Genomic DNA, 43,836 nt, shown 5'->3' with positions numbered 1-43,836 from the left:
TGATCATCGTCTGCCATCACAAGGTGTCCACCTATTTTGGTGGACACCTCATGCATCAGAGCACTCAAAAGCAAAAGGTGCAGGGAAATTCGCGCTTACCCTACACCGACTGCGTCGCCAAGAAAGACGCGGCCTGTGTCGCTGCGCTCTATACAAAGGACGGGGTCCAGATCAACCCGGGCGGTGTGTTTTCCGATCTCAAGACCGTATACGAAAACAACTTCAAGAACGGCACCGATCATATAGAGATCAGAGTCGGCAACATGTCGGTCATCAACAACGATCTGGTCGTTGCCAACGGCGAGACCGACATCTTCGGTAAGGACCCTAAGAGCGGCGACGCCACCAAGGTTACAGTGTTCTGGGGCGCCATCGACATACGTGAAGGCGGCGCTTTAAAAATCCGCCAGTTGACCGTCGGCATGAAGCCGCCTCCAGCTAAGGAAGCCAGCGCCGAGAAGAAGTAGGACGTCATCATGTCGTAAGTCACCACGCGCCCATCCTCTTTGAGGGTGGGCGTTTGATCTTGCTGCACGCGTCCGAAAGCGAAATACGGTTGCCTCGAAATGCACACCGCTCGCGCGATGTCTGCAAGTGGCCCATCCACGTCTCATTGAGGTCCGTTCCATGGGGCTTAGCGGACTGAATATGCTCGCGTTGAGGTTTTCGCTTTTGAACCCGCACCGCACATCGCGCGGCTGGCAGGCGTACTCGAGATTCTGTGGCAGAAGTCATGGCCGGCCAGTCCCAATGTGTTAGTTTGGGGCGAGTGATAGGTTGTCTCTACCTTTGCCGAGGCATCAGACATGAAGCGGCGCGAGTTCATAACGGCACTCGGCGGCGCTGCGGTGTGGCCGCTGGCGGCTCAAGCGCGCAATCTAAAAAGATTTACCGCATTGGATATCTGACGGCTAATTTGAGCAGCTATCCTTGGGTAAACGGCTTCGTTCGCGAATTAAGTGATCGCGGCTATTCGGAGGGCAACAATCTCACCATCGAATGGCGGGAGGCAAAAGGACATTCGGAACTTCTGCCTGGGATGGCTGCCGATCTGGTCCGGCAGAATGTCGACGTGATCGTGGAACGTTTGAAGTTCGTTCACCGCCGGAATTTGAGGTCGCGTTTGCTTCAATCCTGCGCAAAAGGCAGGATCCGATGATTGATGCGATGACTACCGTCACCGATCCGATGTTCGTCTTTGATCGGAAGAGGATTGTCGACTTCGGAATAGAAAACAAAATTCCGAACGCCCATGAATATCGAGAATGGGTGCAGAGCGGCGGACTGCTTGCCTTTGGTCCTACAATTGATGGAATATGGCGTCGGGGCGCATATTTCGTCGAGAAGATCCTCAACGGGGCAAAGCCAAGTGATTTGCCCGTCGAAGGGCCGAGCGAATTCCATCTTGCGATCAACCTCAAAGCTGCCAAAGATATGGGCCTATCTGTTCCTCAGCATTTGGTCGCGAGGGCTGACGAGTTGATTGTCCGCTAATGACCACCGATTGCAGACCTCCGGGTTGAGGACCGGGAGCATTCCGATGTTCTCGAAGGTCAAGGCGCTCGGCATCGATCTCCCTGCGACGCTGCTCGGCCGAGGTGATTGAATAACGATCTTCTGCGCTGCACGAGTCTGCTGTTGGGCCCATCTCGGACATTCTGACCGGCGCTGATGATGGTCCCCGGAGCTCAAGCGGAAGTAAGCAGCCTGGGACACCAAAGGCCGCTCGTGACCCACTCTAGACGTCATATGCTTCAGGACCGCCTTGCCGTTGAGAGCGTAGCAGCGTCGCGGCGCATAGCGGGGCAGGTGGTCGCCTGCGCTCAGCAGCCCGCGAGATCAAAATGCGAGGGGTACGCGGATATGTCAGTTGGCCGAGGTTTGCATCCAGCCTAGGCCAATGCTACGGGTTTACCAGCGTCCCCTCGTCGGAAACGCGCCACGCTGCCAAGCCGAAACATAGCGTTAGCATCAAGTTGGCCAGCAAGAGCAGGACCGAGGCAAAGTGGCTCACACGCGCCTCGGGAACAGAACGTCCCTCCAGTCCGGAGACAGGTGGATGATTCGAAAAATGCAGCTGTGCTGACCTGGTTGTAGTTTGTAAAAATGCTGGATCAACAGCTTCGAACGGGGAGCGCATCCATCGAGCGGTTCGTGGGGAGCCGGGGACTTCGCGCCGCGCTGATCGTAGCTAAGAGGCACGGCAGGAGTTATGATCTGTTCCTTCTCGCTCGGGTCATTCGCTTCGAAGGAGTCTGGCGTGATAAAAATCTTACAAGGAATGCTCCTCGCGACCACGGTTCTGGCTGCTGCTAGTGGGGCGCACGCAGCGGGTGGCTGTGGCGAGGGCTGTCATAGGACAACCGGTGGCGCATGTGTCGTCGACGGCTGGGGCACGGGAGCCAAGGTTCGGAACGAATGCCCGGCGACCGCTCGCCCCCGTCCACCCTGCGGCGGCGGGGATTTCATCTGGGACCGCACCAAACAGGCATGCTTCCAAAATAACCGCACCTGGTTCTGATCTCGCGCCCCATTCAGGCGGGCTCTACACAGCGCAATCTGATCTCAGTGCGATGGCCTCAGAGCGGGTGACAACGAGTTCAGACGGGAACAGCTTGGCCCTTATCTCGGCCAGTGCGTTGCTTCATGGCCCGCTGTCGGCGCCGGCGCTGACGGGCTCGGTTCACGTGCTTCGGATCAGGTGCGGACCTCCAGGCACGGGAGCCGGATAGGGCTGGACTGCTATGATGGTTGTGCGGCCCTGCCGCTGGCTTACAGCTCAACTGCGGACTAGCCGTCTTGGCAGGGAATACCGAAGTTGTCACAAGCGAGAGCGAATGACTCTTTTGCTTTTGTATCCTCGAAGCAAAAGCGAGTGCCGACCTCTGCCTGATCGATCCACCAATCGACGTTACTGCCTTTTGCGATGCGGGAGGCTTCGTCGCGTAACAGGTCCAGTTGTCTTCCCGCAGCACGAACAATCAGGCAATTTTTCTCTTTGGGCATAATACCTTCTCCAATGGCACAGGACGCGAAGTCATTGGTACTAAGAGCCGTGATCACGAAGGCCGCAGCAGGGGGACTGCTGCTGCGGCCCGCGCGGTCAAAAATTCCGGGTCAAAAACGACTAGGTGAAATATGCAGCCAGCCCCGGTGCGATGATCGTACCGCAGCATCTCTGGCTCGCAATATGATCAGTTTCACAATCGGCAGAAGGCTTAACGTGCATCAGTGCCCCGGCTCTCAGGTCCATGGGGATCGGGAACATTCGGCAATCTGGGTGCGTTCGCCTCCAGCTCCGGGCGATGTCTCGGAGCGGACGCGTAGAACTTCCGGCCTCAGGAATCATCTGCCTGGGGCCGCTTTTTCCAGGACCGTCTTGGCGCCCAGTTTGATTTAGCGGTCGCCTATGTCAATTTGGCAGATGAAAGGGTGGCGGTCGGAAGCTATCCGGGATATGTTGGCAGCGGAAGCTGGCGCACTGAGAGACGACCCCGGCTTGGGGGCTTGAGGGTTGATGCCGGGGCCGCTCCGCCAGCTCGAAGAAGAGAGCTAACAAAACCTGCAATTTTTCCTCTGCGCGTTCGTTCCTCCAACGAGCGCTCGATCTCGCAAACTGCGGCGGCTTGCCGGTGCTAAAATCCGGTCTGACCTGAGCCCCTCGGTTGCCGCATCCGGCGCATACACAACGCGCCTCGATATCAGACAGGCAACATCGTCCGACCAGCGAGCGGCGCTGAGTGCAACGTTGTGGCCGGAGTGGCAGCAGACCAGGACACCGCGTAGGCCCATCTCGCGCATCTCGCCGAAGGTGATCTTGAGCGCTCGGCCGTTGGCGTGTGGCGTCTAGCAGGAGGGGACATGCCACCATCAAAGCGGAAGTACCTCGCAACCTATTGAATGCTCCGACGTAGCCGCCCTAACCGGGCCGCTTTTTCGTTGTGTCGGCTCGGTTTGACCCGACGGGGGGCACTTCCCCATCTAGCCATTCCTGCTCCTCGGCTAAAGCTCGCCACGCCTCTTCCATGCGCCGGTACCGCTTGTAAGCCGGACTATTCTTAGATGGTTCCCCTTCAGCGAGCGTTGCGCAGTTGTCTGCGTTCTCTTTGTAAATCTCTGATGGCTTCATCATCGGCCTCCTGCGTAATGCTTAGGAGAGGAGTCTGAAAGAAATGTGGTTTCGCCCGTCCCAGTTCGAGACGTGAAAGTAACCGGCTAGAAAGCTTCAGCCGTTGTAAAGGCATCGCATTGGGGGATCACAAGGTTCTACCCCGACTGTCAGGACGGCCGGGCTGTGAAGGACGAACACGGGGAGGAAGACCCGAGCGCCGCAGAAGTAAAGCATGAGTCGTTTCTGGTGGTCGCAACGAACTGCTCCGCGAAGGAGCGCTAGCGCTTCGATTTACTCTTGCTCTTCTTCGCGGTCTTCTTAGACGCAGAATTCTTGGTCGCCTTCTGTGGTGCGGCTTTCTTTGCAGCCTCCTTGGGTGGCGTTTTAGCCGGCTTCTTGGCAGACTTCTTCGCCGCGGATACGGTCTTCTTTGTACGAGCAGCTGCGACCCGTCTGTTAGCTCTCATAGGGGCAGGAACGCGCTTCTTCTTCCGAGTGATGATCGGCGGCGGAACAGCGGCAGCATCGGTCGCTTCAGGAATGTAGACTTGCTCGTTGGTCACTCCGGCAACCGCTTCTGGATCGGGCTTCATAGCATCCGCGGCTGCAGTCGAGGCGGTGTCCACGATCTCTTTTACAGTGTCTGAAATTCGTTCGACTATTGATTTTTTAGCCATGGGAGGCTCCCTGAGTCGGGGCAGGATATCTCATTTTTGCGTCGGGAGGGATTGGTGCCGTTCTGGCATCTCCGAGGATTCATTCGAAAGAGGGAAGCGGGATTTAGCGCCCGTTCTATCAAATGATACACCAGCTAGTTATTGCCGGAAGCAAGATGGCAACGGCGCGCTGCTTCGGTGGCACGTCGGGCGGCCCCGGCGCGTCCGGCGCCAGCCCCGGGACGACCGGGGTCGTTCCCCGTGCGCAGCGCGGACCAAAAATTGTGGCTGGTCGACGATCGAATGCCGGATGCGCGGCAAATTCGTACGGCCATCACCTCAGCGGCATCTCCGCTTCGCACGGCCGAAACTAGGCTCAAGGCCGCAACGAAGACGGACCCGGCATAGATAAAGAGGCAGATCAAGAACGCCGCCACAATGCTCACGAGCCATCTTATGGACCGGCAAATCAGGGTGGAAAGGGCATTATTCCAAGATGCGATCGGCAAGGACCTTTGACGCCTCTTGCGCGGCTGTCACCATGGATCGATCTGTTCGTCAAGGTCGCGCTTGGAGCGGCTCAGGGGGAAGCCCATCATCCATCGGGGAATGGCTCAAGCAAGGTCCGATCGATTTGGTTGTGTTGTCAGGGCTGAGAGCTCCTGCGTTCCAGCTTGGTGGCGTGAGGCGGCGGAATGGGACAGAGAGGGCGCTCGGTTTGCGACTTCGAAGGCGGCGCGAAGTAGGGCGTGTGAAGCGAAATGGGGGCACACCGCGGGCGTGACGCTCTGCTTCGTCGACCAGACCTCGAAGATCTTCCAATTCTGAGAGCTGAGAAGTGAGTTCGCTAAGTTGTTCGACGTAAAGGATTGCGCGAGAGCCTCGCATAAATGTCCTCCCCAGCACAAAAAAGGCACTATCAGGACGGCGTCAGAGCAAAAGATCGCGAGTAGTAAAAGTAAAAGACTACCACAGGTAAAATAGCTGACTGATTCGTCAGGCTCACTGCGTCAGGGTGTCGCGCTTGAGCCGCGGTCCGGTCGTTGGGCCGTCCGCCGGCCGGCACGAGCTGCTCGGTCCGAACGACCGGGATTTCGTTGCCCGTCGTCGTACTGATCGCTTGCGATCTGCTCGATGGTCTACCGATGCCTTTTGACCGTGCCGGCAATATCATTCGGATCGGCGCGGTCGGCGGCGGCACGTTCGCGCAAGGCTGTCCATTCGACCCTGCAACCAATACGGTCCTCGGCGCCGAACATCGTGAATAGAGCTTCAGGCGCCCCTCAGCGAAATCGCCGGATGGGTCAGGGGTAGGGGTATTTCGAACTCCGGACTCGGGGCCGCGAGATGCCAAGTATCGACTCCGCCCGTCGATCCTATTTTGCTCTTTCAGGGGATAGCCGGCCAAGGTTGTGGCGCCATCTCTCAGGAGAATGCGATACAATCGAAGCGGGAATCAGCTCAACCAGGTCCGACGGAATATTGCGATGACCAGAACTTTTCCTGCCGTCGGCCTATTTGCCGGACCGACGTTGGCGCAAGAAGGGCGACTGCCTTTCTGTGCCGAGCAACAGTCGTAGAAGCTCCTGCAGCTCCACTGATTGCTGCACGAGGCATCGGTGAGCGGCGAAGATCCGCTCACCGTGCTTCCGGGGTGCTTCCGGCGCGAATTTTGCGGAGAGCACGATGGAGGTAAGTGTTTGAATTAGCTGGTGCTGCCAGACAGGATTGAACTATGATCACAATCCTGCTTTTCATTGATTTTATTGATGTTTTCGGTCCGGCGATCTGTTTTTGTGTGGCACTCTTGCGTGGCGCCGTAGCACTGAAATTAGCTTAGAGCAGCCGCGATTGCATCACCTTTATTCACGTCGAATGTGACATGAGCAGTCTCGGCGCGAAGGTCGATCTCAGGACACCTGATGGCCCTCCCGCTGCATCGAACCCGCGCGGCTGCCTAGGGAAGTTAGTGGCTTCCATCGACTATCAGATCGGCAGGCCAAACTGCGGCTCTGCCAAGCCCTCCCCTTGCAGCGAGGAGAGTGAGACGTCCAACAGCCGGACCAGCCTGGGAAGCGGCATCGCGTTTTGAAGCAGTGCGATGGACAGCGCTCGAGGTCGTCTCTGCTCGAGACCACCACGGAGACAGACCGCTGCGGGTGATGATCCCGAAGTCCTTGAACTTTATCTTCAGCGTGTCCGTCCGGCCCGGTGCGCCCTTGTCCTCGCAGTGGGGCTTAGACTGATCCCGGATACGCAATCAGCGGGCCCGTACTCGCCGAACAGGCCGAAAGGCTTGCCACGGAAGCCTCCGCAGGATCATATTCGAAGTTCTCCTGAGTTAGCCAGCGCGTCGAATCCCTTCAGCTAAATTCTCTGCACGGCTCCTGCGTCTCGAACCCGATGCCGCGCTCCATTCCCGCCTGTCCGGGTTGCAAGAAGCCGAAAGTTGCAATTGCAACGCGCCCTCGACGTGGCGCTGCTTCAAATGCGAATCCGCCGGCTGATTCCGCTCTGTGCCTCCGGCATCGCACCCTCTCCCCCGGCGTTCCTGGAGAGTGCTGCTTTCAGCATATTCTCAATTCTCATTTTCGATTTCTTCGAGGGGCACTGCTGGCACTCTTGATTCCCGGCCGAGTTCGTGGAGCGGGTGAGAGTGATCTCATCACAAACGGCCTTTGAGGTGGCTGCTGGCGCCGGTGCCTCAGGCCTCGCCCGGTCCGGAGAAGATCGATGGCGGTGGCGTTGTGCGCGGCCCCGGGAGCGGCCGCTCGCTTGCTCCGGACCGGGACGCCGGCTTGCCCTTCGCATCGTATCGCTTGGCGAGATCCAGCAACCGACGGCGGGTGAACGGATCGGCCTTCGGGGCGATGGCGCGGACCCGCTGCGCGAGACCCTGGTAGAATTCCTGCTCCATGACGCACCTCGCAACATCACTGCTCTCAGTTGAGTAGGCTACGGTTGCGAAGTCAAGAAGAGCCGACGCACCCGCGCAACTTTCTGCGACCGACTTGAGATCGCAGTGGCGAAGGACGTTGATGGGCAGCGCGGGGAATCAGATGGCAGTGTCCTATCCATTCCGGAAGGCTTGCCCGGCCGGCCGATAACGGCTGCTTCCGATGAAACCGTGAAGGGGAGGCTGCGGTTCAGCGGATTAGACTCGCACTGAAAATGCAAGCGCCATTTCAGAACTGGCCTGGCTTCAAACAGATACGTCTCGCGTAAGTCGTTGCGCATGCAACCCCGAAATTATTGGACGAATGATGGCGAATATTTATGTCTCGCGATTCCGCAGAGGATTTGAGCATTCCGGCATCTGGAAAACGATCAACTTCGGGAGGAGAAGGACGGCACCCATCCGAAGGCCGGCAAATGAATAGCCTCGATCCGATTTCAGTCATGTTTGTTCGTCAAGAATTCTTCGTACTTTCTCCGCCAGACCGCGAAAGGTAAATGGCTTGCTCAACAAGTTGACCCCCGCATCAAGTCGACCGTTGTGGACTATCGCATTCCGTGTGTAGCCCGTCGTGAACAGCACCTTGATCATTGGATGCAACCTTCTAGCCCGATCTGCGATGTTACGTCCGTGAAGGCCATCCGGGAGCACGACGTCGGTGAAGAGAAGATCGATGGTGCGAGATGATTCAAGGAAAGCAATCGCTGATGCCGCGTCGGCTGCTTCGAAAACTTGATATCCGAGATCGCGGAGCACACCGGATGAATACGCGCGCAAATCGTCATGATCTTCCACAACGAGGATGGCCTCATTCCCCCGTAACATTGTTGCTGTCGGAATACTGCGATCTTCCTGCTTGTCGGGTTCAGTCTTGGACCGAGGAAGATAGAGTTTGACCGTCGTGCCATGCCCCGGTTCGCTATAAATCCTAATGTGGCCACCCGTCTGTCGCACGAACCCGTAAACTTGACTTAGCCCCAGCCCAGTTCCTTTGCCGACCTCCTTAGTCGTGAAGAACGGCTCGAACACGCGATCCAGGGTTGCCTTATCCATTCCGGTTCCAGTGTCGGTGACAGCAACCAAAACGTATTGGCCGGGAGGCACGGGTTCTGGGAGCGCGGCAACATACTCATCATCCAGCCAGGTGTTGCCGGTCTCGATTGTAAGTCGTCCGCCGCCGGGCATTGCATCCCGCGCGTTAACCGCCAGATTGAGGATGCCATGTTCTAGTTCCGATGCGTCAGCAAAGGCGCTCCACAAACCGGCATTGCCAACTATCTCGATCCTGATTTGCTCTCCTAAAGTGCTCTTGAGCAGTTCGCTCATTCCCCCGAGCAAGCGATCTACATCAATGGACTTTGGATCCAGCGGTTGGCGACGTGAAAAAGCTAGCAAGCGGGCGGTGAGTGTGGCCGCGCGCTGGGATGCATGATGCGCCATCGCCTGCGCTCGCATGATGCGCCCAAACTGTGGCGCATCGGACATGCTTGCGATCTGCCGTCCGATCGTATCAAGACCACCCATGATCACCGTAAGCAGGTTGTTAAAGTCGTGTGCAACACCGCCGGTAAGCTGACCGATGGCCTCAAGCTTTTGAGCTTGGCGCAGCGCTGCTTCGGCCTCCGTTCGACGCGCGATTTCTTCCGCTACACGCTGTTCCAGCGTCGCATTGAGTTGCTGTAGCTTTAAGGACGTAGCGGACACATCTTTACGCGCACCATCGAGTGCTCTCGCAAGATGCGTTGCGTGAGTAGCCGCCTCCGTGGCAGAACTTGCGCGCGCTAGGGCCATATGAACCCGCGCTTCAGTCTTTAGTAGTTCAATTAAAAGCGGAAGGCTCGATTCGATATCATTCCAAGGGATAGACAAGTTCCTGCCGACAAATACCAGGATTGCCGCAGGGGTCGAACGAGCGACCGCGGGAACGAGCGTGTTAGCGTCGGGAAATGCTACCTCTCCGAAGAACTCACAGCAGCTTGATGCTTGCTTCAAAAACGCTCGCCAAGACGGGCCGCCAGGCAGGCGCTGGTCAAATCCCTGAGCTGGCGTAAAACTCCCCGTTTCTTCATCCTTCAAGAAAATGAGGAAAGCATCGCCTCCCATAAACTTGGCTAATCGCGCGGCAGCTTCTCGCCTCCCGTTGGCGTTGGCAAAACCACTTAAAAGATGAGCCCCGTCATCCTTCAAGTGACCTACTCGGGAAATACGCAAACGACTGCAGTGCAGTTGTGAAAGCCACTGAACTGCCCCTCCGCTCGGGCGATTTGACCGTGGGTGTTACACCCCGTCAACGGCACTTCCGAAAATCGTTCTTGCAGGCTTGAGAGTTCCAACCCGAACTCGTCTCCCATACGGAGGCGAGTAGCGACGCAATCAAAGAAAAGGGCCGCCGCTGGGGGGCCGCCTAATGCATCCAAAGCAGCATTTGCAGCCTGCTTCGCGGCAGAAACTGCGGATGCCGTGCTAGTCTTCATAATTCTTACAACTGAACCAACGGGGACCTCAGCGGCGCACACAACTGCGCCTTCCTCATCCACAGCCAGAGGAACACGCAAGCGATGTTCAGCTCCGCTATCAACCCCAATAATATTGTGCAGGAAGAATGGTAACGGTTCTTTCCGATCCAAGTTCTGATGAGTCTCTTCCGCGTGTTCTACGAATGCTTCGATCGCTGGAAACCCATCAAGGCTTATCACTTTCATGCCGTCGCTCGCCGTGACGCGATAGGCTCGGGACGCAGGTTTCCAGCCGTGACTAACACCCACGCCGATCGGCTTCGAGGAGAGAATCTCCAATGCCACCGCGGCGTCGGACAAAACTTCTTCTCCACAAAATACAGTGGTCTTTTGAAATTGAGCGTTGTCCCCCGCTCCTCCACCAAAAAACTGATACTGACCGGCTGTAGCTAACGTCAACTGATCTACTAAAATATCAGCATGCCCAGCTAGAGCATCAGCTAGAACGAGAGCAGCCCGAAACGGAAATCGTCCGGGCGGTGTTGGTGTAAACCTCGAAACTATCTCCTGGGCTGCCGCAGTGGCATCCATCGCGAGGTTACGTCCAACACTATGTGAGAAGACCACATCGTCGCCCACCAACCCCAGTGCACACGCCAAGCCTTGACCACTGCTCACATTCGTAAACTCGCCGGCAGATGAAGCTCCAACAACGATGGTATCGGGCAGCTCCTTTTTTATGGCAGAAAGTATCGCTCCGTGGTCATGCTGAGGAGCTGCAAATAACACCAAGGCAGCAGGCGGTGTGCTTAGGGATCTTCGTATTTCGGTGGCCAGAAATTCGCCTGCAGTCGAGCTATCGCTCGAATCCGTCGAGACTACCGACGCTTTCATTGTTTCCCCCACTTAGACAACAGCAGTAAACAACCTCCGAAAGGATAAGTTCCAAGTAGCTCGAAAATATCAAGGGGCCTCGAGGCGGCAAAGTGACGTAAACCTTTTGGGGCTTTTACTCTGCAATCTGCCAATTCTCACCGTCGGTAATCAAAGGTTTAAAGCGAAGTTGGTTCGGGGTGTCGTAACGCTTTAGTCGGGACGCTTTCCTTCTGGCGACCCAAAGCGGACAGCTATCCGCGATCGAGCCGTGGTCGGCTGGACCTTTTTTCGGAGCGGCGGCCTGATGCGAATGTCTGCTGTCGGGCCGACGAGAAGTGGTCAACCGAACGGCCGACCGACGCGATTGACCCGAAGCGGACATCGCGAATCCTGCAAGTGCTGCTCCTGTCGCCTTTCCGAGTATGATTTTGGAGGTTACAATGACTCATTATTATCGTGCCTCGGAGCGGAAATGAAGTAGCGCCCCTTCATGGCTCTTGATGGCCGTGCAGCTTCTTGATGGCCGTGCAGCTGATGGCGGTGCGGGTCCATGAATGTGATCGGCGCAGCCATGGGAGCGCCCCGGAAAACGCCAATCAGCCGGACGCGACGAAGGCGTCGGCGGCTCTCAGAGGATCAGATCGTGTTGGAAGGGTAGCTGTCCGCCCTTGCCAGCAGCCTCCCCGTCGAAACGCCAACCCTCCGGCGCCTCATCGGCCGGATGGGGCCATGCGGCCGCGGCGGAATCGTACTCCGGATTGAGCGCGGCGACGGGTACCGAGGAAGTGACCGCCGGGGGCGTCGAGCTGGCATGCTGCTGTTCCGCACCCGCCTCGAAATGGAACGCGGGCTCGGCCCGGTTGTCAAAGCCTTGGTCGTCGGCGCCCTGAATGACCACGGTCACGATCTGCGGCGTGCCGTCGATCGTGGTCACGGTGAAGGTGTCGGTCAGCGCGTCACAAGACCTCAAGGCCTGGACCGCGGGATTGTCGGGGTTGAGGACATATGTCCACGTGCCGCAGGTCGTCATCGTGAAACTGCCGTAGCCGTGGTCGCTCGCCTGCGGACATGTCGTGGCCGTGAAGGTGTCGTCGGGATTGTCGACGTCCCGCTCGGACAAGGTGCCGCTGGCGCTTGGCGGGGGTTCGCAGGAATTGCTTGGCTCGGTCACGCGTCCGCAAATATCGCCGCAGACGACCGCGGCGTCGTTGGCGCCCTCGATGGTGACCGTCACCGTCTGTGCCGTACCGTCCGCGGCCCTCACGGTGAAATCGTCAGTCAGCGATTGACCTGCGTTCAGCGCCTGCACCGCGCAGTTGCCGTTGTCGAGCGCGAAGGTCCAGTGCCCATCCGCGGTCATGGTGAAGCTGCCGTAACCGTGGTCGCTCGGCTCCGGACATTTGACGGGATCGAACGCGTTCGACGGGCCGTCGACGTCGGTGGCGGTCAAAAGGCCGCACGCGGTTGGGACGCCCTGCGCGGAATTGTCGGCTCCGCCTGCTTCGACCACGCGACCATGCGTGTCCCCGGAGATGACGGCCGGATCGTCGGCGCCTTGGATGGTCATCGTGACGACCTGCGGCGTGCCGCCGATGGTGGTCACGGTGAAGGTGTCTGTCAGGGTCTGGCCCGCCGTTAGCGCCAGCACCGCGGCGCTGGCGGAATCCAGCGCATAGGTCCAGTGCCCGTCGGACGTCATCGTAAAGCTGCCATAGCCTTTGTCGCTGGCATGCGGAGAACTCACCGCCGTAAACGTGTTGGCCGGATCGTCGACATCGGTGTCGGCGAGTTTGCCGGTCGCGGTTGGGACGTGGTGCGCCATGGCCGCCGCCGCGATTGCGGCGGCAGTCATGGCGATCGTGGCGACGGATCCGCCGGTCTCGCCGCTTATCGCTGCCGCGTCATCGGTGCCGGCGATGTCGATCGTGAAGGTTTGGCTTGCCGAGGCAAAGTCGTCGGACGCCGTGATCGTGAAGCTGTCGGCGTTCGGCGCCTTCAACGCGTTGATAGCGTCGTTGTTCGGTACGTAGGCGTAGGCGCCGGTCCCGCTGTTCAAGTACAGGATTCCGAAGGAGCCGGCCTTCTCGACGTCGTAGCTTGCGCCCGCGACGGTGAAAGCGCCGATCGCGCCGCCCGCGATGCCGAAGGTCGGGGTCGTGCCGGAGCCGAAGCTCGTGGCCGAGAAGCTGCCGCTGCTCGCCGAGAACTCATCGAACGCGACTGTGTCGATCTCGACGGGGCCCGACCCGAGCGTCAGTGTCGGTGGCGAATGGATCAACGGCCCATCCGGCACGAAGCTGGCCGGCACCACCAGCCCGGGAAGGGCATGTTGTGGATTGGGCCCGTCCGGCGCGTGGAAATCGATCGGCTGCAGCGTCTGATCGACCGCTTCGCCCGGAGGCGTGCCGGATCCGGACGGCCCATGGTCCTTCGAGTAGTTGTCGAGCACGTCCTGCTGCCGGCTCTGCAGGTCCTCCATCCGCGAAGCGTTGTTGGCGACCTGCGCGAAGCTGACGGACGATCCGGTCTTGCTGAGGATGACCGTCTGCCCGGGATCGTCCACGATGATGTGGCGCGGCACCGCCTCCTTCGTGATGAGTTCGAAGGTGCCATGCTCGAAGCCCTTGTAGGTGATGGAGGCATCGTCGAACAACGCGAGATCGGGATCGGCGGCCCACGCTTCTTTCAGCGCCGTCAGGATCAACGGGACGAAAGACAGCGCTCCGGCCCATCCGAGTCTCGCGACAACCGCCGACTCTACAGCGCGCCCGCCGCGGACGGACGACGGACTGCGTTGGTTCTGCGCCGGCCAAAGACCGGTGAAGACACGTGCGAGCGACATCTTGAACGCCTCGCATGCTGCCCGCTTCCGCCGAAGCGGCCGGACCCATGGATCGCGTGTGAGTCCACCCGCCGAGGTGTCCGGTTTTGCGCATCAGACTACGCTTTGTCATCCCGAGACCCCTTCACGAAATGTTGACTGAGTGCGCGCAAATGCGCTCTTTTGTTGGCGCTGAGCGGTCGGGACCATCGTCCGTTGCGACTAAAGAGTGGCGGTCGCAACATGCGGTATGGTGCGCCGGGCGCGCTCTGGCATCATTCCGCCGAAGCGGGCACTTCACGGACGGGAGCGACGCATGCACGGACTAAGGACGGTCGCAGGACTTCTCTGCCTTTTGCTCGTTGCAGTGGCGTATCCGCCTGCGCCGCTTCGGGCGCAGGACGTCAAGCCAATCGGCAAGGTCGTGACCGTCGCTGGCAAGGCAGTGATCGAGCATATCGATGCCGCGGTTGTGCAGGCGAGACTGTCCGAGAACGGGGCCAGCGCGAAGGTCGGCGATCCAGTCTATCGGGGCGACGTCGTCAGGACGGGCGCCGACGGGCGCCTCGGTATCAATTTCGCCGACGGCAGCTCCTTCAGCCTGTCGAGTAACGCCAGCATGGAAATGAGCGAGTTCGTCTACGATCCGGACGGCAAGGACAATTCAACCCTGATCAGCCTGACCAGAGGCACCTTCACCTTCGTCGCCGGCAGCGTCGCCAAGACCGGGAGCATGAAGGTGGACACGCCGGTGGCGACGTTGGGGATCCGGGGCACCACGCCCCACATCGAGATTTCGGACGACGGCACGGTCAAGTTCGCCACCCTGATCGAGGAGGGCAAGGATGCGGTCATGAAGCGGAAGGCCGGTCCGACCGTTGCGCCTCCCCGGCAGCGGAGGGCCGACCGCGCTCTCGGCATCTGCCGGGGATGCTGAAGGTCTTCGGGACGGCGCCAGTTATGATCCTGCTGCTGGCCGCCCCCGCGTCGGCGCAGAAGCCGGAAGGTCAATTCCGGAACGTCGAGCTCTGCAACGCCGCTTCGTCCCCCGACCGGAGGATCGAGGCCTGCTCTGCCTTCATCGCAGCCGGCCGTGGCGGGCCACAGGCCTTGGCCATCGCCCACAACAACCGCGGCATCGCCTACGCAGCGAAGGTCGACTACGACCGCGCTGTCGCCGACTTCGAGGCGGCCATAGGCATCGATCCGACCTTCGCCAAGCCCGTCAACAACCGCGGCGCGGCGAGACTGAGGACAGGCGACTACGACGCCGCGATGGAGGATTTCGACCGAGCCATCGCCCTCCAGCCGGCATACCCCGGCGCCTTCGTCAACCGCGCCCAGGCCTGGCTGAAGAAGGGCGATCTCGTACGCGCCGAAAGCGACTACACCGCCGCGACTCGTCTGAACGCCGACATGGAAGTGGCTTGGAGCGGCCTTTGCTGGATCCGGGCGAGCACGGGCGACCCGCAAGGCGCGGTGGAAGCCTGCGACAAGGCGATCGGGTCGGGCGCGCATACGGCTGCGACCTACGATTCCCGCGCGCTCGCCCACCTCAAGGCTGGACGGACCGATGCGGCCATCGCCGACTACGACGCCGCGCTACGCATCGACCCCACGCTCGCCGCCGCGCTGTACGGTCGCGGCCGGGCAAAGATCCGCCGCGGCGAGACGGCTTCGGGAGAAGCCGATGTCGCGGCCGCGAAAGCTGTCCGGGGCGACATCGCCGAGGAATTCGCGCGCTACGGCGTACCGTAGTCCGTCCTCAACGCGTGCCCGTCGGAGAATGCCATCTCTCCCCTACCGAGAGAACCTGAGCTGCAGCAGTCGAGCAGTTTTTTTATTGATTTTTCCCCCAGCGAGCGATACCCGAAAAATGCTAAACGGTTCTGCTTCCTACAAAACCGATAAGCAGACGTACGAAACAGAGCCAGATGGCGAACTCATCAGCTTTCGAGTCAAAACGGGGTCAGTTGATCGACTGATAAGCTTTCATACGAAGCGGAGTCAGCTGGCCAACTGATAAGGTAATACGCAAAACCTTATCAGTGCTCCGCTGGTCCGGAATGTGGACGAGTACGTATCCCGCCTACCCGAGGATCACCGCTCCTCCAAACGGGAATGACCAAGGCGTTGAGGATTCTAAAATTTTCGGTGGGGTGAGGCGCGGTTGACGTGACTAACTACGGTTACAAGCTACAGGATTTGCTCGCCGCTGCGAGACCACCGCGGCACGTCCGGCCGACGAGCGTGCAGGTCGGCGGAAGGCCGGGATGTGAATCGGCATCGAAGCATGCCCCCTCCAATGTGATGTGAATCAGAGACTTATCGTGCCGATCAGCCTCGGGCCACGCCGATTCACACCACGGCTCAAGGCTCAATTCGCGCTTCAATAGTCTTCGCGCGCGAATTCGGAGGTCCCGCGCCGAAGCTCGCCGGCGCAGAACATATCGGCCAGTGACACCGCTAGGGTAACGTAGCCGATCCGGCCACGCCGCGATATCCGCTCAGGCGAATTGAGAATATCGGGAAAGCTGAAAGAAGGACTCCGCTTCGTAGGACGGATCGGTGGCCAGTCGGGCAAGCCTTTGCCCGATGGCAGGCGCGAACTTCGCACCGTGGCCTGAACACGCGGAGCAGACGATTAGGCGGGAATCCGGCCAGCGATCGATGATGAATTCCTCGCCCGCATCGGGCAGGCGGTCGGCGGGCACGGTGTTGGTGTAGAGGCAGACGTCTCGATCGATGATTGGCCCGGCCGCGCCCGGGACAAGGGCCGCCAACGCATCGCCGACCGGGCGGAGTTCGGCCTCGGTGGCCTGCGGACCCCAGTCGTCGGGGCCGACCACGGGCCCGTGGTTGTGAGGCGCCGCTTTGACGCCGCGCTGTTCGAAGTCCGGAAAGCCGTAGACCACGTCGTTCGGACCTCGGTCCAGAATGAAGATCGGGAAACGACCGAGCGCCACAGTGTCAGGGCGGGTCGGCTTGAACCAGCCGACCGCCTGTCGGGTCACGTTGAGCAGCGCGCCCAGTGTCGGGAGTGCGCGACCGAGCCATGGACCCAGCGCCAGAATCGCGCGCTCGGCGAAGAACTCTTCGGTCACCGTGCGGATCGATACGCCGTCGTGGTGCGGCGTGAAGCTCGCGCGTTCCGGAATCACACGGTTGCCGGCGCGTGAGCGCATCAGTCTCATGACGACACCGGTCCGCAGTATCGCGCCACCGTCTTGTACTACGACGTCCCAGTCGTCGGGCAGGGCGAAAGCCGGAAATTCCTTGTTCGCTACGGTCGCGGTCAACATCGGATCAGGGCGCCCTTTCGCGATCGCGGCCGCGCGTGACGACGCCACCATCGCAGAGCCGGGGAGGCCTGCCTCCAAAACAGGGGTTTCCGTCAGAACCGTTTGACGGCTTTCGGCCTGCAGCCGGATCCAACCGGCATGAGCCTCGTCGCTCAGGCTGGTGTAGTTGGGGTTTTCGAAATTGAAGCGACGGAAAATTCGACATGAACCATGTGACGAGCCTCGATCCGAACCGGGTCCGACAGGGTCGAAGCCGAGCGCATCGACGCCGGCATCCAACAATGAGTTGAGCGCTGCTCCGCCCATGAGTCCTAGACCCAGCACGGCGACTTCGCATTTTCGCATGAAGGCCTCGCGAGCGATGCTACGACTCGCCGATCATCCTGATGATTTCGCGGGTTTACAAGGTCTACGGGAGGGCGATTACGTAGCGAAAGGGACCGCGGGGCGACAGCGGGCCAGATCCGAAAGTCTGAATAGGAGCCGCAGTCAACGGCGCCCGTCTCCATAGCTTTAGTTTCGGCCGCAGGAGCAGGTCGGTCGCGGCTTAGCGCGACCATGGCCACGATAACGACGGTTGCGGTTTTATAGCTTGCGGTCTGGCAATTGGCGCCGGCTTTGGCGCCTGGGCAACATTGGCCGACTGCCGTGGACGCGGCAATGGTACTTCCTGCATGACCTGTGGCTTTTCTGGGATTGCGTTCGTACCTTCAGGCATCATCTCCTTTGGTGCTGAGGCGTTCGCCGTGGCGCGGGCGAGTTGCTCCTGGTTTGCGTTGAGGCGATCGGTGAGCGTTTGACTTTCGCGGGCCATCTGGATCTGGATCCCTTTGACATCGTCGATGACACGGCTGTTACGTGCGAGTTCTTCCTGGCCTGTCTTGAGTTGGCGCGCCACATTTTCATTGTCGTGGACCAATTTCTCTTGCGTCACGTTAAGCTGTTCGACTGCTTGCCTCAAGGCAGCGAGATCGCGCGTCATCGACTGCAGCTGCTGCGTCAAGTCGGAAACCAGGGCGATTGCAGACGGCGCCGCGTCTTTCGGCGCCGCAGCATCTCGGGGGCCCCGCGTCAGGGGTGCAGGGTCCGAAGGGGCCCTCATCGCCGGTTGTGCGGAGGACGACCACCACCACCAAGCAGCAAAGGACACAGCCAACAGAGAGCAGACGAAGGCCACGTGGGGCTGTTTCGTCGGTTGATGGTTCGTTGCCGGTGCGCGAGACGTCTCCATGGTCGGCTGGACCGAGGCACCGTCTTCCGCCTTGCGCGTCAGGTGCGAAAGCTCCTCCGCGATCTGCCGTTCCGCGACGCTGTCGTCCCGCGTGGAAGCCATTTGGTGCTCCATGTGAACCCTTGACGATGGTGCTGACTTTCGTTGTTTAGCACAGTTTTAGCCTGTGCGCTCGGGCCCAGCGCTGCGCGCGAAGGCGCCGTCGGCAAATGAGTCCGATCGCCGAAAGTTCGAGGCTGATCGAGGCAGGAAAAAGCGCCTAAACTCCAGAGCGGCGTGTGCTTATGCCGATGTATGACGTCGAATGGCAGGCTCGCGTGTCTTGCAGCGGGCGCACTCAACCTCCAGCCAGGCGAGTCCGCCACTAAGCATTGATCGATCGTCGGGCAGGGCTGCGCAGGGCCCCCGTAGCATTCCATGCGGACGGACCAGGCTTCCGCCTCCGCCCGTCGGCTTCTCGAACGGCCTCCTGGGCGCGCTCGCGGGCTCCTTGCGCATCATCATCGCGCCCATAATCCGGCCGCTCCAGACTACCTCTCCACACTTTTCGCGGAGGATTCCGCAGGTGGCTTGTGAGGCTAACCGTCAGCCGGGAGCCCCACACCTCACTTCGGGTCAAGCGCGACTGAGCCTAGCGGCTCCCGCGATCTAATGTGTCAACGTGGCTCGAACCGTAGAAGTGACAAGCTCCGCGCGGAAAAAACGCAGAGCGCTTTCGCGGAAGGGGGCGAGCTACTGGTCCCTGGTTCTCGCCGCGCCGAGGATATCCACTCCTCCGAACTCTGGGCGCTAAGCTTTCGCGAAGACGTTCATTTTTCGCAAACCGTGGACGGCTCTAGAAATAAGCTACAGTAAGGAACTACGGTAACTCGGCTAAATGGCGATACGTGATGCCACTGTGGACATCCGCCTGCAAGGATTTGAACTTCTTTGTCCTGCTGGGCTCTTCCGACTTCGACGGGCATAGTGTCCTTTGGCACGCCTCGTGCCGCTCAACTGCGAATACTTTCTGCACACGCCGGTTTCGATTGTAGCTTCTAAAATCTTCCTTGCAGTCGCTCTTCGTCGCGTTCGTGCTCGGAAGGTCGATCCCCCGCGGATTTAAGAGAGCTGCCAGCCTGCACGCAGGATGCAAGTTAGATCAAGATTTCAGAGCTCGCTGGGCGTCACCGATCTCGCAATTTCGCCTACGTGAACGGGCGCGGGAGCAGTTGGATCATCGCGGCCAACCGGGCTCAGGCGATGGCATGTAAAGACGCAGCCCTGCCGGGAAAGGCATCGATGAGCTGCAGCCGCGCCCTCTCATGCTGTGAGATAACGGCCGGCACGATCCAGACCTACAAGGCCGGCACGTAGGGCAGGGGGCTCCGGCTAATCGTCGAAGCACGGTCCGCATTGCAAGTTAGACGGGCAGCCGAAGCCAAAGGTCGTTGCTGGACAGCGTACCGGCCGGCGTGGCTATCTCCATATCGACGACGCGAAATGAGCCGGGTTGATCATCATACAGGTAACGAAGATGCCAGACGGAGCCAAGTTCTGGTGTAATGGCGAAGTCATCTAAGGCACTCGCGACGTATCGAACGGCATCGCGATGTGCTATCGGCGCGGAGAACATCGTGTCCGTCAGCGTGGCGAGGCTCATACCCTCCAGGAGCATGGTTCGCGCGACTTCGTCTCCGTGGACGAGCCTGAGGACGGATACGAGGGCCGCGATAGCGTCAGGGTTCTTTAGAGACACGGCAGATTCGTTTCAGGCCAAAAGGCGGACTATTGACGTAAGGGCGCGTGGGCGGCGGTCGCGTGTTTTCGCAGGGCATGGTCGTCCGCTACAACACCTCAGCACGAACCTGAGCCACGCCACGATTCGTAATCCCCAAGCTGCGCGCAGCCGCCAGCGAGAGGTCGAGGACGCGGCCACGGACCCATGGTCCGCGGTCGGTGATACGAACCACCACCGACTTGTTCGTCTCAAGATCAATGACGCGGACTCTCGTGCCGAACGGCAGACGGCGATGCGCCGCGGTTAGTAGATTCCGATCAAACGATGAACCGCTCGCTGTCTTGCCTTTGGAATACGAATAGTAGGAGGCTTTTCCGGAAATAACTCGATTGAAAGATTGAGCGCCTGAACGATCTTTCAGGGGCTCTTGTCCGCTCGGGCGTTGCGCTTGCGGCTCCTCCTTCTTTGTCTTATCGAGTCCTTCAGGAGCGGGCTCGGCGTGAGCGTCTGGCACGATGGACCATCTATCATTGAATGTTTGCCCAACGGCTGGGGCGGCGTGAAGCCCCGTCCAGATTGAGACCGCTGCAATCACGATCATTCCAGAAAGCGGACGCATGATCGACCTCACTACAAATCACCAGACTGACAAACAATGCAAACTCGTAAGGCGCGTTCCGGCACATCGGGATTCATGTGTAGAGAGGTGATCTGATACCGATTTGAATGTGTTGCATGGCGAAGAGTGGAAGCAGTGCAACAAGCAGATGGTCCGCTGCAGCGCATTCACGAGAACCGGCGAGCCGTTCTAGAGCTCGACGCTTTGCGAAGCAGCGTCAACCTGGCCTGGCGTGCAGGCGGTTCAGTGGCGTGAATCTCTTCGCCTGATTATAGAGACGAGCAGGACATTGAACGGGCCACGGGCAGCTCGTGGGGCGAGATGCCGCGAGCCGCCTAAGAAGCTCCGCGCGTTATCCAGCCTCGCTCGCAGTGGATCGCAACCGTACACGGCTCTTCTGTGTTATTCCAATCGCCGGCAGTTTGCGTCTTTCGCGCTTCTTCAGCGAAACTGCCTCGGAGCAATTGCTATGAACATAAATCTCCGAAACGAACTCGCGAAGTTGTTGGATGACGTCCAAATAACGCCAGAAAATGTCGGACCTCAGCAGTTGGCTACCACTTCTCCCACAGGAATGCATGCGCGAAGGAGGCCGGTGACATAGGGACTGCTCTCAGCTGGCGCATGCGCTCTGGTTCCACTGGCGTTTAACGTGGCCGCTGTCCTCTCTCCTCACTAAAACGGTTGAGCAAAGAACCAAAGGCCGCCTCAGTTGGCGGCCTTTTTACAAGTAGGGTACGCCAGTTTACGTGAACGAAACCTCTGATCAGTAGCGCCGATAGTACCGATGGGCATAAGGCCGACGAACGACGACTACGCCGCGGCGATAGGCAGGACGATAGACCGGGCGGGTTCGGACGCATCCGTGCCGGCCGCAAACCAGAGCTACCGTCTCAACGTTCGCGATGTTTGATTGTCCCAACGGAGCAACGGGCATTGCCGATGCCGTTGCAATTGAGAATGCCGCCCCACCGAGAACGGTTATTGCGGCAAGTGTAAGTTTGTATTTCATCCATGCTACTCCGGCGGAGCCCATCCCCGCTGACCAACCTTAGACGTTCCTTCCTGAACCTCGGATGACCACGCCGCAGCTTTCGCGCGCGCCCTGGCTGGCTGTATGTTTCGGCACAATTGGGCCACGCGCGAGGGGTTGTTCTCTCGATCCTATCCGCCGGGCGGCCGCGCGGTGGCTCTGCGACATGGCTTGCCAATGAAGTTCACGCTGGCGCGCCGATCACCTCGTATTCGAAGCCGACGCCCTCCCGATCGTTCTCATCAATCCAAGCCTGCGCCACCTCCTCTGTAGCGAACCACTTTCGGCGGGGGCGAGGCGCGCCATTACAGATCCTCGCGCAAGGAGGATCTTGTGAATGCAGCGCGCGTCGCGCGGAACGGCCCCGACCCCTGCGCAAGCATGGCTCACCGGGGAAGGGGCGCCCCGGTCCCCATTGCGGAACGAACTCCAACCGAAACGGATATTCGGGTATTCGGGTCCGTAGGCGCCGGTTGGTTCCTAAGCCATAGGTCGATCTTGGGAGCCTCGTAAATTGTTCTAGAGTACTGCGATGGCTGGCAAGAGAACGTCCGAAAGAGAGTTCCTGCCCTCCTAAACCAAACAGGCGAGGTGGAGGCGCGGCAGGTTGTCCAAGAGCAAGTCTCGATCACCAGCCGGCGCTCGTCAAAGGTTCGAAAGTAAGATGAAACGAAGGCCGTCACAGTTGGCGGAGTCGTATTGTAGCTTCCGGCACTTGGGAACTGCCATGCGGTACGTTGCGTATGTGGTCGATTTATCCGGCGTTGCTCGGGCGGTTTATCAAGACAGTCTGACGGATGAAGGCGCCAGAACGCGAGCAGAGAAATTTCTCGATACGTACCCCGCCGTAGAGGTGTGGGATGGTCCTCGCAGAATTGCCCGGCTGGTGCGTGAGAGCTCGGGCTGACCGGTCGAGAAAAAGCGAGAGCTACGCCGGGTTGGTTCGGATCTGCTTACGATCATGAATTGACATTTCGCCGCGGCTCGTGGCTTCCAAAATCTTCATGGCGCGCAGGAACGAGCGGTTCGACTTTTAATTGTTGCCCAAGCAACCGTCCAGGTGCGGGAACCTCGTGGCATTAACATCGACGCGCGTGTTATGACGACTGTTCAAACGGCCTTGCTATTGCGGCCGCAGTGCACGCTCTGCACTAGATCGTGGGCGGTAATCGACACATCAAGCATCAGAGGGCACGGCGGATGTAACCGGCTCGACGATCTTAAGGGCCCGACGTGGAATGCGTCGGGGCCGTTTGTTAGGGCTCCATCTACACCGGCAGCCGCTCAGGGGCGCGAAGCGGAAATTATATCGCTTCGATCCGAGCGTTGCCGGTGGTCACCCCGGAGCAGACTTGACAAGTCGGACGAGTGCAAGGCTCTCTCTCTCTCTCTCTCTCTGCGAGTTAATCAGATAGCGTCGCAACGTCTGGCCGTGAGGGTTGACGATATTGGACCGCGATCGCTGTTAACCTTGGCCGCTTTTCGGCCAAATTGTTGTTTGTTGCTTGGTACTCGGGGCAGGACCTCATTTTGGAGCCCTGCAATGTTCAAGCAAGTATTTTCTGCGTGTCTCTTCGTTGTCCTCAGCTCGATCTGTTCGGAAGCAAGACCCTACCGCATCGGCCACGCGCCCGAATGCAACGTGATCATGCCATGTGACTTCTCGTCCGCGCAGACGCGCGGCGAACGAATTTCGCAATATTCACTGCAGGCGTATCGTCCCAAACAACTCGTAGTAACCGCAGCCAACAGCTTGGCGATGAGTGTCCCTGCTGAGAGCCGGATCGCCGGGGGTCGGCCGCCCGGCTGCCCGGCGGCATTCTGTGGTTGTGGCGCAGCGCTGCGCGTGTTTGGTCGTGTGGTGCCTGAACTAAACCTCGCAGCCAACTGGCTACGCTTTCCGCGTACGTCGCCGTCGCCCGGAATGGTCGCGGCACGCCGTGGGCACGTCTTCGTACTAGAACAGCATCTCAGAGGCGACATTTGGATGGCGTATGACGCCAACTCAGGCGGACACGCGACAAGGATGCACGCGCGATCGTTGCGCGGCTATACAGTTGTCAATCCACACGTTGCGGCCTGAAAGAGCGCGCGCCAGTTGGTGTACCGGTTTGTCGCTACCCGAACGTCAGCGCGTGTGCCCACGACCGCCGCCTGTGGCGCACTGGAAGGGACGGCCCCCGACCGCCAGCCCCCGTGTTGGTCGGGGCCGATTTTCGTCTGGTGCCCAACGCTCTGACACCATCTGACGAGAACCAGCCGGTTGGTTTTCCGGTTTTTTACAGAGTGGCGTTATGTCGCGTGCGATTGCCACCGTTCAAATTCGACTGGGGCGCCGCTACGCGCTTCCAAGTGGTTCGCAGCGTCATACCGTTTGGAGTTCAGGGATTGTCGAATTTTAGTTCGTCTGAGTTTAGCAAAGTAATCGTTCTTTTCTGATTGGGAATGGCGGCGACATTCGCGGAGGTGCTGGCTGCAAGGTTGACCATCATACCTTTTGTATTTTCGTCAACCGAGTATGTGCCGTAATAGGCAAATGCTTGACGCCACGATACTTTGCGCCTCCTCGGGCGTCGCCTTGGCTCGGTCATTAGCCGCAATCTTTGGAATTTCCGCGCGCGATTGGAAAAGCGAGAAATGGCCATCAACTGAGAAAATCATCACACCCTTTGGGGAAGGACCGAAGGGTTCGCCTATTTGGCCGTTGTCCATTTCACTGGTAACAGCGACTAGCGTCCACGCACCAACAAGCTGTTCCTTAGCCGACTTCTCTTGCGCGAATGCTGCGCCCGACAGGGCAAGCCCAAGCCCGATAGCAACAATGGCTTTGTTCATTATGTCCTCCACCACAAAATTTAATTGTTCAACTACGGTCACGTGAGATCAAGGTCGGCGTGAGCTTCGGGGTCAAAATCGGCGATGAAAACCCACACGATGCCATTCCGATCTAACCTGGACAGCGGGCCCACCCACAGACACAGACTAGCCGCAGTACCCACGTGCCAACCGCCAACCCAGCAGGAATGCCGGCTGATCTCCTACCCAGATGTGTGTCTCGGGATCATCGACCTGCGGCGGAGAGCGGGTCGGCCCACCCGTAAATTTCCCAAGTGCCGCGCCTGCCCCTGATCTGGTACGACGGCCCCAGCTCACCGGAATGAGGCGCATTCGGCCAAATGGATGATCTCGCAATGCTTCTCGCCGAGCTGGAGCGGTGCAAGGCAGAGTTCGAGCACCTGCAAACGGAGCTGAATTCCCCAAGGGGCGCCGGCCCAGTACAGCCAACAACGCTCCAAGATCTGGCGCGCCGGATGAGCGAGATCGCGGCCCGTCTTGAAGCTGCAACGCGCGCGATCTCAAAGGGACCTGCCAGCGGAATACATTGAGCAGTTCCGTAGCGCCCTAGCGAGCCGGCCATCTCCGGTTTGAAGCCAGAACGGACTTGTCCACTTCGCGGAGTACATGGTCTAGTTCGCCATTGGCCGTTGCTCAAGCACCGCAACTCTCCGGCTTGCGCAGGATCAAAACGGACAGCCCCGTTCTCACTAGCCTCACACCTAGCCGAACAACCTGCGGTTCAGTCTGCTGAGGTTATGGGCGCCCAATTGACCTACCCCGATGGAGCGCCGCGCCTGTTACGCCAGTACTCTCGCAATGGCATCCCGCAAGGTTTGCCGTGCGAACGGCTTGCGCAAATAGGCGACGCACCCGGCGTCCACCGCCTCAGGGCCTCGGTCAGATGCAGCTGGAACGCGCGCAGCTCTTCCGCCGTCGCACTGTCGGGGGGAGGGCTGAGGAAAACCCTAAGCCTCTTGACGGCGCGGATGTACTCGCGTTGCGTATCGGGTACGAACCTGCGCATGTTCATGTCGTCGAGCATGCGTTGGCGCAGCGGGCTGATGGGCTTCTCGCTCATTGGGGGCTCCTGTCTTGAGGTTGGAGTGCTTGACCCCTCGATCCTGCAGACGGAGCGCCCGCCCGTCACCTGTGCTCGTTCAAACGGTTACAGCGGTAGACGTGATCGGCGGACCGCGCCGCCAGCCCTCCCGCGAGAGCGGGTTCGTTCTTTGACCCGAAGCCGAAGTTATCAGTCAGCCTTTCATGCCATCCAGACCGGGATAATCTTTGTAAATGTTTTCCTGAAGCACGGAGTCTATTCCGAGAGATGATATCGCCGACCGATGTCCTCAATCTCAGAAACTCAGCTACTGGAGATTCTTGGGCGAGCGTGAGCGCCAGGGATAACTCTCCATGATCCGATCTACGTGCTGTTTAAATCGTGTGGCTGATTTCGCGTCCATAGACCATCTCGCGGCAACAGGGCCTGCCTGGTAAGAGGCCCCTCCAAATATCTAGAGCGCTACTCTACCGCTTGGCCCAAATGCGAAGTGCACGACGTCCGCTATTTGAGTCGCTATCGGGGGAAAAGAGGACGTCGCACACAATCCGCGGGTCTTACTGTGCTAGAAATCCGAATGCGACAACCAGTGCCACCATGCTCGAGAAAATCAGCAGTGCCGGAAGGGATTTTCGGGTCATTGGCCTCGTCGAATGGCGCGCAGCCGATTGGCCGGGTTGAGGTGTAGGCGGTCTCTAGGACCGCACGACGTTGCCCTCTCTCGTTGGCGTTGCCCGTGGAGAGACGTTCCACCGGCCTGCGACCGTATGGCCGGGTTCACTCAAACATCAGTGTTGAATTGTTCTGCAATTGAGAGTTGAATGTTTGTATTTGAGAACGGGGGTTAATTTGCTGCAGCTGGAGGCACATCTCGGTATATCCGATGTGCTTCGTTTGATTGAAGAAAAGCTGGGAGCAGGTGTCTGGCGCTGTGATGCAGCCGGCCAGATGCAATGGTCGCGTGGCTTTTTTAGGCTGCTCGGATTGGATCCGCATGCGGTGTCGCCGTCATACACCGAAATCCAACGAAGGATTCATCCGGACGATCGCGGTCCGACTCGCGGTCCCAGCGAGTTGATGATAGATCGGACGTTGCTCGACGGTGAATTTCGCATCATTCGGCCCAATGGCGCTTTGCGCTGGATTAACTGCCATACCGAAGTGCTACTGAATAGCGCAGGTGAGCCGGAATGTATTTTGGGGATCGCTCTCGACATTACAGCGCAACGTCGGTTGGTCCAGACGCTGCGAAGTGACGCCGAGCGCTACAGCGCTTTGACCCAGGTGGTAGGCGGTCTGCTGTGGATCGGTAGTTCCGACGGTCGAATCACGGCACTGCCGAATGGCGAGAAGACACCAGAGGCGCATCGGTTGCTTGGCAAAGGCTGGGCTGATCTTCTTCACGAAGACGAGCGTGAGGCGGCCTTGAGAAGCTGGACGGCCTCGGTCGAGACCGGACGGCGGTACAGCGTCGAGCATCGCCTGCGAGAGCCCGACAATACATATCGGTGGTATCATTGCACGGCCGTGCCTGTCACCAATGCGGACGGCAGCATCCAGGAATGGATGGGTCTCTCCATTGACGTGCATCAGGAAAAGCTCTCCGTTCAACACGCGGCAACATCGCAGCTTACGGGCGCGCAACTGCGCGCAGCCCGCGGCATCCTAAATTGGTCTGTGAAACAATTGGCCGCGCGAACGGGGATTTCGTCCGCCATCATTCGTCGGCTTGAAGAGTACGATGATGCTCCCCCAATGTCGGACGAGACGACGGAGATTCTTCGTCGCGTCTTTTCGGATGCGGGAATCGAGTTCTTGTTCCCGTCTGTCGGCGAGCCTGCAGTTCGGCCGCGACGATGATTTGAGACAAGTTGTCGCAAGCTGGCTATCTCACTTTCCATAGGTAGCTTTGGAAGGACCGTCTTGGGGCTCAGTTTTTGGGTTGCTCGCGCATTTCGCGGCCGGGCGAACCAAAAATTTGCGAAATGCGCCGAGCTAATTTCATCATACGCGCTGAAGCAGCAATTTTTGCGCGCGTGAGGAAAATCAGGGTCGATTTCTTCTTAACCAACTCGCAGCCAATTGTCTTCACCATGGTCTGCACGCTCAAGTAGGGACGGGAAACCTGAGCTACTGTTTTATTATCGAGTGACCCCACGAGGGATCTTTTTGCCATCTGACCTAAAAGCCGCCGTCGGTTGCGGCGACTAAGCGCGTCACATCCAAATCCATTCTTGCCAATCTTTTTAAGGGTCCAATGACCCGCGGAGTGTTGCCATGCCCTTCAAACTCAAACTTCGGATTCGTGGCCGGCTGATTTCGGGATTTCTTTCCGTATGCGCGATCATCGCGCTTTCAGTCGGATACACCGTGTTTGCGGTCGGCGGGATTTCCACGACCGTCGATCGCATGGTGAACCTGCGGACACCCGTCGCGCTCGCGAGCACAGAGCTGGTCGGCAATCTCTATTCCACACTGGCGACATTGCGTGGCTATCTCTTGACCGGAAATCCGCAAGGCAAGCTAGATCGGGCCGCGATGTGGAAGGAAATGGATGCCACAGTTGCCGGCTTCGATGAGAAGGCGGTACATTTTACCAACCCGGAGAACAGCCGAAAATGGGCCGAGGCCAAGGCGCTGCTCGCAGAGTTCCGAGCTGCCCAAGACAAAGCCGAAGCCGTCGCGTTCACTTCCGATGCATATCCAGCGACAAAGCTACTTGTGACCGAAGCCGGTCCGCGCACCGAAACAATGTTTTCCGAGATCACCAAGATGATCAACGAGGAGGAGGGCCAGGAGGCGACGGCGGAGCGTAAGAGATTGCTGAAAGCAATGGCGGACACGCGCGGCAATTTTGCCGCTGCCACCGCTCAACTTCGCATGTACCTCCTGTCGGGCGAAAAGAACGACAAGGAGAAATTCTTCAAGCCGTGGGAGCTCTCTGAAAAAGGCTATACCGCCGTGAGTGCGAAGAAGGACCTGCTTACGCCGTCTCAGCTGCTCTCTTTCGAGAAGATCACGAAGGCGCGGGGCGAATTTGTTCTCCTTTACGAGAAGATGTTCGCGTTCCGGGAGTCAGCGGACTGGAATGCACCCGTGCATATTCTCATAACGGAAGCGGCGCCGCGCGCGGTGAAGATTCTCGATCTGCTCGACGGGCCGAAGGGCGCCGACGGCACCCGCTCTGGAGGCATCAAGACGAACCAGAACAGCATGCTTGCCGAGGAAAGCCATCAGGTGCAGACGAGCATATCCTTCCTGAGGCTGGTCCTGTGGGGCTTGCTTGCGGCAGGACTGGGCCTCGGGGCCGCCATTGCGCTGCTGACCGCTCGCGCGATCGCCCTCCCGATCCAGGGGATGACCGCCGCCATGGGCAGGCTCGCGAGCGGCGATACGTCGACCTCGATCCCAGGTGTCGGCCGCGCTGACGAGGTCGGCGAGATGGCCGAGGCGGTTCAGGTCTTCAAAGACAATATGTTCGAAACCGACCGGCTGCGGGCCGAACAGGCGCAATCAGAGGCCCGTGCGGCCGCCCAGCGCAAGACGGACATGCACCAGCTCGCTGGACGCTTTGAGGATGCGGTCGGAGAAATCATCCAGACGCTCTCATCATCCTCGACCGAGCTCGAAGCGGCGGCCAAGACCCTGAGCAGGACAGCCGAGAGCACCCAGCAGCGCTCTAGCATGGTCGTTGCGGCTTCCGAGGAAGCCTCGAGCAACGTTCAATCGGTTGCCTGCGCCACCGAAGAGATGAGCTCATCAGTCGTCGAAATCAGCCGCCAAGTGCAGGACGCAGCCAGGATTGCCGGCGCAGCGGTGGATCAGGCACAGAAAACCAACGTTCGCGTCAACAAGCTGTCACAGGCGGCAACTCGTATCGGCGACGTGGTCGAACTGATCAATACGATCGCGGGGCAGACCAACCTTTTGGCGCTGAACGCAACGATCGAAGCGGCGCGGGCCGGCGAGGCCGGACGCGGCTTCGCTGTCGTTGCCTCCGAAGTCAAGGCGCTCGCCGAACAGACTGCCAAGGCGACTGGGGAGATCAGCCACCAGATCGCCGATATACAGGCCGCCACCCAGGATTCCGTCGTCGCGATCAAGGAAATCAGCGGCACGATCGGTCGGATCTCAGAAATCTCTTCCGCCATTGCAGCCGCGGTGGAAGAACAGGGAATGGCTACGCAGGAGATATCGCGCAACGTCCAACAGGCCGCGCAAGGTACCCACGAGGTCGCCTCCAACATCACGGAGGTGCAGCAAGGGGCCACGGAAACCGGCTCTGCCTCTAGTCAGGTGCTTGCCTCGGCGCAAACGCTGTCGAACGACAGCGCGCGGCTAAAGACAGAGGTCGAGAAGTTCCTGATCACTGTGCGCGCAGCTTGAGGTGCTTCCATGACAAGTACCTCAACATCAGCGAGTCACGCTGGAAGTGTCCCAGCGAGGATCCGTGATGGAGCGTCCGAGCCGGTGGCTGCCAACATCATCCCGCTGCCATTTAGTCGAGAGCGATACCTGATCGTCCAGACCAGAACGGACTAAGTTGCTGCGACGGAAGGTCAATGTCGTTATCGAATGTCTTAGAGTTCTCAATGGCCTGCTTGAAGATGTGGATAACGGATCGATACGTGAGGAATTTCAGTCTCGGGTAGCGCGGCTGAACGAGCTGCTCGTGCTTCGGCTTGATCAGCTATCCGCCGCGGATCGCTTGCTGCAGGAGATGCTCCCTTATGCCTGACACGGGACGGATTGTACTGCAGCGCGTACGTTCGTCCTTCAATACTTCGAAGCAGGTGTCGGTGACCACGCAGCCACATCTTGTCCCGTCGCGCGGAATCGGCCGCACGACCGCTCTGACCCGTTACAGCAATAGCGGCGACGCGAGCGATCGATTAGCTAATGCGACGGTAGGTCCCGCGGTCGCGATATCTCCCTTCACCAATGCAAGCGGTGTGACCGATGTGCAACGAGCGCGTAGCTTCACCACAGCTATGTCGGCAACCGAACAATCCGGCTCACGAGTACGCGGTAGCATCCGCGCGACCAATTACTGAGGGCCTGCGGATGAACTTTTCAAGCTCGGAAGATCAGACGTTATTGTCTCTTTGGGAAAGTGTGCGGCGGCAAGTGTTGGCTGATCGCGCGAATGGCGGCCGCTCCCGCATTGTTGGTGACAATCTTCGCAACTATGCTGAGTTGCTCCGTTCGGAAATAGATCGGCGTGAGCTCAAGTACACCTCGATCAATTCAACTGAATGAAGAGGATGCTGCCGGGGGCACTCTAAAATGAGAGACATCCGTGAGCAGTTGGACAGACTCCGCAACGATGCCGCCGACTGCAAATCGATCAGCGATCTAGCCACTGATCTGCGAAAACGAGAATTGTTCGCGAGGCTTGCCGATCATCTGAGCGCGTTGGCTTCAGAGGTCGAACGCGCTACGGCTGTGACAGTCTCTGGCACCCCACCAGAGCTATCACCGCAACATCGGCAATGTTGGGATGCTGCAGCAGGCAGGTTTCGACCTCGGCCGGGTAAATATTCTCTCCGCCGCGGGATGTCCTCGAGGCGGCCCGTGACACGCAAGTAGCCGCGCTTATCCAGCGTCCCGAGGTCGCCCGTGCGCAGCCATCCGTCAGCCGTGATGGCCGGACGCGCATTCTCCGGCGCGTCGAGATAGCCGATTGTGGGTCTGATATCCACGGACTTGAATTACGCCCTAAGTGCCGGTCGGCAAAATACGAAGATCCATCGGAACCGCAACGCGCACTTCCGACGTTCCAGAGCGCTTTCCCGCGGTCCGGACGAACTCAGTCTCCGGATGTCGACGCTCGTCTGCGCGACAATCGGGCTGAGCTCGGTCTGACCGAAGACAGTAAGGACCGGAAGGTCGAGCGCTACCCTCACGCGGCGATGGATCTCGGGAGAGACCAGTGCACCTCAGACAACGCGACGTGCAGCGACGATCCCGACCGTCTCAGGCGTGCCCGCCGGACTTACCGCGCTGTGCCTCGGTGCCGCGATGGCATTCTGATAATTTCGTTAAGCCAACGCTCGGAGCCGCGGCCCTTCCAGCATCAGTGCCACGTCGCAGGCAGGCCGCGGCTTGCTGAACAGATAGCCCTGTGCCTGGGTGCAGCCCTCGCGCCGGAGCAACTCGAGCTGCGCGTCGTTCTCGACCCCTTCCGCGGTCGTGACGATGCCGAGGCTGCGGCCGAGGCCGGTCACGGCGCGGATGATCGCCATGGAATCGGCGCGGGTTGCCAGCTCGGAGACGAAAGAGCGGTCGATCTTGATCTTGTCGAAGGGGAAGCTGCGCAAATAGCTTAGCGACGAATAGCCGGTGCCGAAATCGTCGAGCGAGATACCCACGCCCATGGCGCGCAGCTCATGCAACGTGGTCAGCGTCGCCTCACCGTTTTGCAGCAGCACGGATTCAGTGATCTCCAGCTCGAGACGACGGGCTTCCAGTCCCGCCTCCTCCAGCGCCGCGGTCACGGATGCGATCAGGTTCGGACTCTTGAACTGCACCGGCGACAAATTGACGGCGACGTCAATATCGTCGGGCCAGGTCGCCGCGTCGGCGCAGGCGCTGCGCAGCACGAACTCGCCGAGCTGGATGATGAGACCTGTCTCCTCCGCCAATGGAATGAAGTTGATCGGCGCGATCAGGCCACGCTGCGGATGTGACCAGCGCAGCAACGCCTCGAAGGCGACGACGCGGTTGGTGGCGACGTCGCGGATCGGCTGGTAGTGCACCTCGAATTCGTTCCGTTGCAGCGCCGCGCGCAGATCCATTTCCAGCAGCCGCCGCGCCTGCGCGCGCGCATCCATGCCGGTCTCGAAGAAGCGATAGGTGCCGCGACCGTCCGCCTTGGCGCGGTACAGCGCAAGGTCTGCATTCTTCAACAGCTCGTCCGGATGGCTGCCGTCCTGCGGCGACAGCGAGATGCCGATCGAGACGCCGATCACGATCTGATGGTGGTCGATCTCGTAAGGCGCCGAGATCGCCTCGACGAGACGGCCGGCCAGGAACCTTGCAGCGGTTTCCTCGGAGCGCCCGATCAGGACCACGGCGAACTCGTCGCCGCCAAGCCGGGCCACGGTGTCGCTCTCGCCGACGGTCGCCTCCAATCTGCGCCCGACCTCCTTCAGCAAGGCATCACCGATGGGATGGCCGAGCGAGTCATTGATGTCCTTGAAGTGGTCAAGATCGAGGCAGAGAACGGCGAGTTGGTCGCCTGAATTGGTCCGGCGCAGCCCATGCTCGAGCTGCTCGTGGAATAGGACGCGGTTGGGCAGGCCGGTCAGCGCGTCGTGGCGGGCCATATGGGAGATCCTCGCCTGCGCCTCCAGCCACTCGGTGATGTCCTCGAAGGTCGCGACCCAGCCGCCACCCTGCATCGGCTGGTTGACGACCCGGATGGAGCGGCCGAACCTGGTCACGATGTCGGTCGTGGTGCGGCTCTCGCGCGCGTCGGCGACGAGGCGGGCGAAGAATTCGCCAGCATCGCCTTGCCACTGGCCCTTGGCCTGCTCCTCCCGCAGCACGTCGACCAGCAGCCGGCCGGTGAGCAGGATGTCGGTGCGGCCGAGCATCGCGGCATAACGCTCGTTGAACAGGATGATCTTGCCGTCCGCGTCGAACATGCAGAGCCCCTGCGACATGTTCTCGAGCGCCGTGTCCAGCACCCTCTGCTGGCGGCCCAATTCCCCCTTGGCCCGCCGATCGAGCAGCGCGGCGACCAATGCGATCACGATGATCGCAGCCGCAGCACTCGCGGTCAGAACCGACAGCGACGTCGGCGGGATCGACAGGCCGCTGATCGGCAGCGTCGGATCCGGCGTCAGCTGCACCGCGCCCATCGCCGTAAAATGATGCGAGACGATGGCGACCGTCAGCAGCACCGCAGCACCGAGCGTGCCGGACAAGTTGTCTCGCCGTTCAGCGACATGGAGCGCGAATGCGCCGAAAACCACCCCGAGCAGGATCGAAGCGGCCACCGTGCCCGTCGCCCAGCTGACGCGCGCAGGGATCTCGAGCGCCATCATGCCGGTATAGTGCATCGCCGCCACACCGCCGCCGACGATCGCCCCGCCAAGAGCGACGAGGCCCGGTCGCATGGTCGAGACCGCAACGCTCAAGCCAACAAAGGTGATGGCGATGGCGAAGATTAGCGACAACAGCGTCACCGGAACATTATAGGCGCCGCTGGCGCCCGGTCCGTAGGCCAGCATCGCGATGAAATGCGTCGCCCAGATGCCGCAGCCGGCAACGACTGCATCGAGCGCCAGCCACACCAGGCGGCCCGATCCTTGCGTCGCGCGCGCCCGGTGAAACAGGCTGATCGCAGCCGTACTTGCGAGCAGGCAGAGCGCGCCCCCAAGCGCGACCAGTCGCCAATCGTGTTCATCGGTCAGACAGTAGAGCACTTGATACATCAGCATCCCCCAAGGCCTGCGATCACCAGAGCGGGGAAGTGGTGGATTTTAGGTAACGAAGGAGGACCGGCTTGCCGGATGGTGAACAGAGGCTTCCAGAATCAACCATTCGTTGTCAGTCGAACGACATTCGTCAAACTTCTTTCAACGGGCGATGGGCTTTGCCTGGACAATCAATCTTGACGCGCAAGCAGCAGCGCCGGTTTGCAGAGGGGACGGCGCATCATTGTTACGAGCAGGCTCTCGTCCATGGTGCCTCGCAAATAGAACGGCCACCGCGGAGCAACGCGAAGGCCGCTGCTGGGTTGCCTAGAGCTGACAAGGGCGTTTCCAACCTCCACCCGAGGGGTGAAACGAACTGGATATTTCGGGTTATATTCGTCGCGCTCCGCCGAAGGGCGACAACATTTGGGATGTTGCCGAGAGGGCGCGGACGAATGGCAGAGTGCCGAAGGTACGCCGCAGAGAGTAACGCCACCTCAGTTGCCGGGCTCCTGCGCGATGGCGGAGAGTGCCCCGGCTTCAGCTTGGCTCTGAGGCGGATGGCCGGAGCCGCCTCCGCCGGCTCGGCGGCGGGCCGGCACGGATTAGCTTTCTGCTGATTTTCCATGTTCCCGTAGTACGTGAGATATTGCATACTTTTCCCGATTTGAGACTGCTGCTTTTCCCTTGAGGCTTTTGCAATGTCGAACAGAATAATCGAAGATGATCTGGAGATGCTGCGCCTGATCAAGGCATTCCAGAAAATAACTGACCAGGACACCCGGCGAATGATCCTTCTCTACGTCGAGGAGCAGCTCGAAAAGCGCCAAGCGAAGGTACCGGAAAGCCCTTCGCGCTAACGCGCCAGGCGCCGAAGTCGCGGCCTTTCGAGAACACGTCTCCAGTGCCGATGGCAGCCACCATCGCGCTCGAGATGATCGGGCCAATGCCGGGCACCGTCATCAGTCGCTCGCAGCTTTTGTCTTGACGGGGCAATGCTTCGATCTCGCTGGAGAGGTCCTCGATACGCTCATCCAGCCGGCGCCAGTCGCCCGCCAGATCCTCAATGATGCGCAACATGCGAGGCGAGAGCACATCGGTGCGCGTCGCGAGGATACTCGGCAACTCGGACCGCAGGCAGCGCAGGCCTTGCCGCACGGCGATGCCCCGCTCCAGCAGGAACGCACGGATCTGATTGATGACGCCGGTGCGCTGACCGACTAATCGCTCGCGCACGCGGTGCAGCGCATGCAGGTCGAGCTGGTCGGCGGTCTTGGTTGCGGCGAACTTCATGGTCGGGCGTTGGACCGCCTCGGCGATGGCTTCCGCATCTCGGAAGTCGTTCTTCTGTCCCTTCGAATAGGGGCGCACGTATTTCGCCGGCATCAAGCGGGCGTCGTGGCCAAGCGTTTGCAGCTTGCGACTGAGGTGATGCGCGCCGACGCAGGCCTCCATGCCGATCAAGCACGGCGGCAGGTTGGCGAGCCGGGTTTCCACCTGGCCGCGCGACCACTTCTGCCGCAGCACGATGCCGCCGCGCTGATTCTGGCCAATGATGTGGAACGAGTTCTTGCCGATATCGATGCCGATGACGGCGGGCGAAGCGTCGAGTTTCTGAGACATGGCGTGCTCCTTGTCTTGGGCGCCCTTGCCAGCTTCTCGTACCGCCAGGGCCGCAGCACGGCCGGACCATTCCATTAGCGGAAGTTCGAGCCGAGGCACGCGGAAAACAAATGGTCAGTAAATTGGAACCTGCCTCCTGGGCGAGGGTTTGAGCCGCGTTGTTTCTGCGTGCTTGAGAGGAATACCGGCGATTTCGCTCCAGAATGGCCTTGGGAATAGGCTGCTGGCGGCAACGCCGCCAGCGGACCTTAACTTGCTCGCGCCCTACACCCAGAAAACGTCGTTCGACCTTGATACTGTACTGGTGCGAACGGGAGATGAGTTCAAGCTGGTCTATTTCCCCCTCAGCGGGGCCATAGCGTTCCTAGTTGAAATGTCGGACGGACGCATTGTCGCGTCAACTCTCATGGGCTCGGAAGGGGCGGTCGGCGCTCTCTCCGTCCTAAGTCCCTCACGCTCCCCAGTCACAGCAACTGCCTACGTCCTTGGAGCCGCGCTCCAGGTCCCTGTTTCGCAATTGCAGCTTGCTTATGAGCAAAGCGACACGATCAGGCGTGTTCTACGGCTCCATCTCCGCACACAATTGTTGCAGCTTAACAACGCGGCAGCTTGCAACGCGGTGCATCCGGTGGAGTGCCGCATGGCTCGATGGTTGCTTGAGATTCACGACCACACCGCAGAGAGCGGAATCCAGCTAACGCATGAGGCGCTCGCACAACTTCTCGGGGTCCGCCGAACGACCGTGACGCTAACGATGGGCAGACTTCAGGCCGCGGGCGGCGTCTTATCGGACCGACGCGGAATGCTAGACATCGACCGAAGGCGGCTCGAGAAGATCGCTTGCGAGTGCTACGCCGTGATGCGACACAGAATCAAGCGCATGTATGACAAGGAGCTGGTGGCCGCCTGATCCGCGAAAGTGAGCCGCCGCTCTTTGTTTGACTGGACCTTCGTGCTTGCCTGCGGCTCAGTAACGGCCGACGGTCGCGGTCTAGCGGTAAGTAGCTCACGTTCACCACGCCCCGACAAGCATTAGACCGATAATGGTCAAACACGAGACGCAAGCCACCGTTACAGTGTAGCATTCTGGGGTGTTCATAGTTGCCTCCCGAGCTGTTGCCTGTCACTGCTGCGCCGGGAGAGGCCGCCTGTCTCGGGGCCGCTGTTCGGCACGCCTGTGACCGGTTCGGTGCGGTGTGTTGGTCCTGTCGTCGCTGCTGTGATCCGCAGGATTGTAATCCCACATGTCTGGAGCTTCAGGGCGTTCAGCTGGGATCAGAAGCTGCTTTCGCATTTCAGCGAGGCAGGCGCGGCAATATTCACGATAGAGCAGGTCGAATATGGCGGGCATCGTCACCCCCACCGTTTGAGTGTCAGTGTCAGATCTTTCCACCGCGATCTTCGCGTGATTGTAGCCACTTCAGACGGCTCTTCGATGTGAGCCCGTTCGCAGACTGCACCAGTTCCAAGCTCAACAGCCGATTGGTTGACCTGATTGTCTGCCCGAAAAAACAAAGTCACGCTAACACAGACTATAGCAACTCATTGTTTCAGGAAAACTTCGTCAAACAACTCCAGGGCGCCGAACGCCAACGAAAATCCAACCACAGCGCGAATAACTTTACCACTGAGTGAGAGCAACATTCGTTGCAAGCCGACCGAGTATGAGGACAGCATTCTTCCACGCGTTGGCCGACGGCGGCTTCGTAGCCAGCGGCACGCGTGACGCCGCGCTCACCACCGCCTCGGCAGAAGTGAAGTGTATCAGCGGCTGGTCCGGCGTGGCGACGTCGTTTTCCGACGTGAGCCGGTGCTATGCCGGGCAGGGCGTCGTTCCTCGACTTCCGGTGTTGGCCCATCTGCGACCTCGGAGCCCACCCGCTCTTTGGCCGATGTTGGCGGCAAACCGGACATCAGGCGGCCGCCGCTTCATGAGTACGTGCCCTAGTACGGCGCCGGCGAAATAGTTTGAGCTTGTGCATGTGAAACTTGGGGCGTGCCGATTACGGCCGATTGCGGCACGTGCAATGGGACACCGGCCCCGGCTGTTTCTCCCAACCTGGCTGGGGCCTACGCGCCCTTCAGAAAACTGTCAGCACTGTTGGCTGTTTATTTCGAGCGACGCCGTAACGCAGTTCGCTATATGGTTTCGTTCCCGTTTTTTACATCACCGACTGCCGGGCGATCATAAGAAAGCTGCTCCGCAAGTTTATGCTTTGGACTTTGCCGTCGTCGCCGGGTGTTCCGGGATTTTTGTATGAAATACATATTCATCGCGGTCGGCTGCTGGCTGCTGCTGAACCTGCTCTACATTCTCATAGTCACTCCGCCACGTAGGTCGCTCTGGCCTAGACAGCTCGCTCGCACCATTGCTGCGGTCAAGCGACTCATGCAACGCGGACGGCAGCCACCTACCTGAAGGGAGTGAACTTGGGAGTTTTGTGGCGCCATTCCACCCATAGATCGAATGCATCCGACATACGGCTCACCTCCTTGGCTTGACGCGAAATGGACTGTCGATGGAGAAGGCGTCCGGCGCGATCCCGCTCTCGATGCGCTTCCAGGTCACGGGCGCTGCGATCGGAAATCCCTCGCGCGCTCGCGGGGAATAGGTGCCGATCGCCGTCGTCCCGCGGCCATTGCGCAGATAATCGAGGAAGATGCGGCCGCGACGTTTTGATTGCGCAGACAGAAGGTAGCGGTCTGGATGACGCGCTGCGAGCGCGGAGACGAGCTGATGCGCGATCCGATGCGCCTTGTCGTGCAGCATCGGCTGAGCCAGTGGCGCCATCAGATGAATTCCTTTGCCGCCCGTGAGCTTGGGCCAGGTCTCGAAACCCTCGCACTTCATCAGCGTGCGCAGATCGAGCGCGGTCTCCACGACGGCCTCCCAGCCGACGCCCTCGCCGGGATCGAGATCGATCACGATACGGTCGGCATGTTCGAAGTCCTCGACGGTCGCATTCCACGGGTGCAGCTCGACAGCGCCGATCTCGACGAGACCAAAGAGGCCATCGAGGCTGTCGACCCACAGGCGCGTTCCCTGGCCGCCCTCCCGCTTCTGAATACGAAGCTGGTGCACGGCCGCCGGAATGTCCTTCGGCAGCGGCCCCTTGTGGTAGAAGGTGGTGCCTTGCACGTGGCGCACCAGCTTGAGCGGGCGATGGCCGAGGTGCGGGAGGGCCTTCTTCCACACCCTGCGCCAGTAGTCGGCGAGTTCTTCTTTGGACGGTGCAACGGCTTCGGGCAGAAGCTGCAGGATGTTCTCTCTGGGGACGCCGAGCTTCGGGCGGCCGGCCGCGCAGGGCACGAGGCGCGGCGCCTTGACCTTGCGCACCGCAAGATCATCGCGAAAGCCTTTGAACACGGCCTCGCGAGGCAGGCCATCATCGGTAAGCGCGCCATACCGGACCTCGATTTCGAGGATCGGATCGACCCAGGTCGCCTTCGGCTTTTTGACTGGCACGTCCAGGGGAGACGTCTTGCGGATCAACGGATCGAGCCGCTCGCGCAATTCGCGCGCGGTCGTCTCGGTGTAGCCGGTCCGCACCTTGCCGGCATAGAGCAGCTTGCCGTTCTCGCGCCGGCCGACGTAAAGCGAGGCCACTTTCCGGGGGCGCGCCCCTAACTTCTCCACGAACGCGACGATCGGAAAGGCGTCGCTCTTCTTGCACTTGAGCTTGATCCAGCTCTCCTGTCGGCCCGAGCGATAGGGCTCGCCGAGCCGCTTGCCGATCAGGCCTTCCAGCCCCAGCTGGCACCCTTTTTCGAAGATTACGTTGCCGTCGCCCGCAAGCGCCTCGACGTACATGAACGTCTCGGGCGCGTCCTTCAGAAGCCGCTGCAGCAACCGCTTGCGCTCTTCGTACACGACGCCACGCAGGTCATAGCCGTCGAGGTACAAGAGATCGAAGGCGTGATAGCGCACGCGCTCGCTTTGCTTCGGGCCGAGCTCTCGCCTGAGCTGCTGGAAATCCGGCAGGCCGCCACTGCCGTACACCACGGCCTCGCCGTCGATGACCAAGCTGTTTGCTTTGAGTTTGGCCGCGCCCACCGCGATCGAGGAGAACTGTTCCGTCCAGTCCAGGCCGGTCTTCGAATAGACCTTGGCGTCCTCATCTCCCCGGTGCAGTTGAGCGCGGTAGCCGTCGGCCTTGATCTCGTAGACCCAGTCCTTGCCGCGCGGCGGATTCTCGCGCAGCGTGGGATCACACGGCTCGATGTAACCAGGAATCGCAACTTTGGTGGCGCCATGGACACGCGATACTCCCCAACGAGACTGACGCAACGCCACGGCACACATGGCGATTCAACGCCGTCGCGCTGATTCGTTCCGTTCCGCGGAGGCCGCTTGACGGCCTCGCCAGCGCGGCAGGTCGAGGAGGCCAAATCCGACGAAACCGGGTGGTCGCGCTACGTCTGCACCAGGATATTCCACTTGCGCGTCGGTCTCCCGACAGGAGCACCGGGCCTTCGGCGGAGCTCATGATCGTACCGGCAGGCCGAACCCGCGCCCCGAGCAGGTGCGCTCGATGTTACGGGATGAGTTCGTCGGGCTCTGGACGCGGCGCCGCCGTGTCGGCGCGCAGCGGCGGGCCACGAACATCGCCGCGCTCGCGGGGTGGTGGGCGCGTGGACAGGTCCCGGCCGATCGCGGCTCGCAGCTCCATCAGGTCGGTGAACACGTCCGCCTGCCGCCGGAGTTCGTCCGCGATCATCGGCGGCTGGGTCGCCATGGTCGACACCACGCTCACCCGTACGCCTCGGCGCTGCACCGCCTCCACCAGCGAACGGAAAGTGCCGTCGCCCGAAAACAGAACCATTTCGTCGACGTCGCCGGCCATCTCCATGGCATGCACCGCGAGTTCGACGTCCATATTGCCTTTGACCTTGCGCCGTCCGAACGAGTCGACGAACTCCTTTGTCGGTTTGGTCACGACGGTGTAGCCGTTGTAGTCAAGCCAATCGAGCAACGGCCGGATCGAGGAGAATTCCTGATCCTCGATGACAGCCGAGTAGTAGAAGGCGCGGAGCAGGATACCTCGGCTCTGGAATTCCTGCAGAAGGCGCTTGTAGTCGATGTCGAAGCCAAGGCTTCGGGAGGTGGCATGAAGATTGGCGCCATCGATGAACAGGGCAATCTTGCTGGGCGAGGACGACATGTTGGCAGGCCCGAATGATCCCGGCGGAAGCACCGCTCCCGCTTGGCGGATGGTTTGCTCAAAGATGGAGTTTGGGCACGGGGCGGCCTTGGCCCGCCGCTCACTCGCATTCTGCGTTGCGGCAAGAACGTGAGCTCCGACGGAGCAAGGCTATATCCAAGAATTCGAGCTTTCAAATCCTTTTTCATGAACAGTTGAACCAGGAGCCTGCTGCAAAGACAATGCAGTAGGGGACGCCGTGAATGCCGCACGAATTGCCGCTCTTCGAAATCCACCTCAGGCGGCGCCGCCGGGCATGCAGATGGTGTCTCTGCACGACTGATGGGCAAACCATCATGCAAGGCTCGGAAGCCAACCGGCCGGCTGCCCGGTACCAGGCCAATCGGGCGCTCTTTCTGATGCTGCTCGCTTCCGGGAGTCGCTCGGCAGGCCGCGAAGACCCGTCGCGGAGTCGCTCGCGCCGAAGCGCCTGATCACCCGGGAAATTGCCCGCAAGCGGGCCGACAGCTCGTTATCACGCAATCGCCCGTCGAGCGACGTTCATCGTCACTTGAACGCCCTTGTTCGGCGCGGACTCGACCTTGAAGTCCGGTTTCGCGTTTTCCCTCAAGGTCTGCACGATCAGCGCGCCGATCTTTCCCGGGATCGGCCATGTAATGCCCTCAGGCAACCCGACTCCGTCGTCCGCGATGACCACGCGATACCGGTCTTCGCTCTGGCGCAGACATTCGATCGTGATCACGCCGTGGCCGCGGCCTTCGAAGGCATATTTGAAGGAGTTGGTCAGCACCTCGTTCACAACGAGCCCCACCGACCGCGCGGTGTTGACCGAAACCGGGGCATACTCCGTCTTCTGCTCGAGCCGAATTCCCTGGACGGCGCAGGTGTTCATGACCGCGGCGGCGATCTGGCTGAGGTAATGGCCCAGATCGACCTCGTCGCCGGCGGCCTCGTTCGACAGGCCTGATAGGGCAGATGCAGGGATTCGATGCGGCCGGCCAGCGTGTGCAAGTCGACCCTCTCGCCCCGTCTTTCGTTGCGTGCTTCGAGCCGTATGAGGGCGACGATCAACTGAAGATTGTTCTTCACGCGGTGCTGCAGCTCGCGCAGCAGGATGTCCTTGTCGCGGATCCGGCGCGCATACTCCTCACGCTCGGCACGCGCCCTGTCGGTGATGTCGATCAGCGCCGCGATGCGATAGTTCTCGGTCCCGTCCTCGTTTTGAATGAGACCGGAGAAGGCCTCGACCAGGAGCGGTCTAGGCCGCTCCGCCCGGAAGGTGCCGAGAAACTCTCCTCCGTCCTTCAGCACGGCCAGATCCAGCGAGACGTTCGGATCGCTTTCGTCCGTGAACCCGGCCAGGATCGACCAGCCCTTGCCGGCGCAGTCTTTCGCGTCCTGGCCGAAGAGCGTTTCGAATTCCTTGTTCGCGTAGCAGATGCGCTGGTCGCCGCGGAAGAATTTCGAGACTGGCATCCTGCTCGATGGACGGCGCATTGGTATGATGCGCTCATCGTCAACATGGCCCTACCACCCTGCTGGACGTCTTCGAGGGCCACAGCATCTCGGGTGGAATTCCTACGAGGTCGAATTGCCCCAACAGCTTGTTGTCGGCCGCCAGCTCGCGTTCGCCCTGGAACACACGTACCGTGACGGCATTCTGATTGTCCTCTGCCGTCGAGAACACCTGGCTGCGTTTTGCGGGAATTGTGGTGTTGCGGTTGATCAGCTTCGTCATCACGCCGCCGAGCGTCTCGATACCCAGGGACAGGGGAGTGACGTCGAGCAGCAGCACGTCCTTCACGTCACCCTGCAGCACGCCGGCTTGAATGGCGGCCCCGATGGCCACGACCTCGTCGGGGTTGACGCCCTTATGCGGCTCGCGCCCGAACAAGGCCTGGACGGTCTCCTGCACCTTGGGCATGCGGGTCTGGCCGCCAACCAGCACGACTTCATCGATCTGACCAGGCTCCAGACCGGCGTCCTTCAGGGCAGCCCGGCATGGTGGAATGGTTTTCTGGATGAGGTCGTCGACGATCGCCTCCAGCTTGGCTCGCGTCAGCCTGATGTTGAGGTGCTTGGGTCCGTGCTGGTCCGCGGTGATGAACGGGAGATTGACATCTGTCTCTGTGCTACTCGACAGCTCGATTTTGGCCTTCTCCGCAGCGTCCTTGAGACGCTGTAACGCCAGGCGGTCGTTCCGCAGCTCGATGCCACTTTCTTTCCTGAATTCATCTGCGAGGTAATCGATAATGCGCTTGACGCCCCTGTGCTGGAACTCCTCGATCTCTTGCTCGCGGCACGAGCGGCATCGGCCTCGCCGGCGCGATGAGGACGGCGCGCCGCCGATCGCGCACGCCCAGACTGTCTCCCAGCCCTACATTGTCGCGCTGATGACCGAAGCGGCCGCACTGAAGTCCACGGACAAGGTGCTCGAAATTGGAACCGGTTCAGGCGCGCGGAGCTCAGTGAACTGCGCGGATCGGACGGCGGACGGGCTTCCGCATCACGCAGCCCGTGCACTTTCTCCGGGTCTTGCAGAGCATACGGTCGGAAGCTTGGACAAGGGAGCCGTGCCGCCGTCGAGATCGATCAGCGCATCAATGGCCTCATTGAGCTCCGAGGCCGCATCCGACTGCATGCCTTGCTTCGCGGACGCTACGAGGCGGTATGCGTCTAACGCCCACCGGCGGAGCAGATCTCGCTTCTGCTCCTCGCATAATGTCGGGTCGCGCAGAACCTCGCTCGGTCGCGTATAGCGATCGCAAGTTCGACCTGCACGCTCTCCTCGGCCGCTAGGCCTTTTGCGGCCGCAGGTTGAGGTGGCTTTCTGGCGACGGCACTCGCCGAAGCGCGTAGCGCGTCTTGCCGGTCGCCACACCCACTGCCGGATTGTCTGACATTTGGGATCTTGTTCGGCATAGAATCCTCCCGATACAGCGGGAGCAG

General features: G+C 60.1%; 28 protein-coding genes and 4 pseudogenes. 11 read left to right on the top strand and 21 right to left on the bottom strand.

Features of this window, described 5'->3' with window-relative positions; all coding sequences use genetic code 11:
* The first annotated feature begins 50 nt into the window (after window positions 1-50).
* The 3 genes from IVB42_RS30850 (at window position 51) to IVB42_RS30840 (ending at window position 1,494) form a co-directional block, all read left to right on the top strand.
* Window positions 51-467: a nuclear transport factor 2 family protein gene (locus IVB42_RS30850; RefSeq protein ID WP_247471651.1), complete on the top strand. Its 417-nt coding sequence runs from the start codon at window positions 51-53 to the stop codon at window positions 465-467.
* Between the two features lie 383 nt (window positions 468-850).
* Window positions 851-1,159 (top strand): hypothetical protein, encoded by a 309-nt coding sequence (locus IVB42_RS30845; RefSeq protein ID WP_157643160.1) that lies wholly within the window; start codon window positions 851-853, stop codon window positions 1,157-1,159.
* Entirely contained in the window at window positions 1,156-1,494 is a 339-nt protein-coding gene (locus IVB42_RS30840; RefSeq protein ID WP_018460464.1) for an ABC transporter substrate binding protein, read from the top strand. Before IVB42_RS30845 ends, IVB42_RS30840 begins: the two co-directional genes overlap by 4 nt.
* A gap of 1,296 nt (window positions 1,495-2,790) precedes the next feature.
* Here IVB42_RS30840 and IVB42_RS30835 read toward each other — a convergent pair.
* Window positions 2,791-3,006: a hypothetical protein gene (locus tag IVB42_RS30835; protein WP_247294782.1), complete on the bottom strand. Its 216-nt coding sequence runs from the start codon at window positions 3,004-3,006 to the stop codon at window positions 2,791-2,793.
* Between the two features lie 1,383 nt (window positions 3,007-4,389).
* Window positions 4,390-4,788, bottom strand: a complete 399-nt coding sequence (locus tag IVB42_RS30825) for a hypothetical protein (protein ID WP_094183477.1) — start codon at window positions 4,786-4,788, stop codon at window positions 4,390-4,392.
* A gap of 1,076 nt (window positions 4,789-5,864) precedes the next feature.
* Here IVB42_RS30825 and IVB42_RS30820 point away from each other — a divergent pair.
* Complete coding sequence (locus IVB42_RS30820; RefSeq protein WP_018460462.1) at window positions 5,865-6,035, top strand: hypothetical protein; 171 nt, start codon at window positions 5,865-5,867, stop codon at window positions 6,033-6,035.
* Window positions 6,036-6,753: 718 nt separating this feature from the next.
* Here the strand turns inward: IVB42_RS30820 and IVB42_RS30815 are convergent.
* From IVB42_RS30815 to IVB42_RS30795, 5 genes and pseudogenes are all read right to left on the bottom strand, one after another.
* A pseudogene (locus IVB42_RS30815) lies at window positions 6,754-7,000 on the bottom strand (DNA polymerase IV); the annotation flags it as partial.
* Window positions 7,001-7,471: 471 nt separating this feature from the next.
* Window positions 7,472-7,684 (bottom strand): hypothetical protein, encoded by a 213-nt coding sequence (locus IVB42_RS30810; RefSeq protein ID WP_204512002.1) that lies wholly within the window; start codon window positions 7,682-7,684, stop codon window positions 7,472-7,474.
* A gap of 480 nt (window positions 7,685-8,164) precedes the next feature.
* On the bottom strand, window positions 8,165-9,910 hold the full coding sequence (locus IVB42_RS30805; RefSeq protein WP_231190465.1) for an ATP-binding protein: 1,746 nt from the start codon (window positions 9,908-9,910) through the stop codon (window positions 8,165-8,167).
* 5 nt (window positions 9,911-9,915) lie between these two features.
* Window positions 9,916-11,073 (bottom strand): FIST N-terminal domain-containing protein, encoded by a 1,158-nt coding sequence (locus tag IVB42_RS30800; protein ID WP_247299815.1) that lies wholly within the window; start codon window positions 11,071-11,073, stop codon window positions 9,916-9,918.
* A gap of 610 nt (window positions 11,074-11,683) precedes the next feature.
* A complete protein-coding gene (locus tag IVB42_RS30795) occupies window positions 11,684-13,897 on the bottom strand; it encodes a VCBS domain-containing protein (RefSeq protein ID WP_247299817.1) in 2,214 nt (737 codons plus the stop codon).
* A gap of 295 nt (window positions 13,898-14,192) precedes the next feature.
* Between IVB42_RS30795 and IVB42_RS30790 the strand changes: the two genes are divergently transcribed.
* Entirely contained in the window at window positions 14,193-14,813 is a 621-nt protein-coding gene (locus IVB42_RS30790; RefSeq protein WP_026234035.1) for a FecR family protein, read from the top strand.
* Between the two features lie 23 nt (window positions 14,814-14,836).
* Window positions 14,837-15,634 (top strand): tetratricopeptide repeat protein, encoded by a 798-nt coding sequence (locus IVB42_RS30785; protein WP_245288580.1) that lies wholly within the window; start codon window positions 14,837-14,839, stop codon window positions 15,632-15,634.
* A 749-nt stretch (window positions 15,635-16,383) separates the two neighbouring features.
* On the opposite strand, the gene IVB42_RS30780 is transcribed toward IVB42_RS30785, so the two are convergent.
* From IVB42_RS30780 to IVB42_RS30760, 4 genes are all read right to left on the bottom strand, one after another.
* Window positions 16,384-17,523 (bottom strand): FAD-dependent oxidoreductase, encoded by a 1,140-nt coding sequence (locus IVB42_RS30780; protein WP_083926610.1) that lies wholly within the window; start codon window positions 17,521-17,523, stop codon window positions 16,384-16,386.
* A gap of 202 nt (window positions 17,524-17,725) precedes the next feature.
* Window positions 17,726-18,511, bottom strand: a complete 786-nt coding sequence (locus tag IVB42_RS30775; protein WP_026234034.1) for a hypothetical protein — start codon at window positions 18,509-18,511, stop codon at window positions 17,726-17,728.
* Window positions 18,512-19,811: 1,300 nt separating this feature from the next.
* Window positions 19,812-20,051 carry a hypothetical protein gene (locus IVB42_RS30765; RefSeq protein WP_143274137.1) on the bottom strand — a complete coding sequence of 80 codons (240 nt, stop codon included), beginning with the start codon at window positions 20,049-20,051 and terminating at the stop codon, window positions 19,812-19,814.
* 184 nt (window positions 20,052-20,235) lie between these two features.
* Entirely contained in the window at window positions 20,236-20,748 is a 513-nt protein-coding gene (locus tag IVB42_RS30760; RefSeq protein ID WP_083926609.1) for a septal ring lytic transglycosylase RlpA family protein, read from the bottom strand.
* 2,576 nt (window positions 20,749-23,324) lie between these two features.
* Between IVB42_RS30760 and IVB42_RS30755 the strand changes: the two genes are divergently transcribed.
* Entirely contained in the window at window positions 23,325-23,864 is a 540-nt protein-coding gene (locus IVB42_RS30755) for a hypothetical protein (protein ID WP_198293420.1), read from the top strand.
* A 425-nt stretch (window positions 23,865-24,289) separates the two neighbouring features.
* On the opposite strand, the gene IVB42_RS30750 is transcribed toward IVB42_RS30755, so the two are convergent.
* Together IVB42_RS30750 and IVB42_RS30745 are read right to left on the bottom strand one after the other, a co-directional pair.
* Entirely contained in the window at window positions 24,290-24,616 is a 327-nt protein-coding gene (locus IVB42_RS30750; RefSeq protein ID WP_247393585.1) for a lipocalin-like domain-containing protein, read from the bottom strand.
* A gap of 775 nt (window positions 24,617-25,391) precedes the next feature.
* Window positions 25,392-25,697, bottom strand: coding sequence for a phage integrase N-terminal SAM-like domain-containing protein (locus tag IVB42_RS30745; protein WP_018460443.1), 306 nt, complete (start codon window positions 25,695-25,697; stop codon window positions 25,392-25,394).
* Window positions 25,698-26,528: 831 nt separating this feature from the next.
* Between IVB42_RS30745 and IVB42_RS30740 the strand changes: the two genes are divergently transcribed.
* The gene (locus IVB42_RS30740) at window positions 26,529-27,539 is read left to right on the top strand and encodes a PAS domain-containing protein (RefSeq protein ID WP_039801407.1); all 1,011 of its coding nucleotides are present in this window, start codon (window positions 26,529-26,531) and stop codon (window positions 27,537-27,539) included.
* 70 nt (window positions 27,540-27,609) lie between these two features.
* Here IVB42_RS30740 and IVB42_RS30735 read toward each other — a convergent pair whose 3' ends face one another.
* Window positions 27,610-27,837, bottom strand: a complete 228-nt coding sequence (locus tag IVB42_RS30735) for a hypothetical protein (RefSeq protein WP_247393587.1) — start codon at window positions 27,835-27,837, stop codon at window positions 27,610-27,612.
* Window positions 27,838-27,956: 119 nt separating this feature from the next.
* Here IVB42_RS30735 and IVB42_RS30730 point away from each other — a divergent pair, with 119 nt between their 5' ends.
* Window positions 27,957-30,065, top strand: a complete 2,109-nt coding sequence (locus IVB42_RS30730) for a methyl-accepting chemotaxis protein (protein WP_247367699.1) — start codon at window positions 27,957-27,959, stop codon at window positions 30,063-30,065.
* A gap of 1,655 nt (window positions 30,066-31,720) precedes the next feature.
* Here IVB42_RS30730 and IVB42_RS30720 read toward each other — a convergent pair.
* Both IVB42_RS30720 and IVB42_RS30715 read right to left on the bottom strand, forming a co-directional pair.
* The gene (locus tag IVB42_RS30720) at window positions 31,721-34,120 is read right to left on the bottom strand and encodes an EAL domain-containing protein (RefSeq protein ID WP_247393596.1); all 2,400 of its coding nucleotides are present in this window, start codon (window positions 34,118-34,120) and stop codon (window positions 31,721-31,723) included.
* 846 nt (window positions 34,121-34,966) lie between these two features.
* Window positions 34,967-35,725 (bottom strand): annotated as a pseudogene (locus IVB42_RS30715) (IS110 family transposase); the annotation flags it as partial.
* A 253-nt stretch (window positions 35,726-35,978) separates the two neighbouring features.
* On the opposite strand from IVB42_RS30715, the gene IVB42_RS30710 reads away from it, so the two are divergent.
* Window positions 35,979-36,635: a Crp/Fnr family transcriptional regulator gene (locus IVB42_RS30710; RefSeq protein WP_240543263.1), complete on the top strand. Its 657-nt coding sequence runs from the start codon at window positions 35,979-35,981 to the stop codon at window positions 36,633-36,635.
* Between the two features lie 1,575 nt (window positions 36,636-38,210).
* On the opposite strand, the gene ligD is transcribed toward IVB42_RS30710, so the two are convergent.
* From ligD to IVB42_RS30680, 5 genes and pseudogenes are all read right to left on the bottom strand, one after another.
* Window positions 38,211-40,028 carry a DNA ligase D gene (gene ligD, locus IVB42_RS30700; RefSeq protein ID WP_247471644.1) on the bottom strand — a complete coding sequence of 606 codons (1,818 nt, stop codon included), beginning with the start codon at window positions 40,026-40,028 and terminating at the stop codon, window positions 38,211-38,213.
* Between the two features lie 232 nt (window positions 40,029-40,260).
* Complete coding sequence (locus IVB42_RS30695; RefSeq protein WP_018460434.1) at window positions 40,261-40,887, bottom strand: NYN domain-containing protein; 627 nt, start codon at window positions 40,885-40,887, stop codon at window positions 40,261-40,263.
* 514 nt (window positions 40,888-41,401) lie between these two features.
* Entirely contained in the window at window positions 41,402-41,779 is a 378-nt protein-coding gene (locus IVB42_RS30690) for an ATP-binding protein (protein ID WP_051113081.1), read from the bottom strand.
* On the bottom strand, window positions 41,776-42,363 hold the full coding sequence (locus IVB42_RS30685) for a histidine kinase dimerization/phosphoacceptor domain -containing protein (protein ID WP_051113080.1): 588 nt from the start codon (window positions 42,361-42,363) through the stop codon (window positions 41,776-41,778). Before IVB42_RS30685 ends, IVB42_RS30690 begins: the two co-directional genes overlap by 4 nt.
* Before the next feature lie 91 nt (window positions 42,364-42,454).
* Window positions 42,455-43,144, bottom strand: a pseudogene (locus IVB42_RS30680) (Hsp70 family protein); the annotation flags it as partial.
* Window positions 43,145-43,217: 73 nt separating this feature from the next.
* Here IVB42_RS30680 and IVB42_RS30675 point away from each other — a divergent pair.
* Window positions 43,218-43,358 (top strand): annotated as a pseudogene (locus tag IVB42_RS30675) (protein-L-isoaspartate O-methyltransferase); the annotation flags it as partial.
* Window positions 43,359-43,836: the final 478 nt, after the last annotated feature.

This window comes from Bradyrhizobium sp. 45 (genome assembly GCF_023073155.1).
GTDB classification, from domain to species: domain Bacteria; phylum Pseudomonadota; class Alphaproteobacteria; order Rhizobiales; family Xanthobacteraceae; genus Bradyrhizobium; species Bradyrhizobium canariense_D.
The sequence above is the reverse complement of the archived record's forward strand: the minus strand, read 5'-3'. Positions and strand labels throughout refer to the sequence as shown.

Bases quoted from the DNA above. Each gene is read 5' to 3' on its own strand.
- IVB42_RS30850 (WP_247471651.1), top strand. From the start codon at position 51: ATGCATCAGAGCACTCAAAAGCAAAAGGTGCAGGGAAATTCGCGCTTA.
- IVB42_RS30840 (WP_018460464.1), top strand. From the start codon at position 1,156: ATGATTGATGCGATGACTACCGTCACCGATCCGATGTTCGTCTTTGAT.
- IVB42_RS30835 (WP_247294782.1), bottom strand. From the start codon at position 3,006: ATGCCCAAAGAGAAAAATTGCCTGATTGTTCGTGCTGCGGGAAGACAA.
- IVB42_RS30825 (WP_094183477.1), bottom strand. From the start codon at position 4,788: ATGGCTAAAAAATCAATAGTCGAACGAATTTCAGACACTGTAAAAGAG.
- IVB42_RS30810 (WP_204512002.1), bottom strand. From the start codon at position 7,684: ATGGAGCAGGAATTCTACCAGGGTCTCGCGCAGCGGGTCCGCGCCATC.
- IVB42_RS30800 (WP_247299815.1), bottom strand. From the start codon at position 11,073: ATGAAAGCGTCGGTAGTCTCGACGGATTCGAGCGATAGCTCGACTGCA.
- IVB42_RS30795 (WP_247299817.1), bottom strand. From the start codon at position 13,897: ATGTCGCTCGCACGTGTCTTCACCGGTCTTTGGCCGGCGCAGAACCAA.
- IVB42_RS30790 (WP_026234035.1), top strand. From the start codon at position 14,193: ATGCACGGACTAAGGACGGTCGCAGGACTTCTCTGCCTTTTGCTCGTT.
- IVB42_RS30785 (WP_245288580.1), top strand. From the start codon at position 14,837: ATGATCCTGCTGCTGGCCGCCCCCGCGTCGGCGCAGAAGCCGGAAGGT.
- IVB42_RS30780 (WP_083926610.1), bottom strand. From the start codon at position 17,523: ATGCGAAAATGCGAAGTCGCCGTGCTGGGTCTAGGACTCATGGGCGGA.
- IVB42_RS30775 (WP_026234034.1), bottom strand. From the start codon at position 18,511: ATGGCTTCCACGCGGGACGACAGCGTCGCGGAACGGCAGATCGCGGAG.
- IVB42_RS30765 (WP_143274137.1), bottom strand. From the start codon at position 20,051: ATGAGCCTCGCCACGCTGACGGACACGATGTTCTCCGCGCCGATAGCA.
- IVB42_RS30760 (WP_083926609.1), bottom strand. From the start codon at position 20,748: ATGCGTCCGCTTTCTGGAATGATCGTGATTGCAGCGGTCTCAATCTGG.
- IVB42_RS30755 (WP_198293420.1), top strand. From the start codon at position 23,325: ATGTTCAAGCAAGTATTTTCTGCGTGTCTCTTCGTTGTCCTCAGCTCG.
- IVB42_RS30750 (WP_247393585.1), bottom strand. From the start codon at position 24,616: ATGAACAAAGCCATTGTTGCTATCGGGCTTGGGCTTGCCCTGTCGGGC.
- IVB42_RS30745 (WP_018460443.1), bottom strand. From the start codon at position 25,697: ATGAGCGAGAAGCCCATCAGCCCGCTGCGCCAACGCATGCTCGACGAC.
- IVB42_RS30730 (WP_247367699.1), top strand. From the start codon at position 27,957: ATGCCCTTCAAACTCAAACTTCGGATTCGTGGCCGGCTGATTTCGGGA.
- IVB42_RS30720 (WP_247393596.1), bottom strand. From the start codon at position 34,120: ATGTATCAAGTGCTCTACTGTCTGACCGATGAACACGATTGGCGACTG.
- ligD (WP_247471644.1), bottom strand. From the start codon at position 40,028: ATGTGTGCCGTGGCGTTGCGTCAGTCTCGTTGGGGAGTATCGCGTGTC.
- IVB42_RS30695 (WP_018460434.1), bottom strand. From the start codon at position 40,887: ATGTCGTCCTCGCCCAGCAAGATTGCCCTGTTCATCGATGGCGCCAAT.
- IVB42_RS30690 (WP_051113081.1), bottom strand. From the start codon at position 41,779: ATGAACACCTGCGCCGTCCAGGGAATTCGGCTCGAGCAGAAGACGGAG.
- IVB42_RS30685 (WP_051113080.1), bottom strand. From the start codon at position 42,363: ATGCCAGTCTCGAAATTCTTCCGCGGCGACCAGCGCATCTGCTACGCG.